This is a genomic window from Pseudomonas fluorescens (assembly GCF_002022275.1).
Taxonomy (GTDB): domain Bacteria; phylum Pseudomonadota; class Gammaproteobacteria; order Pseudomonadales; family Pseudomonadaceae; genus Aquipseudomonas; species Aquipseudomonas fluorescens_AJ.
On the sequence record NZ_MSDF01000053.1, the window covers coordinates 55,055 to 112,725 of the forward strand.

The window sequence follows — 57,671 nt, forward strand, 5'->3', positions numbered from 1 at the left end:
GCGCTGGGTGACAAATACGGACGGCAGAAAGTCCTCGCCGCCACCATCGTGATCATGTCCCTGAGCACCTTCGCCATCGGCTTGATCCCGTCCTATGCCTCCATCGGCATCTGGGCGCCGATCCTGCTGCTGCTATGCAAAATGGCCCAGGGCTTCTCGGTGGGTGGTGAGTACACCGGTGCCTCCATCTTTGTGGCCGAATACGCGCCGGACCGCAAACGCGGCTTCCTCGGCAGCTGGCTCGACTTCGGCTCCATCGCCGGCTTCGTGCTCGGCGCTGGCGTTGTGGTGCTGATCTCCAGCGTCCTCGGCGAAGCAGACTTCGAGTCCTGGGGCTGGCGCCTGCCGTTCTTCCTCGCCTTGCCCCTGGGCATCATCGGCCTGTACCTGCGCCACGCGCTGGAAGAAACACCCGCGTTCCAACAGCACATGGACAAACTCGAACAAGGCGACCGCGAAGGCCTGACCCACGGCCCCAAAGTCTCGTTCAAGGAAGTTGCGACCAAGCACTGGCGCAGCCTGCTGACCTGCATCGGCATTGTCGCGGCGACCAACGTGACCTATTACATGTTGCTCACCTACATGCCGAGCTACCTGTCGCATAACCTGCATTACAAAGAAAACAGCGGCGTGCTGATCATCATCGCGATCATGGTCGGCATGCTATTCGTACAGCCGTTCATTGGCTTTATCAGCGACAAGATCGGCCGCAAGCCCTTCATCATCGCCGGCAGCATTGGCCTGCTGTTCCTGTCGATTCCGGCCTTCATGCTGATCACCAGCGGCAAGATCGGTCTGATCTTCGCCGGCTTGCTGATGCTCGCCGTGATCCTCAACTTCTTCATCGGCGTAATGGCCTCGACGCTGCCCGCGATGTTCCCCACTCACCTGCGCTACAGCGCGCTGGCCAGTGCGTTCAACGTCTCGGTGTTGATCGCGGGCCTCACCCCGACCGCCGTGGCTTGGCTGGTGGAAAGCACCGGTGACCTGTACATGCCCGCCTACTACCTGATGGTGTTTGCGGTGGTGGGCCTGATCACTGGCCTGACCATGAAGGAAACCGCGAACAAGCCCCTGCGCGGCGCAGCGCCAGCCGCTTCGGACATGGAAGAAGCCAAGGAGTTGCTGCAGGAGCATCACGACAATATCGAGCAGAAGATCGAAGACCTCGACGCCGAGATCGCCGAGCTGGAAGCCAAGCGTCAGAACCTGGTGCAACAGCATCCACGGATTAACTAAGCGCAAAACGCGAACGCAGAACCTGTGGCAAGTGCGCTTGTTGTGGCGAGCGGGCTTGCCCCGCGTTGGGCTGCGCAGCAGCCCCAGTAAAGCCATCGCGTTTCTACAATTGGAACGCGGCGGCAGGTTTCAGGGCCGCTTCGCGCCCCAACGCGGGGCAAGCCCGCTCGCCACAACAGGCTCGCTCGCCAGGAGGGAGTGTTGATGGGCTAACGTCTTATTGCCCTAGCGAAAAAACTGACTCGGCGTCTTGCCAAACTGTTTCTTGAACATGCTGGTAAAGGCGCTCGGGCTTTCATAGCCCAACTCGATGGCCACATCGATGATCTTCTCCCCCACCGCAATGCGTTCCAGCGCCAACAGCAGTCGCGCTTGCTGGCGCCATTGGCCAAAGGTCAGCCCGGTTTCCTTGCGAAACAGACGCTGGATGGTTTTTTGGTCCAGCGCCAGTCGATCACTCCAATCCGCGACTGTCGAGGCGTCTCCCGGATCTGCCTGCCAGGCCAGGCAGATGGCGTTTATGCGCACGTCGGCTGGCTGGGGAAGCGACAGCGGCAGCGCGGGCAGCAGCGCCAGTTCATCCAGAATCAGGTGCATGATCCGCGCATCCCGGGAGTCTTCGGCATACGGCGGCTTCAAACTGACGGAGGCCTTGATCAGTTCACTGAGCAACGGCGACACACTCACCGCCTTGGTCTCGGTCGGCAAATTCGGGAAGCTGTCGGGACGCACAAACACACTGCGCATCTTCAACGGCCCCACGCAGCGCAGTGAATGGACCTGCCCGGACGGCATCCAGAACCCGCGATTGGGCGGCACCGTCCACTGACTCTGCAGCGAATGCACCACCATCACGCCTTCGATGGCGTACAGCAGTTGATGCTTCTCATGGCTGTGGTCGGGTATTACCCAGTTTTCGGGGTAGTCGGTGGCGGAACTGATGACAGCCCAGTCGCCCTCATCGATCTCCCGCAGAAATGTATCCAGTGATTTAATCATTTCGCCCTTTTTGCGATGGTTGCCTCCCGAATTTCGCGAGACAGGCATTTTCACTGAATTTAGCATGAACGCCGAAATATTTTGAAATGGGCAAACGGCATAAGTACCGTTTGCCTCTGTTAGCTGCCTTGTATGGAATGCCTGCATGTCGACCCTGACCGCGTCACCCGCCGCTGCAACAGCTACGCCCCAGATAAGCCCGTTGGTCATGCGCGTCCTCGGCGCCTGCGCCCTGGCGCACATGATCAACGACCTGATTCAGGCGGTGTTGCCCTCGATCTATCCGATGCTCAAGGCCAACTACGGCCTGAGTTTCACTCAAGTGGGCCTGATCACCCTGACCTTCCAGCTGACCGCGTCCCTGCTGCAGCCGTGGATCGGCTACCACACCGACCGCCACCCCAAACCCTGGCTGCTGCCGGCGGGCATGGTCAGCACCTTGATCGGCATTTTGATGCTGGCATTTGTCGGCACCTTCCCGGCCATTTTGCTGGCGGCGGCGCTGGTGGGGGTGGGTTCTTCGACCTTCCACCCGGAAACCTCGCGGGTGGCCCGCCTGGCCTCCGGCGGCCGCTATGGCCTGGCGCAATCGACCTTCCAGGTCGGCGGTAATACCGGCAGCGCCTTCGGCCCGTTGCTGGCGGCAGCCATCATCATTCCGTATGGCCAAACCCACATCGCCTGGTTTGGCCTGTTCGCCGTGTTTGCGATTCTGGTGCTGTATGGCTTGAGCCGCTGGTACCGCAACCACCTCAACCTGTTCAAATTCAAGGCCGGTGGTAAAGCCACTCACGGTCTGTCGAAAGGCCGCGTGACCTTCGCCCTGGTGGTGCTGGCCATGCTGGTGTTCTCCAAATATTTCTACATGACCAGCCTGACCAGCTACTTCACCTTTTACCTGATCGAAAAATTCCAACTCTCGGTCGCCAGCTCCCAGCTGTACCTGTTCCTGTTCCTCGGCGCAGTGGCCGTAGGCACCTTCGCGGGTGGTCCGATCGGCGACAAGATCGGCCGCAAGAAAGTCATCTGGTTCTCGATTCTCGGCGCCGCGCCGTTCACCCTCGCCCTGCCCTACGTCGACCTGTTCTGGACCGCCGTGCTCAGCGTGATCATCGGCTTCGTGCTGGCCTCGGCCTTCTCGGCGATCGTGGTGTTTGCCCAGGAACTGGTGCCGGGCAACGTGGGCATGATTGCCGGCATCTTCTTCGGCCTGATGTTCGGCTTCAGCGGCATCGGTGCGGCATTGCTGGGCTTGCTCGCTGACAGCCATGGCATCGAATACGTCTATCAGATCTGTTCATTCCTGCCCTTGGTCGGGATTCTGACGGTGTTGTTGCCGTCGACTAAAGGCGTGTAAAAACACCTACAGGGTGACCGCCTTGAGTTTGCGACAATCAAGGCAGTCATCCTCCGCGCTGCAACTAAGCTTCCTACCTGAAAAGGAACCAAATCGCTGATAGAGCCACCCACTTGAGGCTAGTCGATAGTGACTTCACATCGCATCTGCCTGAAGAGGATATTGCATGATTACTTCAACTCCCACGATTTATCACGCCCCTCCAACGCTAGACCCGAACAGCACGCCGACCACCAATGAACCACCTGATACGTCAGCCGTTAGCCGAACTAAACGCGGCGTGGCAGACAAGCGATATTTATGGCCGCAGAATCACACCATTACCATTTCATTTCTGGACACACCGCAAGCCACCAAGAGGCTAGTACAAAAGTCCATCGGCGTTTTTGCGGGGCTCATTAATCTAAAGTTCAAGTTTGTCGAGGGCAATGAGGGTGACATCCGTATATCGGCACATAGGGATATACAAGGCACCTGGTCAAAGTTGGGCACGACCGCGCTCAGCACGCCTAAAGACCAACCTACAATGCATGTAGATCTCAACACTGCCCCTGCTGACTTGCGGCACTACATACTGCATGAGTTCGGGCATGCACTCGGTGTAGAACACGAACATCACCATCCGGACAGGACCGTACAATACGACGAGGCAAAGACTTATCAGGTCTACAACGAACAGTTGGGCTGGGGCAAAGGCATGACTGACCATCAAGTGCTCAGAAAAGTCGACCCGGCTAATGCAATCACAACACCTTATGATCGCAAATCAATCATGCACTATAACGTCCCCCCTGAAATGACATCGAACAATGAAGGAGTCGCCCCAAACAAAACACTGTCCGACGCTGATAAAGAGTTCTTGAAGTCGCTGTACCCGCTCCCCCGTCCTACAGCATCCGAAATCCAGGCCCGACGTTTTTTTCGCAAAGGCCTTATTTGAATAGGGATTGTACGGTTGGCACTCTCTTCCTGAGTGCGTCCCTGAATGATCTTTATACCTGACTCCACGCCTGCGCCTGGAGTCAGCATGGGCAGCCCGTCACAGATCGTAATGCACTGCCACACTTCTTCCGGTTTTCACCGATTCCAACGCGCAATCCGCCAGGTGCAGCGCATACAACCCATCCCGCACACTCGTAGGCAATTGCCGCCCACTGTTCAGCGCCTCAATAAACTGCGTCAGCTCATTGCGATAAGCATCCGCATATCGCTCCAGAAAAAAGTGCTGCAACGGCTCCAGCGCTTCGGTGTGCTCGGCGCTCCAGTGGCGCAATGTGCTGGGCCGGTGGTTGTCGGTGAGCAGCACACCGCTGGCCCCGGAGACCTCCACGCGCTGGTCGTAACCGTACACCGCCTGGCGGCAGCAGTTGATATGGCATTGCTTGCCGGACGCAGTACGCAACAACACCATCACGCTGTCGTAATCGTCGATTTCTTCCAGGCTCGGGTCCACCAGGCGGCTAGCGAACGCGCTGACCTCTACCGGTTCTTCGCCGAGCAAATGGCGGGCGGTGTCGAAGTCGTGGATGGTCATGTCGCGCAGGATGCCGCCGGAGTGTTTCAGGTAGTCGCGCGGCGCCAGGCCTGGGTCGCGGCTGGTGATGATGACCTGGCGCACGGCGCCGATCTCGCCGGCATCCAGGGCCTGGCGCAGGCGCAGCATGTCGGGATCGAAGCGCCGGTTGAACCCGAGCATCACTTTGCCGCCTTGGCGCTCGACGGCTTGGGCGGCGCTGCGGGCCTTGGCGATATCGAGGTCGATGGGTTTTTCGCAGAGCACCGCCTTGCCTTCGGCCACGGCAGCCAGCAGCAGGTCGATATGCGTGTCGGTGGGCGTGCCGATGACCACCGCGTCAATGTCTTTGCGGGTCAGCGCGGCGGCGCAATCGTAAGCCGCTTCGCAGCCCAGTTGCGTACTCAGCGCATCCACGCCTTCGCGCCAGGGATCGGCTACCAGCACCAGCGTGGCGTTGGGGTGAGCGGCGACGTTGGCGGCGTGGATCTTGGCGATGCGCCCGGCACCTAAAACGGCAATACGAAGCATGGTTGAACTCCTGATGTTGTTTTTGAAGGGAGTACTCAGTCCGGCAAGTTGAACGGTGTAACAATTTGCACCTGTGACGGCGCAATCGGCCCGGCTTTCCACAGCCGGTGGTGTTGCAGGATGTGCAGAAACACGTTGCGGGCATCGATCTGCAGGTTGTGGTCGATGATCGCGGCGACTTTTTCTTCGAGCAGCAACTGACGGTTTTCTTCATCGAGGTCGTGGCCGATAAACACCTCCAGCCCGCGTCCCTGGGCGGCGAATGCATCGACAATCGCGCGGTTGCCGCCGCCGACGCTGTACACCGCCTTGAGTTCGGGATACTGCTTCAGCGCTTGGGTAACCCGTTCGAACGTGCGCTCATACACGCCATAGCCACCGCTGATATCCAACACGCGCAGGTGTGGCGCGCGCCCACGCAGCCAGGCGCGAAAGCCCATTTCACGCTCTTCTTCGCCCCGGAACAGCTCGCTGCCGATCACCACCGCTACGTCCTGTGGCTGAGTCGGCAGCCAGCGTGACATCAGGTAAGCGGCGGTCTGCCCGGCGGTGCGGTTATCCATGCCCACGTAGCCGATGCGCTCGCTTTGCGGCAGATCGGTGACCAACGTCACCACCGGAATGCCCGCCGCAATCAGTTGTTTCACCGCCTGGTTCACCGCCGGCTCATCGGCAGCTTTGAGCACCACGCCCTGGCTGCCGGTGTCGAGGCAACGCAGCAGTTGGTCGTGCATGGCCTGGGGCTCGATTTCTTCAAACAGGTGAAAGCGCGGCGCGATGCGAAACGGCGCCAGGCTGCCCAGCTGCGCCACGATCGCCGCCTGCACCGCCGCACTGAAGCGCTTGGGCGTGTGCATGATCACGTCGACATGAAAGGTGCGCCCAACCGCCAGGCCGTTTTTTTCCTGGGACTCCAACTCCTCCAGCGCCTGCTCGATACGCCGTTGTGTCTGCGCATGCACGGCGCCGCGCTGGTGCAACACGCGGTCGACCGTGGCTTTGCTAACCCCGGCCTGAGTGGCGAGCTGTTTGATGGAGAAGTGTTTTGCGCGTTCGAGCATGCGGTTCGCCTGAGGTGTTTTTGAGGTCTTTTTTGGGCGTTACTGAGGTTTTGCAATGCTAGTCTCCGTTTTGCCCGCCGTCGAGCGCGGCGATGAAAACAACAAAAATCCAGGAGAACTGCATGCCTCTCACCGATCTCGCCACGTCATTCAGCGGCCAATATTTTGTCGTCACCGGCAGTACCCAAGGGCTGGGGGCGGCAGTGGCGCACACGCTGGCGCGGCGCGGTGCTGCCGGGCTGATCATTTGCGGGCGCCGCCGTGCCCAGGGCGAAGAGCAGGTTCGGCAACTGGCCAAGCTGGATTGCCAGGCGTTTTTTGTCGAGGCCGACCTGGAAAGCGTTGAGGACTGCCGCGCGATCATTGAGGCGGCACGCACGCACTTCGGCACCTTGCACGGGCTGGTGAACTGCGCCGGGATGTCCGATCGCGGCACTATCCTGGATACCTCGCCGGAATTGTTCGATCGCCTGTTTGCGGTGAACGTGCGCGCGCCGTTTTTCCTGATGCAGGATGCGTTGAAGCTGATGATCAGCCAGGGCGTGGAAGGCGCGGTGGTGAATATCCAGAGCGTCACCGGGCATGGCGGGCAATCATTTTTGAGCGCCTATGCGGCGTCCAAAGGGGCATTGGCGATCCTGACCAAGAACGTCGCGTTCAGCGCCCTGCGCAACCGCATCCGCGTGAACGGCTTGAACATTGGCTGGATGGACACGCCGCACGAGGACGACATCCAGCGCCAGTACCACGGCGCCGAGGATGGCTGGCTGGAAAAGGCCGAAAGCGCGCAGCCGTTTGGCCGCCTGCTCAAGCCTGAAGAAGTGGCGCAAAGCGTCGCGTTTTTGCTGTCCCGCGAGTCGGGGATGATGACCGGCGCAGTGATCGACCTGGAGCAAGGCGTGGTCGGCTGCACCGACAGCAGCACGCCGCAACCGCATCAGGCCTTGAGCCTGCCGGGAGGTGAGTGATGTCGGCTTTCGTCACCGCCGAGGCCGTGCGCCTGGCGGATTTCAGCCGGGTGTGCGCGCAAAGCGCCAGCGCCGAGGAGTATCCGCTGTGTTTTGAGGTCGTGAGCAACGTGCCGATCTATCAGGCACACACGTTGCGCCATAGCGACCGCCTCAGCGTGATGAATGAACTGCATCGCCTGTTTCGTGATGGCCCCGGCGTGATGGTCGTGCGTGGGGCCTATGACGACCTGGCGGTGGTCGATCGTCAGAGTCAGGTGTTTGAAACGATCTTCGCCCATGAGGCGGCGCAAGGCGTGGCGGCCGACCACTTTGCCAAGGCCGGCAGCAACGGGCGCATCTGGAATTCGTTGCAAAAGGCTGCGCTGGCATCGCCCGCTTCGTTCGTCGAGTACTACGCCAACCCGCTGTTGGGGTTGATTGCCGAGGCGTGGCTGGGGCCGGGCTTTCAGATGACGGCGCAGGTGAACGTGGTGCACCCCGGCGGCCAGGCGCAGCAGCCTCATCGTGACTATCACCTGGGGTTTCAAACCAATGATGGGGTGGAGCGCTTTCCCCTGCCCCTGCACGTGTTGTCTCAGTACCTCACGCTGCAAGGTGCCGTGGCCCATTCGGACATGCCACTGGAAACCGGGCCGACCCAACTGCTGCCGTTTTCCCAGCAATACGCGCTGGGCTACCTGGCCTGGCGGCGCCCGGAGTTCATCGACTACTTCCAGCAGCACGCCGTGCAGTTGCCGCTGACCAAGGGAGATTTGCTGTTCTTCAACCCGGCGCTGTTTCATGCCGCCGGCACCAACCGCACGCCAGACACACAGCGCATGGCCAACCTGCTGCAAATCTCCTCAGCGTTTGGCAAACCCATGGAAGCCCTCGACCGCGACCGCATGATGCTCGCCGTGTACCCGGTACTGCTGGCCAACACGGCGCTGAATGCCGAAGCCATCGACGCGGTCATCGCCTGCACCGCCGACGGTTACTCATTCCCCACCAACCTCGACACCGACCCACCCTTGCAAGGCCTCGCCCCGCAAACCGGACAACAGCTGATGCAGCAGGCCCTCACAGAACGCTGGCCTTTCCCGGACTTTGCCGCTGCCGTCACGCAGATGCGGGCCAAGCGCCAGGCGTGATGCTTTCACAACAACAAAAATAACGGAGCAACAGCATGAAAAAGCACCTCCTTGCAGCACTCTTTACGTTGGCTGTCACCCCATGGGCCATGGCCGATATTCGTATTGGCGTGAGCATCGCCCAGGTCGATGACGTGTTCCTTGCGCAGATGCGTGACTACATGGCCACCCACGCCAAGGAACTGCCCGGCGTGACCCTGCAATTCGAAGACGCCCAGGGCGATGTGGTGCGCCAACTCAACCAGGTGCAGAACTTCACCGCCCAGGGTATGGACGCGATCATCGTCAATGCAGTGGACACCGCGGCCACACAGAAAATGACGGTCAATGCCCAGCAGGCAAAAATCCCGCTGGTGTACGTCAACCGCCGTCCCGAGTTCAAGGAAGTCCCGCCGGGGGTGGGCTATGTCGGCTCGGATGAGATCAAGGCAGGTGAAATCCAGATGCGCTACCTTGCCGAGAAAATGGGCGGCAAGGGCAACCTAGCGATCATGCTCGGGCTGCTCTCCAATAACGCCACCCACAACCGTACGCTGGGCGTGAAGACCGTGCTCAAGGACTACCCGGATATCAAAATCGTCGAAGAGCAAACAGCCGAATGGCAGCGCGGCAAGGCGATTGACCTGATGAACAACTGGATTGTGTCCGGCAAAAAAATCGACGCCGTGGCCGCGAACGCCGATGAAATGGCCATCGGCGCGGCCATGGCGATCAGCCAGGCGGGGATGCAACCGGGCAAAGACATTCTGGTGGCCGGCAGCGACGGTGGCCCTGCCGGGCTGGATGCGGTGAAAAAGGGGCAATTGCTGGTGACGGTGTATCAGGACAACAAAGGGCAAGCCGTGGGCTCGATTGATTTGGCGGTGAAGATGGTGAAGAAGGAGCCGTACACGGCTGAGTTGACGATTCCTTATCAGCAGATTACCAAGGAAAACTACCAAGCCTTCCTCAACCCCTAAACACGCCCCCTACTTCCTGTGGGAGCTGGCTTGTCGGATTGCCGCACCGCTGCGATGGCATCAACCGGATATGCCTGATACACCGGGGTGCCTGAATCGCTGGCAAGCCAGCTCCCACATTGGACTTGCGGCGTTGCTGGTTAAACCACACTTGAAACAAGCATCCCACCGAGCCCGAAAAGACACGCCACACCGGCACCGTAAGCCATCGTTCGCCAAGGCTGCGACTGCGCAAGATACGTCACCGTGTGCACCACCCGAGCCACGGTAAACCCGCCGAACAACAGCGTTGTTGCGATATCGGGAGTCCCCAGCACCACACACAACCCACCCACTACAAAAAACAACGGTATGTTTTCCAGGTCATTGGCCCAAGCCTTCGCCGCTCGGTTCACAGGGGCCAAATCCACTGAAAGCGCAGCACGTTTGAAAAAGGCCGCATCTTCCTGATTAGTGAATGCCAGCGTCCGAATACGGAAAAATCCCTGATAGCACGAGATCGCAAACATCTTCAAACAGAGCACCAACACGCACAGGACATAAACACGCAAGAGGTCATTCATCGCGCCACCCATTCACTACGATATAAAGCAACGGTCCAACCGAAACAAACACCGCCGTCAGCACAAAGTAGGGCAACACCCACGCAACAGACCGCCCCCTCGCTTGCGCGTCCCGATACATCCATACGCAGGCCAGCGCGGCCATCACGTACAGGTCAATCACCACCTGCGCCGTGTCCGGCCGTGACAATAATTCCCGTCCAAACGCCAGCAGCGACTGCTCGGCCGTCAGCATCGTCACGAGCGTGTACAACGAAAACCCGACCAAAGCGGCCAAGGCAATAGAGGGTCTTTGCATGGTCTCTTCCTTGAAGTGAACGAGCCCCACATTAGTGATAGGGTTCAGCCCCTCGCAATGACCTCGGAGGTCATGAACACGCCATGGACACCCCCACTACCGCCGGCGAACACCTGCGCCAGCTGCGCCGGCATGCCAAGCTCAGCCAATTGGACCTGGCGCTGATTACAGGCATCTCCCAGCGCCACCTCAGTTGCATCGAAACCGGCCGCGCCAACCCAGGCCAGGGCACCTTGCACAATTTGCTGACGGCACTGGAAACACCTCTGGAGCTGCGCAATAGCGTGTTCCTCGCGGCAGGCTACGCGCCGCGCTATGCCACCACCCCGCTCGTCGCACCCGCTATGACGGCGATACGTGAAGCCGTCAGCCATGTCCTGCACGCCAACAACCCCGCCCCAGCGATCCTGCTGGGCAGCCAGTGGCAAGTGCTGGCCGCCAATACCAGCACCGCCGTGTTATTTGAACTGGTCGGGATCAAGCCGGGTGCGACGGACGGGCTTAACCTGCTGACCACTCTTCTGCAAAAAGGCGGCCTGGGCGACCACCTGATAAACGCCGAAGAAATCCGCACCTTGGCCTGGCAACGAGCCAGCCGCGAGGCGCTGACCAATCCGCAATTGGCAACATTGCTGGCGAGTTTGCCGGTGCCAGCCAACAACGAATTGCCAGAAGAAATGCCGCCGCTGGTACTCACACGTCTCGACTCCACTCGGGGCGAACTGAACTTTCTGTCGACCTTCACCACCTTCGGCATGCCCCAGGACATCACCCTCGCGTCCCTGCGGATCGAACACCTGATTCCCGCTGACGAGGCTACGTGGCAAATCATGCGCGCCGCTTATGCGGACTATGCCGCGCTGGTTTTGTGAAATATCTGTACGTAGACTGCCGCCATACCTCCCACTTGAAGGCGGCGAAAAAAACGTGATGCAAGTTACCGAAGTCTCCATTGCCCAATTGCGCGCTGCGCTGGAAAGCGGCCAGACCACGGCCGTTGAACTGGTCCAGGCGTACCTCGCGCGGATTGATGCCTACGATGGCCCGCAGACCGCCACCGCGCTGAACGCCGTGGTCGTACGCAACCCCCAAGCCTTGAAAGAAGCTGAGGCGTCCGATGCGCGCCGGGCCAAAGGCCAAACCCTGGGGCCACTGGATGGCATTCCCTACACCGCTAAAGACAGTTACTTGGTGAAGGGGCTAACCGCCGCCTCCGGCAGCCCGGCCTTCGCCAAACTCACAGCCCATCGCGACGCCTTCACCATCGAACGCCTGCGCGCCGGCGGCGCCATCTGCCTGGGCAAGACCAACATGCCGCCGATGGCCAACGGAGGCATGCAGCGCGGTGTGTATGGCCGTGCAGAAAGCCCTTACAACGCCGATTACCTGACCGCGCCCTTTGCGTCCGGCTCCTCCAACGGCGCCGGTACCGCAACGGCGGCGAGCTTCGCGGCGTTCGGCCTGGCGGAAGAAACCTGGTCAAGCGGGCGCGGCCCGGCGTCCAACAATGGTTTGTGTGCCTACACGCCCTCGCGTGGGGTGATTTCGGTGCGCGGCAACTGGCCGCTGACGCCGACCATGGATGTGGTGGTGCCTTACGCGCGCACCATGGCCGATTTGCTGGAAGTGCTCGACGTGGTGGTCGCCGAAGACCCCGACACACGTGGCGACCTGTGGCGCCTGCAACCCTGGGTGCCGATCCCGAGCGTGGTCTCGGTGCGCCCGGCGTCTTACGCGGAACTCGCCGTGAGCAGTGAAGCCCTCGCTGGCAAGCGCTTTGGCGTGCCACGCATGTACATCAATGCTGACCCGGCTGCGGGTACCAGTGAAAAGCCCGGCATTGGTGGCCCGACCGGGCAAAAAATCAATACGCGCGCCACGGTGATCGACCTGTGGCAAGCCGCACGTACAGCCCTGGAAGCGGCCGGTGCCGAAGTCATCGAGGTGGATTTCCCGCTGGTGTCCAACTGTGAGGGCGACCGCCCCGGCGCGCCGACCGTGTTCACCCGTGGCCTGGTGTCCAAGGAGTTCCTGCACGACGAGTTGTGGGAGCTGTCGGCCTGGGCGTTTGATGATTTCCTGCGCGCCAACGGCGACCCGACCCTGAACCGCCTGGCGGATGTGGACGGGCCAAAGATCTTCCCTCACGACCCGGGCACCCTGCCCAACCGTGAAGACGACCTGGCCGCCGGCATGGACGAATACGTGCGCATGGCCGAGCGCGGCATCACCCCATGGAACGAGATCAGCACCGTGCCCGACGGCCTGCGCGGCCTGGAGCAAACCCGGCGGCAGGACCTGGAAGACTGGATGGATTCACTGGGGCTGGATGCGGTGCTGTTTCCGACCGTGGCCGACGTGGGCCCGGCGGATGCCGACGTCAACGAAGCGTCCGCTGATATCGCGTGGAGCAACGGCATCTGGGTCGCCAACGGCAACCTCGCCATTCGCCATCTGGGCGTGCCCACCGTCACCGTGCCGATGGGCGTGATGGCGGATATCGGCATGCCAGTGGGGCTGACGTTTGCCGGGCGCGCTTATGATGATTCGGCGTTGTTGCGGTTTGCGGCGGCGTTTGAAGCGACGGGCAGCAAGCGCCAGATTCCACCACGCACACCGCCGTTGTCAGCCGTCTAAACACGGTGTAGAAAATGTGGTAACTGGCTTACCTGCGATAGCGGTGGATCAGTGAAATTGATGCTGGCTGACCCTGCGCCATCGCAGGCAAGCCAGCTCCCACATGGGGTTGTATTTCAAGTCAGGGCAGCAGACTAAACGCGTTCTAAATGTGGGAGCGGGCTTGCTCGCGAATGGGGTGGATCAGTCGCCATATTTGTCACTGACAGTCTGCATTCGCGAGCAAGCCCGCTCCCACATTTGATCGCGTTTCAAGTCGGGGGCAGCAAGCATCCAGATGCCCCAACACACACCACCGTCGCGGAAGACTAAACCCGGTTCAAAAATGTGGGAGCTGGCTTACCTGCTCCCACATTGGCCTGCATTTCAGGTCAGAGGCACAGCAATCAGCAGGATGGCGGTGCCATGAGCGATGATTGCCGGCAACACGCCGTAGCGCATGCGCACCAGTGCACACGCCAACCCTTCAACCAGGGTAAACAGCAACACCGGCCAGCCCAATTGGGTCACGCTCAACGCCAGGAAAGCATGGCACGCCGCAAACGCCACGCCGCTGATCAACGCCGCCCGCAAGGGGGTGACGTGCTGCTCCAGGTAACCCTGCAAAAACCCGCGAAACAACACCTCTTCCAGCGCATTGGCGCCATAGGCCAGCACCACCATACCCGGCAGCCAGACCCAGTAACCATGAATCGCCGCCCCTTCGATGCCCTGGTAAAGCCGCAATGGCACACCGATCAAACATCCCACTGCCAGCCCCACGAGCAGGCCGACGGACGGGTTGCCAACGGTCCAGCGGATCAGCCGCCACAGCTCCGGCGCAAGCCGTGACAGCAGCATGATCAGCACCACCGAAAGCCCGCCCAACACCGCCAACACAAAGGCATTGGCGCTGAACGCGATCTGCACCTCGCGGCTGATCGCCCACATACCCAGCGGCGTCATCACGTCGCGCATCAACACAAAGGCCGCCAGCAGAATCACGATGCGCAGCCCCGTCAGCGACCTGGGCGTGAGTGCAAACCACAGGCCAAACAGCACCAGCCCCGGCGCCAACTGGACACCGTAGTCGGTCAATTCCGCCATGCCTTGAGTGATCATGGACCACTCAGCCGTACGAGACGGCGATCATGTCGATTTCGACCGCCGCCGATTTCGGCAACTGCATCACCCCCACCGACGTACGCGTATGCACCCCCGCGCTGCCAAGGATTTCATGCAGCAGGTCCGACGCACCGTTGGCCACTTCACTCTGTTGATCGAAGTCTTCGGCGCTGCGCACATACACGGTGATACGCGGGATGGCCTTGATCTGGTCCAGCGAACCCAGTGCCTGTTTGAGCAGCCCCAGGCAACGCAGTGCGCTGATACCGGCAGCGATTTGCGCCTGAGCCAGTGTCAGGCTGTCGCCGACCTTGCCGGGCAGCACAATGGCGTCGCCTACCCGCGGAATCTGGCCGCTGAGGTACAGGTGGTTGCCGTCACGGACCAATGGCGTGTAATTGCCACCGACTTTGAATTCGTCCAATTGGTAGCCGATTCGCAGTTGGGCGGCCTGGTATTTTTCATCACGTGTCATGGGTGTGGCTCCTGCTGTCGACGCCGCCATTCATCCACGACATCACCCAGCGTCTTGGGCACATCGTTGCGAATCCAGGCCATGAAAGGCCGATCGAACTTGAACCCTGGACCGCAGTGATCGAGCATGAAACGGCGTACGTTTTGGGTATTTTTATAGTGCGAGGTCACGGGGGTGGCGCGGGTGATGGCGCCGCTGTGCCAGTCAAAATCCATTTTGGCCCTCGGGGCAGTTTGTTATTTGGGCGCTAGCATAGCGATGCGCCATTCGCGCAGGAAGTGGCCGACAACAACAGCGCGATTAAATTAATGTGTTGGGACGTCGTACAAGATCAATAAATGCTTAGAACGCCACACTCACTAATCTTTTCAAGATATTTCGAAATTTCACTTTCCTTCCCCACCCGAAATATTGCATGGTTGTACGACGACTTACTCAGTCGTCACCACCCCCAACAAGAATAAGGAAACACCCATGCAAAAAGTCAAAGTGCTGATCGGTTTTCTGTGCCTGTTCACCGGTTACGTCGCAGCCGCGCCTGCCCCGGCCGAGAAGGATGTGGCCCAAGCGGTCGACCAACTGACCCAAGCCATGCTGCACCTGGACCTCAAACAACTGCACGCGTTGACGTCCGACAAACTCACCTACGGCCACTCCAGCGGCAAGGTGCAGAACAAAGACCAATTCATCGCCGACCTTGAATCCCACACCAGCGCCTTCAAAACCCTCGAAATGCAAAACCAGACCATCACCCTGGACGGCGACACCGCGCTGGTGCGCAACCACTTTCACGCACTGGCCGTGAACAGCGGCGTCGACACGCCAACCGATATCGACAACTTCCAGGTGTGGCAGAAGCAAAAAGGCAAATGGCTGCTGATTGGCCGTCAGGCTTACAAGTACTGATCAGGCCCGACTCACCACTCCACCACCCTGCGCACTTTCAACAGCGCCTCGCGCAAGGCCGGCATGTCTACCGAGCCCAGCGCCAGGCGCAACGCATGGGGTACAAACGCCGAGACCGCAAAGGGCTCGGCGGTGGACACCGCAATATTTTCCCGCTGCAACGTCATTGCGACCTGATCTGCCCGCGCATCTTCCGCCAGGGGCAGCCACAGGAAGTAGGATGACGGGTGGCTGATGTACTCCACCCCCTTCAGCACCTGCGCCGCCAATACTTGCCGAGCCCGCGCATCCTCGCGCTTTTGCGCTTCCAGTTGAGCCACCGTGCCGTCCTCGATCCAGCCTACGGCAATCGCACTCATCACCCCCGGCACGTTCCAGGTGGTCGCCATGATCGTGCGCTCCAACACGCTCACCCACGCAGCCGGCGCCGCGATAAACCCCACCCGCAAGCCCGTCGCCACGTTTTTCGACAGCCCGCCGACATACACCGTGCAGTCCGGCGCCAGGGTGGCGAGCGGCGGTGGCGCGTCGTCGGCGAGGAACGCGTAGGCCGCGTCTTCGATGATCATCAGATGCTGCTGGCGTGCGATGCAAACCAACGCCTCACGCTGGGACAGGCTCATCACCCAGCCCAACGGGTTGTGCAAGGTTGGAATGCTGTACACGGCACGCACCGGGCGTTTGCGGCACAGGGCGCGCAGAAACTCCAGGTCCGGGCCGTCGGGCGTGACCGGGATCGCGACGATTTCCAGATGTAAGGTTTCAGCCAGAACCTTGAAGCCTGAATACGTCAGCGCATCCACGGCGATCACATCCCCGGGCTTGAGCAAAGCCATCATCGTCACTGCCAAACCGTGCTGGGCGCCGCTGACCAACAAAACCCGTTCCGCCTCGACCGTCAGCCCGCGACTCAACAAATGCCGCGCCACCACCGCACGCTCATGCAGGCGACCGGCGTGGGGCTGATAACGCAGCAAGGCTTCAAGGTCACCCGACAGTGCCAATTGGCGCAGGGCCGTGCGCAACAGATCCGCCTGACCGGGCAGCGAGGGATAGTTGAAGTTGAGGTCGAGCATGCCCGTCGCCGGGGTCATCTGCCCACTGCCCTGCCCCGGCGGCAACGCGATCTCGCGCACAAAAGTGCCCCGGCCGGTCTCGCCACTGACCAGGCCCATGGCCTCAAGCTCGGTGTACACCCGGCTCGCGGTGACCAGCGCCAGGCCGTGGTCGGCAGCCAATTGGCGGTGGGTGGGCAAGCGCGTGCCGGGCGACATTGCGCCCGAACGGATGTCTTCGGCAAAAGCGTCGACCAGCGATTTGTAGCGGGCGCGTGGCATAGGCGATGTATCCATGACAATTTTTTGATTGTCCTAATCTTCAACCCTAGGATGCCGGGCACGCAATGTCTCTTTTTCAGGCCTATTCCCATGGAACGCACCTCACGGCTCGGCACGCTCGACAGCAGCACTCAAGGCTGGATCAACGGTTTTATCGGTGTGGTGATTTTCAGCGGCTCATTACCCGCCACACGCTTGGCAGTGATGGAGTTCGACCCGGTGTTTCTCACCATGATCCGCGCCGCCATTGCAGCGGTGCTCGGGATGGGTCTGCTGTGGTTCTTCAAGGAAAAACGTCCGGCGCGCGCGCAGTGGGCGTCCTTGATGATCGTCGCGCTCGGCGTGGTGATCGGCTTTCCCTTGCTCACCGCACTCGCGTTGCAATACGTGACGTCGGCGCACTCCATCGTATTCGTCGGCTTGCTGCCGCTGGCCACCGCACTGTTTGGCGTACTGCGTGGCGGCGAGCGGCCGCGCCCGGTGTTCTGGCTATTTTCGATCCTGGGCAGTGGGTTGGTGATGGGTTACGCCCTCGCCCAAGGCCTGAGCGCCGCGCCCATCGGGGATGTGCTGATGCTGCTGGCGATTCTGGCGTGCGGGCTGGGCTATGCCGAAGGCGCCAAGCTGTCGCGCAGCCTGGGCGGTTGGCAGGTGATTTGCTGGGCGCTGGTGGTGTCGCTGCCGGTGGTGGCGCCCTTGAGCCTGATGCTGGCGCCGTCGAGCTTCACCGGCATCAGCCTGCCCGCGTGGCTGAGTCTGGGATACGTGGCACTGTTCAGCATGCTGATCGGCTTTGTGTTCTGGTACCGCGGCCTGGCCCAGGGTGGGATCGCCGCGGTTGGCCAGTTGCAACTGCTGCAACCCTTCTTCGGCCTGGCGTTGGCGGCGGGCCTGCTGCATGAGCAGGTCAGCCCGGGCATGTTGCTGGTGACGGTCGCGGTGATCGGCTGCGTGGCCGGGGCGAAAAAATTTGCACGTTAGCGTTGTGGCGCGACCATCTTGAATTTGATGTTGATGTCGTTGGACACCACGCTGTTGCCCGCCCATTCGCCTTCGCCGATCTTGAAGTCGTCGCGCTTGAGGATCAGCTCGCCGTCGAACACGCCGATGCCGCTTTGCTCCTTGAGCACCACATCCACATCCACCGGCCGCGTGGTGCCTTTGATGGTCAGGTTGCCGCTGATTTTGTAGCGGTTGTCGCCCAGCGCCTTGACGCCGGTGGACTCATACACGCCCACCGGGAAGGTCGCAGTATCGAACCAGGAAGCGCGTTGCAGCTCGTCGTTGGCGTCGGGGCTGCCCGCATCGATGCTCGCCAGCTGGATCTTGAGCAGCGCATGCCCGGCCTCGGGCTTTTGCGTGTCAAACGTCAGCGTGCCTTCAAAATCGCTGAAGGTGCCATACACACGCTGGCCCAATTGTTTGTAGGTAAAGCTGATCTGGCTGGCGGTACGGTTGACGTCCTTGTACTCCACCGCCTGCGCGCTGGTGCAAAAGCCGAGAAGGATGGCCAGGTAAACGAGAGGCTTCATGCAACGCTCCATATAGGGCAGGAAACAGGTACTGAGCTAACACCCCATCCCACGGATTTATTCCCATCCGGCCCGTGGCCTGCTAAACAGAGTAGTCGCCCCACAACAATAAGGACGCTGCATGCACACCCCTGCCCTACAGGACATCACCGCGCCGGAAGGCGTCTGCTACGGCTGCGGAAGCAGCAACCCCCATGGCCTGCACATCAAGAGTCATTGGGATGAAGACCGCGTTCACCTGATCGCCGAGCACCAACCGCAACCTCACTACAGCGGCTGGCCCGACCTGGTTTACGGCGGCCTGATCGCCATGCTGGTGGACTGCCACTCCAACTGGACCGCCATGGCTTATCACTATCAAGCCGAGAACCGCGAACCCGGCAGCTTGCCGCGCATCGACTGCGTCACCGGCAACCTCGGCATCAAATTCATCAAACCGACGCCCATGGGTGTTCCACTGACCTTGCGCGCGCGGGTTGAAGGCGACGTAGGACGCAAAACCCGCGTGGTCTGCGAGGTGTACGCAGGTGACGTACTCACCGCGATCGGCGACTCACTATTCGTACGCGTCGACACCCGGCAATTGTCAGACGCCGCCCATGGCCGCGAGGGCTGAACCTGGTCTACATTGATGGCCACCGCTAATCGAGGATTGCACCGATGACTCGTCTTACCGCGAAAGACTTTGCCCCCGAACTGCTGGAACTCTACGACGGCTACGCCCACGGCAAGATCAACCGCCGCGAATTTCTCGACCGCGCCGCGCTGTTCACCTTCGGCGGCCTCACTGCCACGGCGCTGCTCGCGTCCCTGAGCCCCAACTACGCGCTGGCCGAACAAGTCAAATTCACCGACCCGGACATCATCGCCGACTACATCACCTACCCTTCGCCAAAAGGCAACGGCACCATACGCGCCTACCTCGTGCGCCCGGCCAAAGCCGCCGGTAAATTACCCGCCGTGGTGGTGGTGCACGAAAACCGCGGCCTGAACCCCTACATCGAAGACGTCGCCCGACGCCTGGCTAAAGCCGGCTTCATCGCCCTGGCACCCGACGGCTTGACCTCCGTCGGCGGCTACCCCGGCAACGATGAAAAAGGCGTGGAACTGCAACAAAAAGTCGACCCCGAAAAACTTATGAACGACTTCTTCGCCGCCATCGAATGGCTGATGCACCACGACAGCAGCACCGGCAAAGTCGGGATTACCGGCTTCTGCTACGGCGGCGGCGTGACCAATGCGGCGGCGGTGGCCTATCCGGAATTGGGCGCGGCAGTGTCGTTTTATGGTCGGCAACCGGACGCCAAGGACGTGCCGCGCATCAAGGCGCCAATCATGCTGCATTACGGCGAGCTGGATACGCGGATCAATGAGGGCTGGCCGCCGTACGAGAAGGCGTTGAAGGCGGCGGGTACGACGTATGAGGCGTATATCTACAAGGGCGCCAACCACGGATTTCATAATGATTCGACGCCACGCTATGACGAAGCGGCGGCGAATCTGGCGTGGGAAAGGACGTTGGGTTGGTTCAACAAATACCTGGCCTGACGGTTATCTAACTGCCTTGATCGTTCCCACGCTCTGCGTGGGAATGCCGCCCTGGACGCTCCGCGTCCTGCTGTTCGCGGAGGGTTAGAGTCATGCGCAAGGTGACACAGAGCGTCACACGGAGCATTCCCACGCAGAGCGTGGGAACGATCGGCGTCAGTTAAGGCTGGTCCAAGCCTGCTCCCACATGAGTCCTGTATCGCCTGCTCGACACCGATTGTTAAAGGCCAGCAATCCATATCCCTTTAACTTGCAGGAAGTTTCCTAGACAATCCTTTGGCCTTGCGCCTGCTGACTCCACTGGCTAGCCTTCGCTCCGTCGCTGCACATCAGCGATCGGGTGTGGAAACCTGGAACTTCAGTAGGCGCCAAGCGCCAGCACCATCAGACCGATGTCGGCGTTTTTTTTCGCCTTCGGAACGTTATATGGCGGCTGTACGTGGGCAGACTTTGGTCTGGTCGGGTCCTACTGTCCGGCTTTCCACCCTGCGTATAGCTGCCACCCTCTGTCGTGTGGAAACGACGAGGATGGCTTCCATTTTCAGTAGGAGCTTATCCATGAACAAAATCGTCCCCGACCCACCCCACGTTGTTATCGACCGCAAAGTATTTGAGCGCGCCTTGGGCCACTATCTGCAACCCGCCTCACCGCCTTCCTTAGCTGCGCATCAAGACCTCAGCTTCGAAGACGCCCTAGCCCAAATCTGCGACCTGCTGCGCTGTGCTGCGGCCACCGCAACCGAAACACTCCCAGGCCTGACCGGTGATCAGCGCCAAATGGCCGGTGCCACCGCGCACCTGATCGACATGGCCCGCACACTCGCCGACCGTGCACTGGATTGCGTCCAACCCACTGCCTAACCAACACACCTGACACGACACAAACCAAATGTGGGAGCTGGCTTGCCTGCGATGGCGGTGGATCAGTCAGCTTTTTGCTTACAGATACACTGCTATCGCAGGCAAGCCAGCTCCCACAATAAATTCTTCTGTGTTTGCCAGATCAATGTTCCAGCGCAGATAGCCAGCAATAATTGAGATAGCCCTGCTCGAGGCAGGGAAGACAGAGCCTGGCCACGGTTAAGAACACTGTGGGTTTCACCCATTTTTTACCATTTATCTAAAGTAGCCGCATTCGACTGGACGGTACCCGGATGCATCCAGCTTGGCCGTAGCAGGAAGTCAACCTTCGGGCTCGGACGTATGCCCAGCTTGAGTACTCACCCCAAATAATCGGTCAGCTATCTGCCGACCCCGCGCTTGGCCTTCCGCCGTCAACCAAATCGATTTGTTCTTGTTTACCGGATCACTGATCAAACCCTGTTCATGCAGTCGATTCATGACCTCGAAGTCAAACCCTTTCCAGCTATTTCCGTGGTCGAAACTGAAGGCCGCCAGCAACGCAAGTACGGCGTCTTCAATCAGTTTTTCGTCGTATTCCATGATCGTTGCTCCGCTCAAGAAAACTGACAAACAGGGGACAGATTTATTTTAAGTAAAAAGATGACCTAAAAATCAAATAAATCTGTCCCCTTTTCCCCGTAGTTCCGCACGTACGGATCTGTACGGGGGGGGGCAGGTAAATGCCATCCCTACCGCGACAATTTGAGCTAGATCGCCTCAACCTTTCTACATTGAGCAATCTCGGGCAATGCTTGATCGGCAGAGACTTGATTCAGTTGCCACTTCAGCTCTACCGCAACAGCATTGAATCGGTGTGCCTCCACTCTCTTGCCCCTGGATGTGAGGCTGACGTAGGAGGCGCCTGAGCTTTGGACTTCAACCATAGTGGTGGTGGTGCCGCTCTCAAGATTGGAGTTCCCCAGAATTCCAGCTTTCCATTTCTGAGTGATTGTGTGCTCACCTGGTGCTACAGGCACGGCTATGTAGCCACCGTTCTCTAGCGACGCTATCTGCTTTCCATCCAAGGAAATCAAGGCGGACATCAGGCCCATATCGTAGTTACTGGGCCTGTAGATGTAGATCACACCGTGTTGTGAGTCCACGTTTTCAAGCGGCGTAAATTTTGGTCCTGTCATCGTGCAGGAGCTGATGAGCACGAACCAGACAAATGCTGAGATCTTCCATACCCTAGCCATAACCGCTCCATTTTGAATAAGCAAAAACAGAAAAATGGTACAGATTTATTTAAGTAAAAATATCGACTAAAACAAAATAGATCCGTCCCATTTTTTTCTCGCCCCTTTTTTCTTTTAGTTTTCTAGTTCTTCTTCAGAAACTACAATCGGGGACCTATGACACGTCTTTTCTTCAACAAACCATGCCTCTCGGGATTAAAGTTTTCTGGCCATATAGTTACGCTATCGTATATGGCCCCCTGAAGCTTACACTTACCCAACCCATGAGCGTTGACGTCCGCCCCAGAAAATTCTGCGCCTCGAAAGTCTGCCCCTTCTACATTTGCCCCTTTTAAAACTGCCAAGCTTAAATCTACATTAGTAAAGTCAGAATACATTAGCAACGATTCGGAAAGGTCAGCCCCCCTCATTTTAGACCCTATTAATATCGCATTAACCAGTGAGGTATTTTTCATTCTTACATTATTCAGTACAGAAAAATAAAAAACTGAATTCCTTAAATCACAACCAGCAAAATCGGCCCCACTAAAATCCAAACCCTCAAATATCGCACGATGAAAACCAATACCTTTAAGATCCGCACCGATAAAACTTGCAATAGGAAGCTCTATGTTGTCGCCCGTCTCAAATTCTACTGTAATCATCTGTTATCCCAGTCCAAGAATAAAGGGAACAGATTTATTTTGATCTAAAAAACCGACTGAAAATCAAATAAACTCGTCCCCTTTTTCTTTTTTTGCGCTAACTAATCAGCGACTATTTTCCGTACCAAGGTTGCAACTTCAGACCTAAGCATTTCATCATCAAATTCATACTCTTCTCTTGATTCATTTGGCTCGTACATATCCGCCGCGCAAAAAATACTAAACAAACACTCGCTCAACGGAGGTTCATCAAGCTTAAGGATATTCCTATCTCGCTCAATTTTCCAAAGCTCAATGTACGCTTCAGAAAAAACCTCAGAACTCAGCCTCCCCGCTACATATGACCGCGCAAATTCCAAGATAGTAAGACTCATCGCAGAACTCCATTCTTAATAAAGTTATCAAACTGCTGAGTTCCCGGCGCCAGCTTAAAGCCAGTCACAAAATTTCCTGATGCGTCGAGAACAACAGCGTTGTTGGTGGTCGAATTAAAGAATACTTTGGAGTCTTTTACAAAACCGTATGTACCTTTCTGAGTCGTAGAAGTGGAACCCATGTGGGTTTTGATTGCAGACTCATACAGGGCAAGAGTTTCAGGGTTTTTCTTCGTGGTTACCACTCCAAAATCAGAAGCATGCTTGAATTTTTTATCAAGCTGCTTCTGGGTCACACTAGTTAATGCCTCAGCAACACTATTACCTTTTAGATCAACGCCCCCCTTAACAACATCCGCCCCCACACCACGAGGCTCACCACCTACGTATTTCTGCCAGTCAGCATGGTAGGGATTGGCTCTCATGTCATCAGAGATGGTAGTGATTCCGCCAGAAACTTTTTTGCCACCGGACGCTGAGAGCTGTCTCGAGAGACCCTCCACCAAATCAGCAGACTCAGCAACCTTCCCTTCCAGATACAGCTTTTTTGCCTTACCCAGGACTTTCTGAGCAGCGTCACCAAACCCAGGAATCACTCCGATGCTTGCCATCGCATAATCGAACGGATCCTTGGCTTCCGAGAATGCCTTTATGTCGCCATAAACAGGGATAAAGTCTGAACCGAACTCAGCAAGCCCCTTTGCTAGTCGTGCTGTCTGTGCCGCGGCGAAGGGGTTATTTGTCTCCTTGATGCTGCGAAGCTCAGACTCGATTGAGTAAGCGGCAAGCTCCTTGTTTTGCGCCACTTCCTTTGCCTGCTCTTTTGCCTCAGGACCGAATCTTGCGACCACAAGGCTCCGGGCGGCCTCTTCGGCTTTTTGCCGTAAAGCGCCACAAGTGCTGCCCGCGCCGTTAGAGGTGCAAGCCGCTTTCAGTTCAAGATCACGGAGTTTGTCCAGATTATCCAAAGCGTCTGCACGACCGCAGGCAGCTTTATCCCCTCCCTGGCACTCTTTCTTGGCGTCCCAACGCTCCTGGTTTTCCTGGTGATTAAGGTAGTTGTACTGAGTTGCGTTTTGCGCAACCCAAGCCCCCTTCTCCAACTTCGCCGCATCCGCATCCTTCTGCCCCGCTGCCGCCAGCACGCCGACGATCTGCGAACTCATCGTCAGCAATTCCTCATTGCCTTTGACCAACGCATTCAGATGAGTGACCAGCGCCTCATTCGCACCTGCCGCCAATGCGCCGGTTTTGAAATCGCCGCCTGTGGCTTCCGCCAACAACCCACCGACCATCGCATGAATTGCGATTTTCGGTGCCGAGCCATCGGCGATTACATTTTCGGTGTAATTGCCCACCAAGTTGAAACTGGCGGCCGCCAAGGTATTGAACAGGGCGCTCTTCAGCGCATCGCTGGCGCTACCACCTTGGCCAAGGGCCTTGCTTAGCAGCATGGATGTGCCGCTTTGCAATGTCTGGTTGGCGGCAAATTTACCGACACCGCCCCACGTGTTCAGAAGGCCAGGTGTGGTGATTTTCCCAGTGGTGCTGTTTACCTGGGTACCGGTCCAGTCACCAAAATATGCCGCCGTCAGGCCCGCCGTAACACCTGAGATCACATACCCCTTCATGGCATCCGAAGAGGTCACATCCTTGAGTACCGCCCCCAGGTTGCCGCGATTATTGATAACACTGACTGTTGCGTTGGTTGCAGCTCCAGAAGCGACAGCACCAAGCGCCGCGCCGGTAACGGTCCCTCCGGTCAGTCCGGCCGCCAACGGCCCAACCACCGCCGCCATCACAATCGCAATAATGATCTGCGACGCCGGCCCCAATCCCGAGTTGTTGTACTTGAAGCTGTCATGAATCTCCTTGACCTGCCTCCAGTCCACATCACCCCGCGCTTCGGCTTCCTTGATCCAGGCCAACTGAGGGTCGGCTTTAACCATCGCATCAATGGACTGGCTGACGGTCTGCTGATTGACCTGCTTGACGTCGATCTTCAGGCCTTCCACCGCCTTGATCGCGATGTTGCCTTCAGCAACCATCTGCGTCTGGCGCAGAGTTTCGTCAGTGTTGCCTTTGCCTTTGGAGGACACCCAGAAGGCATTGTCATTGCTCTTCTCATGACTCTCCTGCCGCAAATCCATCACCGCCTCAAACGTCACCGCCCCACCACTGACAATCGCAATATCCCCGCCACTGTCGAGCTTCGCCGCTTGATACTTCTGATCCCCACCACTCTCCAGCGTCAGGTCACCCCCGGTCTTGATCTCGCTCCCGACATTCTTCACATCGGTCGCTTCATCACGCTGGGTCTTCTTGCTGCCCCACCCGCCCTTCTTGTTCATGTCATACAACGAGTAATTGCTGTCTTGCGCCGCCAGCAATTGCAGTTCGTTGTCGGCATGCACATAAGCTTCGTTGCCCGCGCTGATCTTGCTGGCAATCAGGGTCAGGTCGGTGCCGGCGATGGCGATGAGGTCGCCGCCGGCTTTGAGTTCGGCGCTTTGTTGGGTGACTTTGTCGAGTTGGGTGGTGGTTTTGGTGTCGCCTTTTTTGCCTTTGGAATACTCGTGTTCTTCATTGGCGGCGGCGGACAGGGTCAGGCTTTCACCGGCCTTGGCGCTGAGGTCTTTGGCGGCGCTGACGGTGCTGGCGATCACGGCGATGTCGCGGCGGGCGTCAATCGCCAGGTTGCCGCCGACGTCCACGGCGGAGGTGTGTTGCAGCGTGGTTTGATCGGTGCCCTTGACGCGTCGGCGCTGGTAGGCGTAGTCGTCCTGTTCGGTCTGGCTGGCGATCACCACGTCACGCCCGGCAGTCACGCTGGCGTTGCCGCCGGCTTTGAGGTGGCTGCCGACGTTGATGACGTCGCGCCCGGCGTTGAGCTTAAGGGTATCGGTGGCCTCGAAACGTGACGCCTCGCTGGTCACGTCGTTACGCAGTTGATAGCCCTCGCCTTCCTGATTGAAGGTGGTGACGGTGCGCTCGTTGATGATGTCGCCGGTCACGGCGGTGGCGCTGATGTCGCGGCCGGTGACGATGCCGCCACGGGTGTTGCGGATCGAGTCGGTGGCGAGCATTTCCAGGCGGTTGCCGGCGCGATAGTGTTGGCTATTTGATGCCTTGCGCGTCTTTACGCTGAGGGCTTATAGTCCGCCGGTCGCCCACATGGCGATTCAGGTTTGGCGACCTGACGGTAGAGAATGCGCAAGCTGACGGCTTTTTTGCAGACACTTGTGCGCCCGCAAAGTCGTTTTATGACGGCTGTGCGCGGGAGACCTTAGGGTCTGCCGGTTTTCTCTACTGCCGGTTCGCCAACCTGCGTACAGCTGTCACCCATACGTTTGGCGACGTTTGAGTGATGGCATCAATCACTTAAGTAGAGAGTTATAAAATGACCCGATACATGCCTCTGACAGGCCACGATTCAACCATACCCGCGCTGGTTATCGACACGCAAGCCCCTCTTGATGTTCTCTATGACGCCGCTGCTTACCGTATTCGTGCAGTGACTCAGTTTTTGGAAAATCTCGCATTTCGAGAGGAAATCAGCAGTGATGCGATTGTGCTTCACGACTTTGCGCTGTTGTTAGCCATTCCATTGCGTGATGGTTGCGATCTCATGGATGTAATTGGTCGAAGGTTGACTTCGCAAGCATTATAAATAAACGTGGGCGGCTTAGAGCCGCCCAATCTGGTTTAGCTCAGAGCCCAAATACAAAAAATAAAAGTCAGTTATTAAAGAGCAACATTCAAATGTCTCTGAGTGCCTCTGAAGGTCTCTACGCGAGCTTTCATCCCATCACAACAAATCCAGGACACCACCCTGTGTAAGCCATCGAACGGTCCAAGGGCCAACAAATACAGTGCTCTAGGCTTCGGAGTTCAATGTGAATGAAGGGGACAGATTTACTTCTTTCCCCCACTCACTCGACTCCACTTATCGCGTTTTTTTGACAAAATTACCTAAAGACAAAATAAATCTGCTCCCTTTTTTTCCTTCTCTCCCAAGGCTTGCTATATCCACTTTTCGTTCGTCTACTCCTCAGAGCCCTCCTCCTCGCACTCACTATTAACTAGCAAGCATACTCCGCCAGACTTTTTTACAAGACTGATAGGTTTTCTTGTGTCGCCACTATCTGTTGAAATCTCAACTAATAAATCCTGATCAGAAAAAGTTTCAAGCTCGCATATTAGTTGCCTAATAGTCTTGCCTTGAGATGCCCATCTTGACTTACCAAGTTTACCTTCCAATTCTTAATCTCCAATGCGATTTAAATTAATATCAAATGTACCACTCCGAGTTTCCCTACTGCTAAGCGCCTTAATAGAATCAGCCATTTTCCAAGCGCCTCCATTATGACCATCAAGATCCCTCGTAATATAATCCTTCCCTCTCTTGAAGACTGCCTGCCCATTATGAACAGTCTCATTGACCTTTTTAAACCCTAATGCTTCCGCTGCAAATTTTGCTTCTTTCGTTGTCTTGTAAACAGGCTCAGCCAAGGCTCTAGCAGTAGTTCCTGCATTTTTAGCAAGCGCTTCTCCAAACTTCTTCTCAAGTGCCTCAGCTGCTTCTTTAGAAATTTTTTCCCCTATTTTGACTGCCGCTGTTCCCTTGCCACCAATCGAGGGGAATCCCATCTCGATGGCAAGCATAATAAGCTCTTCCTTCTGCGTCGGCTGATACAAAAGCTCACGTAACACCGCCGGAGGAAACTGATTCAAGAAGCCAACAACTTGAGGGTTCAACTTTGACGGATCCCTCTCACCGTCAATAATGCGCTGGACGTCACTCAGAACATCCTCAGCGTTCAAATCAAGATATTTTCCTTGCGCATGCAGGGTGTCAAAACCTTCCTTCAGACGTTTAGGCGCATCTTTGTGCAGTTCTGCATTGTACCGCTCAACATTCCCAGCAACCCAACTGGCTATCTCTGGATCACCATTGACCAGAGAGCCTGCCGCAATTCCAATCACTTGAGCCGTTGCTACCTTGAACTGGTCATCCGTGGCAAACCGCGAATCTAGATATTGACCTAGATTTTCTGTCGCAATAGCAGTCAATCCCTCAGCAGCAGCACCTGCCAGCGCACCTGTTTTGAAATCCCCTCCTTTGGCGACTGAAAACGCCCCGCCCACTAAAGCATGCATCAAAATTTTCTGTGCTGACCCTGGGCTCACATCCAGATAATCAGCTAGATCACCTACACTTTTATTGCCAACAGCAGCGGCGAGATCAAATCCTTCTGAGACCAGTGCAGCGCCAAAATTATCCTTCAGGCTCCCGCCATTGATCGCGGTTGAGATACCGCTATTGATGACGGCATGAGTACCGCTACGCAGGACCGTCTGCTGAGCATTTTCCCAACTGAGCAACTGCTTGGAATAGCCAGGATTTTGCACCGGACCGGCAGTAGTGACCTGGGCACCAGCGTCGGTAGCAGATCCCGTATTTTGGAACCACTTACTATCGGCATAATTCAAAACGCCCGCCGTAAGGCCGCCGATTGCGGCATTCCTCAGACTGTTGCTGCTGAAAGTATCCTTGAAGGCTGCTCCCAAATTTCCTTTGTTGTTTATCGTGCTTACTACCCCAGTGCTGGCCAAAGAAGTGAGCGATGCAGTCGCGATGACGTTCCCTAGACCGGCAGTCGTGGCCGCAACCGCCGCAGTGGTTGACGTGGCAGCGACACCCGCCGTTGCCGCAGCCATAGTTGAGCCAGCGCCCACGGCACTACCGGCAGAAGCCGCAAGCGCGCTAGCGCCCCCGGCAGTCAAAACAGTCACAATAATGATGATCGCCAACATCGCGCCCTGCCCAAGGCTGGAATGGCTGTATCTGAACGAATCATGCATTTCTTGCACTTGCCGCCAGTCCACATCCCCACGCGTCTCGGCCTCTTTCAACCAAGCCAGTTGCGGGTCGGCTTTTACCATCACATCGATAGTTTGGCTTACGGTGTGCTGGTCGATCTGCTTGATATCAATCTTCAAACCATCGACGGCCTTGATCACGATGCTACCTTCCGCAATCATCTGCGTTTGGCGTAGCGTCTCGTCGGTGTTGCCTTTGCCCTTGGAGCTCGTCCAAACCAGACTGCTTTTGCTCTTCTCATGACTCTCCTGCCGCAAATCCATCACCGCCTCAAACGTCACCGCTCCACCACTGACAATCGCAATATCCCCGCCACTGTCGAGCTTCGCCGCTTGATACTTCTGATCCCCACCACTCTCCAGCGTCAGGTCGCCCCCGGTCTTGATCTCACTCCCGACATTCTTCACATCGGTCACTTCATCTCGCTGGGTCTTCTTGCTGCCCCACCCGCCCTTCTTGTTCATGTCATACAACGAGTAATTGCTGTCTTGTGCCGCCAGCAATTGCAGTTCGTTGTCGGCATGCACATAAGCTTCGTTGCCCGCGCTGATCTTGCTGGCAATCAGGGTCAGGTCGGTGCCGGCGATGGCGATGAGGTCGCCGCCGGCTTTGAGCTCGGCGCTTTGTTGGGTGACTTTGTCAAGTTGGGTGGTGGTTTTGGTGTCGCCTTTTTTGCCTTTGGAATACTCGTGTTCTTCATTGGCGGCGGCGGACAGGGTCAGGCTTTCACCGGCCTTGGCGCTGAGGTCTTTGGCGGCGCTGACGGTGCTGGCGATCACGGCGATGTCGCGGCGGGCGTCAATCGCCAGGTTGCCGCCGACGTCCACGGCGGAGGTGTGTTGCAGCGTGGTTTGCTCGGTGCCCTTGACGCGTCGGCGCTGGTAGGCGTAGTCGTCCTGTTCGGTCTGGCTGGCGATCACCACGTCACGCCCGGCAGTCACGCTGGCGTTGCCGCCGGCTTTGAGGTGGCTGCCGACGTTGATAACGTCGCGCCCGGCATTCAGCTTAAGGGTGTCGGTGGCCTCGAAGCGTGAGCCCTCACTGACCACGTCGTTACGCAGTTGATAGCCCTCGCCTTCCTGCTTGAAGGTGGTGACGGTGCGCTCGTTGATGATGTCGCCGGTCACGGCGGTGGCGCTGATGTCGCGGCCGGTGACGATGCCGCCACGGGTGTTGCGGATCGAATCGGTGGCGAGCATTTCCAGGCGGTTGCCGGCTTGCATCAGGCCGCTGTTGTCGATGTTGGCGGCGACCATGCTCAGGTTGTTGGTGGCGCGCAGGGTGCCGCTGTTGTGCAAGTCGCCGCCCGAAATCAGGCTCACGTCCTGGCCCTGGATCAACGCGCCGTTGGGTGCCAGGCGGTTGTTGGCCTGAGCGAGGTACAGCACGGGTGTCAGGACTTTTTGGCCGTTGACCTCGGCTTCTTCCATCCAGACGATGTCGTGGGTCAGCGCCGCTACTTGTTCGGCACTCAGGGACACGCCGAGTTGCAGGTTGAGCGAGTCCTTGTAGGAGATCGCGTTGTCCATCAGGTAGCGGAACAACGCGTCGTCGCTGGCGATGCCGTCGATGTAACGCTGGCCGGTGCGCGCCACCACGGCTTCGCGGATCAGGCGTTGTTCGTAGAGGCCGTCGCCCAGGCGCTTCCAGCTGGCATCGGGGTTGTAACCGAGTTTGCCGAGCAGGTAGTCGGAGCTCATGAACTGCTTGAGGTCGGTGAGCGCCGGGTTGGTCTCGATCAGGTATTTGTGGCTGTTATCCACCGGGGCAATGTCCGGCAGGCCTTGCACGCGGGTGACCGTGGGCGCGCGGCCGTCCAGTTCGCGTGGGGCCTGGCCGTTGACCGCGCTGCTGGGCGGCTGGCCATCGAGGCTGAAACCACGTTCTTGCACGGCGCTGTAGTCGAGGGTTTGCTCTCGGTCTTTCGCGGTAATCTGGCGGCCGCTGACGCTGAAATCGCCATTGCCCGTCGAGGCACTGGAAGCGCCATCAGCCTTGGCCTGCTGGCCGCTCAAGCGGAACAAACCGTTTTGCCCGGTCGGCAGGCTGAACCCGGGCAAGGTCGCCGGGTTGACCTGGCGCTGGGCCAGGTCCGGCGGCAATTGCGCGGTGATCGCCGGTTTGACCGTGGAGGCAAACACGTCGGCGTTGGTGTTGCGGTTTTGCGCAGGCGTGCTGATGTCGGTGGCGTTGGGGCGAATCACGCTGTTGTCGATCTTGCTGGTGGCATTCACCGTCACCAGGCCAGCCGCCTGAATCACCGCCTGTGCAATCACACTGCCAGCGGTTGGCACCACATAGCTGCTGCTCTCATAAAAGTTACCAATGCCCGCCATCACATCAGCCATGGAAAGCTGGCCCGGGCGATAGTCGCCCGAGTTCGGGTTGTTGTAGGTGTTGAACTGGTTCTGGCGGTCGATGAAGGTGTTGTAGATGCCACGATCACGAGTGTAGAGGCCTGAGTTGAAGTGGCGTTCTTCGCCCCCGGCAGCGCCGCGGTTGGTCAGTACATCGGTATTGATCAGGATGTTTTGAGCGGCGGAGACCGAGCTGTACAGGTTATCGAAGGTCTGGCTGCCCACGGTGAGGTCGCCACCGGCGTTGATAAACGCGGAAGCCGAACTGCCGGTCATCACGTCTTCGTATTTCTCGACCGAGGTGAAGTAGAGCTCGCAGCCTTTGCCTTTGCAGAAGTCGTTCGAATAGATATTGAGGTTGCCCGAGACCAATTTCTTTTCAGTGGTGAACTGGTCACGGCGGTTACTCAGCGTATCCGCGAAAAGGCGCATGTTGCCGGCGCTTTCCAGGCTGCCGGAAACGTTTTCGATCAGGCTGCTGCGCGCACCGGCGTCATCCCGGGCAATGTCCAGGCCGCCCAGGCTGTAGACGTCGCCATAGCGATTGCTGAAGTCATTGACGCGCAAGGTCATGTCGTTGCCGCTGAACAACAAGCCCTTGTCGTTGAGCAGGTGGGTGGCGTTCAGCCGGACTTTTTCCGCGCCGCCCAGGGTGCCGTAGTTGTTCAGGGTGGTGGCGTTAACCGTGAGGTCGCCCAGTGCGGTCAAGCGCCCGTGATTGTTCAGGGTGGTGCTGTTGACCTGCGTGAGTGCACCGCCGGCAATCCGTGCATTTTCGCCCAGGTCCATGCGCGCGCTGGTGAGGGTCATCGCCCCCAGGCTGCTGACCCGGCCATTGCCGCTGTAGCCACCGGTCAGCGTCAGGTTGAGCGTGCCGTCGCTGGCCAACAGGCCGTCGTTGGTCCAGGTGTCGCCGGTGCCGGTCAGGCTGTGCGTACCGAGCAATTGCCCGCTGGTGGTTTGGGTGAATTGGCCGATGTCGAGGTTCAAGCGCCCGGCTTGAATCACGCTGCTGTTGGTCCAGCTGGCCGCCTTGATAGCCAGTTGGCCGTTGGTGACGAAGCTGCCGCCGGCGCGGGTGACTTGATCAGAGGTCAGGTCGAACTTACCGCTGCCGGTATGCACCACGCGCCCGCCGTTGTTGTCCAGGCCAGCGGCTTGCAGGTTGAGGTTTTCGTTGGCGCTTTCCAGCGCGCCCAAACGGTTATCAAACAGCCCCGAAACGATGATATCGGTCGTGCCCGCACGGCCCATGGCCCGCAGGTTGCCATTGGCGTTGTTGAGGGTTTGAGCTGACAGGCGCAGGGCGTCGTCGCTTTCGATCAGGCCGAAGCGGTTGTTCAGAGTACCCGTGAGGCCGAAATCGATACTGCGGGCGCCGACCTTGCCGCCATTGCCGGCCGCCGTGCCCTGGTTATCGAAATCGCTGGCGGTGACCTTCAGCAAAGTATCGGCGTACACACCACCCCCGCTGTTGTTAAAAGTGCGGGTGACGATGCGGTTTTCACCGCCCAAGGCAGACAGATGCCCCAGCTGGTTGAGCACTCCATCCTTGGCGTCGATGTTCAGCGACTGCGCCTGGGTGATCCCGCCGCCGTTGTCGAACAGGCCAGTGACCAGTTTGATCGCGCCTTTGCTGCTGTTGAGTACACCACCTGTGGTGTTGACCACGCTGGCCGATGCCAGGTCCAGGTTGCCACTGAGGCTGTCGACCCGGCCGCCCTGATTGTTCAGCGCGCCACTGAGGCGCAGTTGATTATCGGCTTGGCTCTGTAACGTGCCCTGCTGGTTATTGAGGGTGCGCGCGGCGAGTTCCAGCGTGCCCAGCTGGCTGAAAATCAGGCCGTCCTGGCGGTTGTCGACATCACCGGCCAGCAGCTTGATCACCAGCGCCTTCTGGCTGGCGAGTGTGCCTTTATTGCGGTTATCGAGGTCGCCGTTGGCGAGGGTCAGGTCAAGCCGATCCTGGCTCACCAGTTGACCGCCACGGTTGTCCAGGCTGGCCGCGTTCAGTAACAGCGCGGCGCCACTGGCCAGACGGGCGTTATTGGCGTTGATCAGCGCACCACTGAGGGTGCCTTGCAGGGTGCCCTGGCTGATCAGTTGACCGGCGCTGTTGTCCAGGCTTTGGGCGGTCAAGGTGATGTTGGCCGCGCTGATCTGGCCACCACGGTTGAGAATTTCGCTCTGAGCGTTGTTGAAGCCCAGGTGCTGGCCTGCGGAAATCAAGCCGCTGTTGCTGTTGTCCAGGCGACCGGCAACGGCGAGGCTGACATCGGCCTGGCCGGAGATGATGCCCCGATCATTGTTCAGGCTGGCCGCGCTGAGGGTTTGCAGGCCCTGGCTGACCAAAGCACCCGCCGCGTGGTTGTCCAGCGCGCCGGTGAGGGTGGTTTGCAAGGTACCGCTTTTACTCGACAGCGTGCCCTCGGCACTGTTGTCCAGGCTGCCGCCAACGACCGTCAAGCCATTCCAGCCAGAGATCAAACCTTTGTCAGCGTTGACCACTGTTTCGGCTTCGAGGCGCAACTGGTCGGCACTGAGAATGACCCCGCGATCACCGTTGTCGATGCGCTTGGCGGCCAGCGTGAACGCCGTCTGGCTAGAGATTTCTGCGCCTTCGCGGTTCGTCAGGTTGGCCAGGCGTGCGAAGGTCAACGGCCCTTTGGCGCTGATCAAGCCCGCGCGGTTGTCCAGGTCACCGCCTTGCAAGTCGATGCTCACGGCGCGCTCGCCAATCAAGCGGCCCTGGCGCTGAATCAGTTGTTGAACGGTGAGCTTCAAGTCGCCCTTGGCCGAGATTTCCCCGCCCTGGCTCGAATCCACACGCTGGCCCACCAAAGTGAGATCAGCCTGGCTGTTGATCAGGCCCGCACCGTTGTCGAGGTTGGCGACGGTCAGGTTCAAGGCGTCCTGGCTGCCGATCACGCCGCTGCGGTTGTCCACATCGGCGGCATTAACTGTCAGGCGGCCATCGCTGACCAGTTGCCCTCCCTGGCGGTTATTCAGCGCGCCGGTGTTAAGGGTCTGCTGCGCGCCGGCCCAGAGGCGGCCCTTGTCGCTGTTGTTCAATGAGCCCGAGGTGGCCGTCAGGGTCGTCGCGGCGGAAATCAGCCCCTTGTCATGGTTGTCCAGCGCGCCGCTGACCTTCAGCGCCAGAGCGCCCCGGCTGGCCAGTGCACCGCCGGCGCTGTTGTCCAGGCTGTCGGCGTCTACCTGCAGGAGGCTTTTCGCGGACAATACACCTTCGACGCTGTTATCCAGCGCCTTGGCAACGCGTACTTGCAGGCTGTCGCCACTGATGACTTTGCCGCCGCGGTTGTTCAGCGCGTCGGCTGCCAACAGAAATGATTGCGTGCTGGATATCTCGCCGCCGGCGCTGTTGTCGACGCGGCCCAGGTCTCTCAACAGTAACTGGCCCGGTGTCGCAATCAGGCCGCCGTCGCGGTTGATCAGTTGCCCATGGTTCAAGTCGAGGTCGATGCCGGTATCGCTGACCAACTCGCCACGGTCCTGTTGGTCCAGCCCGGTCAGGGTAGCCTTGATCGCGGACTTGGCGAAGATCGAACCTTGTCTGCTATTGTCCAGTTGCCCGGCGTTGAGGGTGATGGCGGCGTCCGTGCTGATGCTGCCTTTTTGACTGTTGTTCAAACCTGCGCTGCGCACCTCGATGCTGCCCTTGGCACTGATCACACCGCCCTGGCTGTTGTTCAGCGAAGCGCTCACCAAGGTGGCCGTACCATCGGCCAGCAGCTTGCCCGCTTGATTGTTCAGTTGGCCCTGAGTTGTGACCGACAGCGCGTTGGCAGCAGACAAGATGCCGCCCTGGCTGTTATCCAGCGCAGCCGTCTTGACGGTTATCGTGCCCTCACTGAGCAAGGTGCCCTGCCCTTGGTTGAGCAGGTCACCCGTCAGTTGGATGTTCAGGTCTTTTTGGCTGGTGACACGGCCGCCGCTGTTATCCAGCTGACCGCCGTTCAACACAAGGCTCTCACGCCCGGCCAGCAGGCCTTTGCTCTGGTTGAGCAGGCGCTGCACTGTCAACGCGAGGCCGCCGTCACCGATGACCTTGCCTGCGTTGTTGTTCAACTGGTCGGCAACCACCTGCACCTTGGCCTGGCTGGAGATCTCGCCGAGGCTGTTGAGGACGGTCTGGCCGCGCAGGTCTACGCCTTGGGTAGCGGCCACCAGACCGCCGTTGCGGTTGTCCAGCGAGGTGGCCGTGAGGCTCAATGCGCCTTCGCTGACCAGCTCGCCCGCTTGCTGGTTGAGTACGCCGACCGTTGCCTGCAGGTCGCCTTGGGCGCTGATTCGGCCAGCGCTGCTGTAAACCTCATTGGCATTCAGGGCCAGTCGGCCAGCTGTGCTCAGTTTGCCGCCAGCACTGTTGTTCAGGCTGACCACCTCGACACGCGTATCGGCCTGGCTGCTGATGACGCCTTTGTGGCTGTTATCAAGGTGGCCGCCAGTCAGGGTAAGCGCGCCGTCGGCGATTACCAGGCCGGCGCTGTTGGTCAAAGTATCGGCCTGCAGCGCGAGGGTGGTTTTACTGGAGACGAGCCCGGCCCGGGCGTTGTTCAGTTGCCCGGCGGATACCTGTTGGACACCCTGGCTGATCAGGTTGCCTTCGTTGCTGTTGTCGAGCAGCCCGGCAATGGTCGTGGTCAAGGCACCCTGACTGGCGACGGTGCCTTTACCGCTGTTATCCAGGCTGGCTGCCTGTAGCGTCAGCAGACTGGTCGCGGAAAAAATGCCGAGGCGGTTATCGATCGCGCCACTGGCGATCACGGAGAGGTTGCTGCCCAGCAGTTTGCCGCCGCCGTTATCCAGGGTCGTGGCGGTGATGCGGGTCTGGCTCGCGGAGATTTCGCCCGCGCGGTTGCTCAGTTGGGCGGCCGTTACACGGGCCTGTTCCTGGCTGGCGACCAAGCCGTTGTCGTTATTCAGTTGAGCGGCGTTGAGCACCAGGCCCTTGAGGCCGATCACCCGACCGCTGCTGTTATCCAGCGCTGCCACTGCTGTGATGTCGGCGCTGTTCTCGCTGTGCAGCAGCCCATCAACGCGGTTATCGATGCCGGTGGCATTGACCGTGAGCGACTCCTTGGCGAGGATGCGGCCACCGCGGTTATCGATCTGGCCGGCGGTCACCTGCGCTGTCGAGCCGCTCAATGCACCGGTCTGGTTATCCAGAGTTTGCGCGGTCGTCACGGTCAGCGCGCGGCTGGCAACCACGCTTTTGGTATTGTTGAGGCTCGCCGCCGACAGGCTGACGTCGCCGCTGGCATTGCGGCTTTCATCGGCATTGACGCCCGCTTCGATGATGCCGTTGTTGATCACCTGCCCGCTGCTGGTCAGGGTGATGCTGTCTCGCGCGGCGAGGCTTTTCTGGTTGCTCAAACCCGTGGTGGTTTGCACATCAATACGCGTACCGGCGTACACCGCACCCGTGGCATCCAGCTGGCCGGCCTTGATGACCACCGCGTCGCTGGCCTTGGCATTGGCAAGGCTCAAACGGCCATTGGCGTCGAGCTGAATATCCCCGCCACTGGCCGCCAGCGTACCGTCCAGCCTCACCCCAACGCCTGCCTCGGTGCCCACCAGTTTGATCGCACCGGCGTACATCCCGCCCAAGGCGCTGGAGTCAATCGCCAACTCCGGCTTAACGCTGCCGTCGTCGGCACGCGCGGTCGCATTCAAGGTCTGCGCGTTGACGTCGTTACGCCCGGCAATAACCGTGAGGTTGCGCGCATTGATCTGCGCGTTGATCTTCGCCGAGCGCGTGATGATTTCGAAGCGGTCGACGTTGTTGGCATTCAGGCCCTGGCCGTCGATGGTCACAGCGCCGCCATCGACCTGGTAACGGTCCAGGCGACCGTTATCGAGGATGGGTTTACCGGTGGTCAGGGTGACGTTGGGGGTGTTGATGAAACCGCAGCCGTTGCAGCTGATGCCGTAGGGGTTGGCAACGATGACCTTGGCCGACTGCCCCGCCACTTCGGTGTAGCCACGCAATTGGCTGGGGCTGCCGCCGTTGACTTCGTTGAGGATGATGTTGGCGGAGCGGCCTTGCAGGTTCGGGTTGCCGAGGATGATCCCGCCGAGCTGGGTCGATTGAGTGCGGTCGGTCGCGTTGTTGAGAATCACGCCGTTGGCGCCGACGTTGTAGTCCTTGAACTGGTTATGGGACAGGCCGCTGCCATTCGGCGCGGCGATGTTGACGACTGGCACGCCATTGCCCGCAGCGCCCAGGCTGGTGCCCGGGGCGCTGACCACAATACCCTCGGCATTCGCCAGCAACGGTTGCCAAAACAGGGCGTTCGCCAGAATCAACGCCAGTCCACGTTTGGGCAAACCCCAGAAGTGCTCACGCGGTTGTAGACGGGCAGAAGGTTGTGAGCCCAGGAAGGCCAAGTGGCGAATATCCATATCAGTTTCTCGATGCAACGAATGCGTTGAATTACAGGAAGAAGTCCATGCGGAAATAGATCGGCGCTTCGCGTTCAAGCAGCGCGGCCGGTCGTTCCAGCGAGTGGGCAAAGGTCACGCTGGTGCTGAGATATTTGCCACGGGCGAACACCTCAAGCGAGTTGCTCGACACTCGGCCGTGTACCTCGCCGTTGTAGCGAGCGTTGCGAATGACGCCACTGTCGTAACCGACGCTGGCGCCGTACTCGGCGAATGCCGGGCGCAACCAGTCAAGGGTCACCGGGCGACTCCAGCGCAGGTCGTTACGCCAGTAAGCGCCGCTGTCGCCGCTCAGTTGCTGGTCCTTGTAGCCGCGTATCGAGGAAGAGCCGCCCAGGCTCATGCGCTGGGGGCTGAACAACACGTCTTCACTGCGCTGCCCGGTGGCCAGGCTGGTAAAACTCAGGGACTCGCCCCACAGCTGGAACGGTTGCAGGTAGCTGACGGTGGCGGTGTATTTGCGATAGCGCGCGTCCGGCACACCCGGGCGAGGGTTGTGATTGCCTTGGGCGTCGAACGCGCCCGTGCCGTTTTGCATGCCCGCGTCGAGGTTGACGAACGCGCTGCCGATCCGCCGGCCGTGGTTGATGCCCAGCTGCAGCTCGCTCAAGCGGTTACTGCTTTCTTTCAGGCGGCTGTCTTCGATGTAGTTGTTGGTGCGCAGATGAGCCAGGCCGACGTTGACCGAAGTCTTGCTGAGCGCGTCCCGGTGGATCACCCGTTCTGCACGCAACTGGTGGTTTTCACTGTCGCCGGTTTGCTTGAAGTCAAAGCCGTTGCCTTGTACCACCGAGCGATAATCGCTGGTGTTGTAGCTGTAGCTGAAGTTCCACCACCCCCACGGCAGGTTGTAGTAGAGCATGGCGTTTTTCGAGGTTTTCTGGTGGTCGCTGATGGCATCGTGGCCGCCGCGCAGTATCAGCTGATCGGCCAGGCCCAACGGGCTGTCCCATTCAAAGCCGGTGCCCCATTGCTGTTCGCCGGTGCTTTTCTGGCCGTCATTGTTACGCGACAGGCTGGCCCGCCAAGGCTTTTGCGGATCGTTTTTCACCCACACTGAACTGCCGCCCACCGCAGTGCCGGGCGCCAGCTCCATTTGCGCTCGATTGGACGGCAAGCGGTTGAGTTGATCGATGGCCTGCTCGATTTCCCGCAGGTTCAATAGCTCGCCTTTGTTGCCTGGAAACGCCATGGCCAGTTCGCGGTCCGACAGTTGGCTATGCTCGGCGCCTTTCAATGTTTCAAGTTTGCCTTCCACTACCAGCACCTGCAGTTGACCTTTGGACAGGTCCTGTTGCGGCAAGTAGGCGCGGCTCGTCACCAGGCCTTTGTCGATGTAGTAGTCGGTAATAACTTTAAGCAGTTGATTGAGCTGGGATACACCCAGACACTGCCCGATCCAGGGTTTGAGCAAACGCTCGCGGTCGGGTGCCGGCAGGCTGTCGGCGCCCTTGAGTTCGATGGTCTGGATGGGGAAACAACGCGTATCTACCGGGGTGTCGGGGACCACCGGTTTAGTCTCTTTGCCGGGCAGGTCCTTGAGTTCTTCAAGGCGCCGCTGCTGTTCTTCCAACAGTCGGTTTTGCCGGTCACGGATCAGGTCCTGATCACCGGGATTAGCCGCAGCGCTGGCGCTGTCATGGGCGCTGAAGCACAACAAAGTGAGACACAGCAATTGCCGAGTCCATGGCGCTGGCACGTACATATTCGATCCATCGATAAATAATGCCGGGAACTTATCATCGAACCTTGCACATGCCAACATTCTGACAAATCAGAGAACCCCTACATACAACATACTAACTAATTGTTTTTTAAAACTATTTAAACTTAAATCAATGAATGGAAAACCTATAAATCCGACAGACGGAAGAGCGCCATCACTTGACACCCACAAAACAATAAAAATTTAAATAGGAAAACGCCTGCAATCCCCAGGATACAGGTCGAAAAACACAAACAATTACAAAGTTAATGATTTTAATGCCTCGCTACGCATAAGCCTTATTCTCGACTAGCGCAGCGATTCACGTGCGTTTCGCAACCCGCTCAGTGTTCCAACGCATACCGTCGGCAATGGTTCAGATAGCCTTGCTCATGGCTCCCCACCAACTGCACCACGCTGGTCCATAACCACGATGGCGCATCCAGTTGCTTCGAGCGATTCTCCTGCAACACCGCCATCCAGTCCTTACGCGTCGCGCGGTCCATTTGCCGGGCATGGGCGATGCCGACCACGCGCGCGAGGTAGCCGGCGGCGTGCATGGCGTCGATTTCGCTCAGCTCATCCAGCTCCAGTTTCATGTCTTGGGGCAGCAATTCGCGGATGAAAAAACCGTGGTCCAGGAAGCGCGTGGCCAGCATGCGTTCGCCCAAACCCGGTGACAGCTGGCGCGCGCCTTCCACCACGCGGCGGCCATTGTCCCGAGGCATCTTCGCCCGCGCCGTGCGGGGTGCGGCGGCGCCGACGGCTTCCTTGATGTCGATCAGGCAGTATTCCTGGTCGTCCTTGTCGCCCACGCCGAGCAAGGCCGCGTAGCGCAACAAGCCGAGGGAGCTGCAGCCCTTGACCCAGTAGGCCGAATCCAGCAGTTCGACCTTGGCGTCCTTGGGGCGGCCCTTGAGTGAGGTGACCAGTTGATGAAGGTCATCAGAGGCGCAGAGGGTGTCGAGCGCGCTTTTTTCCGCCCGTGACATCGACCAGAAATGTTTACCCAGCGGAATCGTCGGGCGTGCATTTTCAATACGTTCCTGCGCCAGGCTTTTCCAGGTGCGCGCCACCGCGCTGCGCATGCCCGCCTTGACCTGGGAGGGGCGCGGCGGCGCTTCGTCGGGCTTGTCTTTGAACGCCTGTTCGTAGCCCACCATCATTTCTTCGAGCATGCGCGCCGTGGTCACGCCGGGTAAATCCGAGCCACGCGCGGCGGTGGCGAGTGACAACGCCAGACGCACCAGGTCGTGGGCCGGGTTGCCGATCACGGTTTGGTCGAGGTCGCGGATGTGCATGTCGATGCGGCCTTTTTTGTCACCGGTCGGGCCCAGGTTGCCCGCGTGGCAATCGCCGCAGATCCAGATCGCCGGGCCATGGGGCAAACGCCGGCCGGGCAGACTGTGCAGCCATTCGTAAAATTGCACGGTGCTGCCACGCACGTAGGCGTGGGCGGAGCGCGCCATCTTCAGATTGCGCAATTGCGTGAGGTGAGGAATGCGGTCGGCGGGACGCGGGGTTTTCATGGATGAACTCAGTGCGGGAGAAGCGGTAGAGCGCTGGCCTCGGCAAAATGTTTCATGATGTTTCAAAAATAAGTGGCAAAAAGCCTGCGCCATTCATAAGCCACGCCAAATAATCCCTCGCTCATCCGTCTTTCTAATCGCCCTGCCCTGCGCGCTAGCATCGACCTCACTCGATGCAGCGAGTCACAACCCTAACTGCACCCATCCACAAACACTGCCGCCCTAACAAAAGAGATAAAGCAGATGAATGACGTGATGAACACCGCACTCAAGGCGCCCGCCAAGATCAACCTGGTCAAGGCCCGTGGCTCGCTGGTCTGGGACGACACCGGCAAGGAATACATCGATTGCACCGCCCAGGCATGGTCGAACAACCTGGGGGCCAACGACCCGCGCGTGGTGGAGGCGGCCATTGCGCAATTGCGCGACATGACCCATATCCGCCCCAACTTCGGCTCACCCGCCCACACCCGTCTGGTGGCCAAACTGCGCGAAGTCTCGCCAGCCACCCTCAACCAGATGGGCTTTGCCCTGCACGGCAGCCTCGCCGGTGAAATGGCGATGAAGCTGGCGTTCAAAAACCGCCCCGGCGCGCAAAATCTGCTGGTGCTGCAAGACGGTTACCACGGCCGTTCGCTGGCCACCCTCGGCGCCAGTTGGCCGCACCCGAACAACCCGTTTCTGGCGATTCAACCGCGGTTTACCCGCGTGCCTCACCCCAACCCCTACCGCACCCGCCTGGGTCTTGATCCGGAGACCGAGTCGCAGCTGTGCCTGGGCTTGCTCGAAGACACCATTCTCAAAGGCGTCGACGGTGGCGTGGCGGCGGTGATGATGGAGCCGATCCAGGGCAATGGCGGGCATATCGAATTCCCGCGCTCTTACTACACAGGCGTGCGCGAGATTTGCGATCGCCTCGGTGTGCTGTTGATTTTCGATGAAGTGCAAACCGGTTTCGGGCGCATGGGCACCATGTGGGCGGCGGACTATTACGATGTGCTGCCCGACATCATCGTATTCGGCAAAGGCGTAGGCGGCGGCTTCCCGCTGGCCGGCATCCTCGCGGATGACAAGCTCAAGTGGTTTGACGAAGGCGAAGAAGCCCTGACCTTCGGCCACTTCCCGGTCTCATTGGCGGCCGGTTACGCCGCCGTGGAAGCCATCGTCGCCGACGGTCTTTGCGACAAGGCGCGCGAGTCGGGTGAATACATCACCGAGCGGCTCAAGGAGATGCAGACGCGCCACCCGCTGATCGGCGACGTGCGTTGCCCCGGCCTGATGGCTTCCATCGAACTGGTCAAAGACCGCACCACCAAAGAGCCGGCATGCCGTGAATCCCAAGAGGTCTATCGCCTCGGGCTGGAACGCGGCGTATTGTTTGGCGAAAGCCGCTATGCAGGCCTGGGCAACCTGATCAAGGTCAAGCCACCGCTGGACATCGAACGCCCGCTGCTGGCCAAGGCCCTTGACGTGCTGGATGAGGTGATCGGCATCATCGAGGAGCAACGTTCATGAACACACTCGTTGAAACCCCGGTGACCGCCCCACCGAATGCGCAGGCGCCACTCTCAAGCGACGACGCCGATCTCGCAAGCCTCGGATACGAACAAAAGATGCACCGCACCATGAGTGCCTTCACCTCGTTTGCCCTGGCCTTCTCCATGGTCTCGATCAACACCGGCGTGGTGACGCTGTTTGCCGACCCGTTCAACCGGGTGGGCGGCATCGGCATCCTGTTGTGGCTGCTGGTGATCCCGCTGGTGTGCTGCATCGTCATGGTCTACTGCCACCTCGCCGGGCGTATTCCACTCACCGGCTACGCTTACCAATGGTCGAGCCGCTTGGCAGGCAACCATTTCGGCTGGTTCACCGGCTGGGTCGCGTTTACCTCGTTTGTCGCCGGTACCGCCGCCACCTCAGCGGCGATCGGCACGGTGTTCGCGCCGGAGATCTGGGCCAACCCCACCCAGGGCCAGATCCAGGGCCTGAGCATCGGCGCCACGCTGGTGGTGGGGCTGTTGAATATCTGCGGGATTCGCCTGGCTACGCGCATCAACGACATCGGCGCAATCATCGAAATCATTGGCACCGTGCTGTTGGCGATTGCCTTGTTTTTCGGCGTGTTGTTCTTCTTCGAACACACCCAGGGCGTGGCGATCCTGACGTCTGCACAGCCGGTGAGCGGCGGCGAGATCAGCTTCACCACCCTCGCCCTCGCCACGCTGTTGCCGGTGTCCGTGTTGCTGGGCTGGGAAGGCGCCGCTGACCTGTCCGAAGAAACCAAAGACCCCCGTCGCGCCGCGCCCAGGGCGATGATTCGTGCGGTACTGGTGTCCAGCGTGCTGGGCTTTGTGGTGTTTGCGCTGCTCAGCATGGCGATTCCGGGCTCGATCAGCGAGTTGCTCAGCCACAGTGAAAACCCGGTGATCAATATCGTGCGCCTGCAACTGGGTAACGCAGCGGGCGTAGGCATGCTCGTGATTGCCTTCGCCTCGATCCTGGCTTGCCTGATCGCCAACATGGCGGTGGCGACCCGCATGACCTTCGCGCTGTCGCGGGACAACATGCTGCCAGGCTCCAGGGTGCTGGCGAAGATCAACCCGCACTTCGGCACGCCGGTTGCCGCCATCGTGTTGATCACCGCCATCGCCGTGCTGCTCAACCTGGCCAGCGGCGGTTTTGTGACGGCGATCTACTCAATGGTCGGCCTGACGTATTACTGCACCTACCTGCTGACCTTGATCGCAGCGTTCCTGGCCTATCGCAACGGCCGCATGCCCGGTGCACCGGATGGTGTGTTCAGCCTCGGGCGGTGGTTATTGCCGATGATCCTGCTGGGCGGTGCCTGGGCCATTGCCGTGATCCTCACCCTCAGCGTGCCCGAGGAAAGCCACACCGGCGCGATCACCACCGGCGTTACACTGGGGGTCGGCGTACTGTGGTGGCTGTTCTCGCTGCGTGCGCGCCTTAACAATGGCAGCGCCGGCCCGAGCAGCAAATTACTCGATCACTGACCGCGTTGTTGCCCTGCACAAAACCCCTTGATCGGGGTTTTGTGTTTTCCATCACAAGGAGCTTTGCCAATGTTCGAACACGCCACCTGGCTCAACCCGCCTCAGCAATGGACCCTTCGTGATGACCGGCTCACGGTCACCACCGACGCCCACACCGATTTCTGGCGCGAAACCCATTACGGCTTCGTTCGCGACAACGGTCATTTTCTGCGTGTGCAGACGGCGGGCGACTTTACCGCCCAGGTGAAAATCGAAGGCGACTTTGAGCATTTGTACGACCAGGCCGGGTTGATTGTGCGGGTGGATGAAGCGCATTGGGTGAAGATCGGCGCCGAGCTCTCCGACGGTGTAACACTGTTAAGCAGCGTGCTGACCGACGAGGTTTCAGACTGGGCGACGGGTGTATTCCCCGGCGACCCGCAGGCATTCTGGATTCGGGCAACGGTGGCCCAAGGCGTGCTGCGCGTGCAGGTGTCAGTGGACGGCGTGCGATGGCCGCTGGTGCGCCTGGCGCCCTTCCCGCGCGCGGCGTCCTATCAGGTCGGGCCTTACTGCTGCACGCCTGAACGCGGCGGTCTGCAGGTCAGCTTTTCCGAGTGGCAGGTCGGTATGCCTAACGGCAAGGCCCTGCACGATCTGTCCTGATCAACTGCGGCTGCCCGCCACTTCCAGCGCCAGCGCGGCAAAGTTGCGCGCGGCCCTGCTCGGGTGCGGCGGCAAGGCCACCGCGACTTCACACATCGGCATGTCGCTGATCACCGGAAACGCCAACCCAGGCCGCGCGTAAAAGCGTGCGGTGGACAGCGCGGTGATACTGATACCGCGCTCCGAGGCCACCGCCTGCAACTCGGTCTCCACCGTCGAGGCTTCGTGAACGATTCGCGCCGGTTGCCCGTTGCGGTAGGCATCGGCCGTCCAGTAACTGCGCCATACGCCCACGCCGGGCGCGGCAATGATCGGCTCATCCAAAAGCTCATGCACGCTGACGCGGCTCTCTCCCGCCAACCGGTGGCTGGACGCCAGGCAGGCCACACAGGGCTCGGACACCAGGGTGTGCAATTCAATGTCGGGCAGCCCCAGCGGCGGGCGCAGCACGGCCACGTCCATGCCTTCATTGATCCCAGCCAGCGGCGAGCCGAAATCGTATTCGCGCACCACCAATTCAATCTCGGGATAGCGCTTGGCGAACACGCTGAGAATTTGCGGCATCAGGTCGACCCCGGCGCCGATCAGGAAGCCGACAGTCAAGCAACCGCGCACGCCCCGTGCATGCTCCCGGGCCGCCTGGACCAGGCGGCCGACACCGTTGACGATCTCCCGGGCCTCCACCAGCAGCGCCTGGCCTGCACCGGTCAGCGCCACATTGCGGGTATTGCGCTCGAACAGCTGCACCTCCAGCATCGCCTCGAACTGGCGAATGGTTTGCGACAATGCGGGCTGCGAGACGTGCAAGCGGGTGGCAGCACGCACAAAACTGAGTTCCTCGGCGACCACCACAAAGGCCTTGAGTTGACGGATGTCCACGCCGGAAGTCTGCATCGAGTCTCCTGATCTTTTTGTCGGGTTCAGCGGCGAGAATGGCACGAGTCAGGCGTCGGTGGATACGGCTTGCAACCACCCCTTGAACGCCACCATCGCCGAGGTTTCCGTTCGCGATTGCAAACGCGTCAGCCAGTAGCTGCCGGTGGTGATCCCGACGTCGAAGGGTTGGCGAATCACATCACTTTCCAGCTGGCGCGAGAACATCATGGCGGGGGCCAACGCCACGCCAATGCCTTGCAGCGCGGCCTCCATCATTGCCAGCGAAGAATCAAACACAATGCTGCGCGGCACCAACGTGTCGGCGGGCAAGCCGGCGGCCTGGAACCATTGCGTCCACTCATCGGCACGGTAGGAGCGCAGCAACGTGTGTTTCAACAGGTCAGCCGGTGTGTGCAGTTGCTCGGCAATCGCGGGCACGCAGAGTACCGTCAATGGCGCCGCCAGCAGTTCGCAGGCGTCGGTACCATGCCAGGCACCGGCGCCGAAGCGAATCGCGTAGTCGAGGCCTTCGGCGGCTACGTCTACTCGGTTGTTGTGAGTGGACAGGCGCAGGTCGATGAACGGATAACGCGCCTGAAAGTCGGGCAAGCGCGGCAGCAACCAGCCCACGGCAAACGTGCCCACCGCGCCGACCGTGAGCACCTCGCGGTAATGCCCGCCCTCGAACTGACTGAGGGTTTGAGAGATGCGGTCAAATGACTCGCGCACCACCGGCAACAGGGTTTTGCCTTCGCTGGTCAGCATCAGACCGCGTGGCAGCCGCTTGAACAAGGTGACATTAAGTTGCGCCTCCAGGCTTTTGACCTGATGGCTGACCGCCGCCTGGGTCACGCACAACTCGATGGCCGCCCGGGTAAAGCTCAAATGGCGAGCCGACGCCTCGAAGGCACGCAAGGCATTGAGGGGCAAATGGGAACGCAGCATGCTGAGCCCTTAATTTTTCTAATGGCAGGTGCGAGATATCATCGTTTGCCCCGTACACAAAAGCCACCTAGATTTGCCACGCCTGCGCAGGCCTTGATCGTCAGCACATCCTTTACAGGGAAGCGAATCACCATGAAACATAACGTACAAAAAATTCTGATGTCAGCCTTGTTGTTAGCGTCCGGCACCTGTATGGCCGCCACCGATTTGCGCACGCTCGTGGACAGCCGCATAGAGCCACTGATGAAGCAACAAGGCATTCCGGGCCTGTCGGTTGCCGTGGTGAACAAAGGCCAGGTGCAATACTTTAACTACGGCCTGGCCTCCAAAACCACCCGACAGGCCGTCACCGAAGACACCCTGTTTGAAATCGGTTCGGTGAGCAAAACCTTTACCGCCACCTTGGGCGGTTATGCCCAAGCGACCGGCAAGCTCCAGCTGTCGGACAAGGCCAGCGAGCATTTGCCCGCACTGGCTGGCAGCGTGTTTGACCGCATCAGCCTGCTGCAATTGGCGACCTACACCCCCGGTGGCTTGCCGCTGCAATTCCCCGACGCCGCCGACAGCGCCGCGACGATGCTGACTTACTTCCAGCACTGGAAACCGACCTACGCTCCCGGCGTACAGCGCCTCTATTCCAACCCCAGCATTGGCCTGTTCGGCTACCTGGCCGCGCAAAGCCTCGGCCAGCCCTTCAACGTGGCCATGGAGCAAACCCTGCTGCCCAAACTGGGGCTGAAGAACACCCACGTAACAGTGCCCGACGAAAAGTCCGCCCGCTACGCCCAAGGCTACGACAAGGATCAAAAACCGGTACGCGTCAGCCCGGGCGCACTGGACAGTGAAGCCTACGGCATCAAGACCAGCACCCAGGACATGGCCCGCTATATGATCGCGAACATGCACCCCGACACCCTGGAAAAACCGCTGCAGCATGCCATCGCCACCACTCACACCGGCTATTACACCGTGAACGGCATGACCCAGGGCCTGGGCTGGGAAGCCTACCCCTACCCGATCAAGTTGCAGGAATTGCTGGACGGCAACTCCACTGAAATGGCCATGCAGCCACACAAGGTCACTTGGCTGAACCCGGCCAAGGCGCAGACGGCTGACGTTCTGTTCAACAAAACCGGGTCTACCGGCGGGTTTGGTGCCTACGTGGCGTATGTGCCGAGCAAGGATATTGGCGTGGTGATTCTAGCGAACAAGAACTACCCGAATGCCGAACGGGTCAAGGTGGCCCACGCAATCCTGAGCGCGCTGGACCACTAAAGCCGAACAACAATCAAATGTGGGAGGGGGCTTGCTCCCGAAGGCGATGTATCAGTCGACTAATTCGTCACTGACCCACCGCCTTCGGGAGCAAGCCCCCTCCCACCTTGTTTTGCGGTGTGACTTACATGCCAAGCCAGTGCGGCAGCGCCAGCGAGATAAATGGTAAGTACGTGACCATAATCAGGAACACCAACAGAATCATCAGCCACGGCAGCGCCGCGCGAATCGTCTCACCGAGGGTCAGCCCGGTCACCGCCGAGGTCACAAACAAATTCAACCCCACCGGCGGATGCACCAAGCCAATCTCCATGTTGACCACCATCACAATCCCCAAATGAATCGGGTCAATCCCCAACTTCATCGCAATCGGGAAGAAGATCGGCGCCAGGATCAGCACGATCGCCGACGGCTCCATAAAGCTGCCCGCCACCAGCAGCACCACGTTGACCATGATCAGGAAACCGATCGGCGTCAGCCCTTCAGAGATCACCCACGCGGTGATTTCCTGCGGGATCTGCTCGGTGGTCAGCACGTGGGCAAACAGCATGGCGTTGGCGATGATAAACATCAGCATGATCGCCAGCCGCCCGGACTCCAGCAGTACTTTGGGGCAATCGCGCAGCTTCATGTCCTTGTAGATGAACAAGGCCACAAACGCCGAGTACACCGCCGCCACGGCCGCCGCTTCCGTCGGTGTGAACATGCCGCTGTAGATGCCGCCGAGGATGATCACCAACAGCAGCAAGCCCCAGAATGCGCGGCGTGCGCAGGTCAGCCATTCGCGGAAGGTCGCCCGTGGCTGAGCCGGCAGCTTCTTGATGCGCGCGACGATGTAGATCGCGACCATCAACATCAGGCCCAGCAGCAGCCCGGGAATTACCCCGGCCATAAACAGCTTGCCGACCGAAGTTTCGGTGGCTGCCGAGTACACCACCATCACAATCGACGGCGGAATCAGGATGCCTAACGTACCGGCGTTGCAGATGATCCCCGCGCCGAATTCCTTCGGGTAGCCGGAACGCACCATGCCCGCCACGGCAATCGAGCCCACTGCCGCAACCGTGGCCGGTGACGAACCGGACAGCGCGGCAAACAGCATGCACGCCAGCACCGCCGCAATCGCCAGACCGCCACGGATGTGGCCGACACAGGCGTTGGCAAAGTCGATCAGCCGCTGCGCCACGCCGCCGGTGGTCATGAACGCGCCGGAGAGCAGGAAGAACGGAATCGCCAGAAAGGTGTAGGCGTCGGAGGTTTCAAACAGCTTGATCGCCAGCGAACTCACCGAGTCCTGACTGAACATCAGGATCGACACTGCGCCAGACAGGCCCAGGGAAATCGCGATGGGCACGCCGAGAAACATAAACACGAACAACAGCAAAAACAGACAGAGCACGGCCATCAGTGACGCTCCTCATGGCTGCCGGCCAACTTGCTGGCCTCACCGGCCTCGTCGGCCAAGCCCAACCCGACCTGACGGTGGGTGAAAATGCGGTAGAAAATTTCCAGGTAGCGGATAAACACCAGGGCGAAACCGATGGGCACGATGATCACGATGTCGCCGACGTCAACGCCATATTGGTCAAGGTCTTCGGCGCCGATGTGGGCGGTCATTACCGCGCTGACCCACTTATAGCTGGCGACCATGAACAGCCCTGCATAGGCCAGGCAGCACAGGCAGGCGAGCATGCCGAGCAGGCGTTGCACCGGGCGCTTGGTCAGCTTGACCAGCGCGTCGACGCCCAAGTGGCCGGCGGTGCGCACACCGTAGGAAATGCCGAAGAAGATCAGCCAGCCGAACATGGCCTTGGTCAGCGCCACGCTCCAGGTCATGTCCTGGGCCCAAGTCATGGTGCCGTCGCCCAAGGCGTTGAAGAAATTGCTGCTGAACGCCCACTTGTCAGCCAGGGAAAAGAACAGCGTGTAGATGTTGTTGAGCATGACGTAGACGAATGTGACCAGGGTCATGGCGGCCAGCAGGAAGGCAATGAAACCTTCCTCCAGGTGCTCCCAGACGCGCCTTAGCGTTTGCATGGCAAAACCTCGCGAAGCGGGAAAGATGTCGGGGTGAAACCGGATCAAACTGTGGAAGAAGACCTCTGTGGGAGCTGGCTTGCCTGCGATAGCGGTGTGTCAGATAAAACGCTATCGCAGGCAAGCCAGCTCCCACAGTTGATCGGCTTCGCTCAAGCGATCACTGGTTGGACGCGTCCGCAGCCTTGATCAGGTCCACACCAATCTCCCCTTCAAACTTCTGCCACACCGGGCGCATGGCTTCGCGCCACAGCTGGCGTTGCTCGGGGGTCAGTTCGATGATTTCGCTGGTCTTGGCGTCGATGATCTTTTGCTTGGCCGACTGGTTCAGCGCCTCAGCCTGTTTGTTCACCTCGACCGTGACCTCGACCATGATCTGGTCCAGGGTGCTGCGGATATCCGGCGGCAGGCCATTCCAGAACTTGGCGTTGGTGATCACCATGTAGTCGATCAGGCCATGGTTGGACTCGGTGAAGTACTTCTGCACCTCGTTGACCTTCTGGCTTTCATAGTTCGACCAGGTGTTCTCGGTGCCATTCACGGTGCCGGTCTGCAGGCCCTGATAGACCTCGGCAAAACTCATCTTGCGCGGGTTGGCGCGGATCGCCTTGAACTGCTCCTCCAGCACGCTGGACGCCTGCACGCGGAACTTCAGGCCGCGGGCGTCCTTGGGCTCATGCAGGGCCTTGTTCGAGGAGAGTTGCTTGAGGCCGTTGTGCCAATAGGCCAGGCCGAGGATGTTCTTGTCCTGCATCGACGTCAGCAGCGCCTTGCCTTGCGCCGCCTGGAAGCGGTCGACGGCGGCCAGGTCGTTGAACAGGAATGGCAGGTCGTAGATCTGCACTTGTTTGGTGTATTGCTCAAACTTGGCCAGGGACGGCGCCAGCATCTGCACGTCGCCCAGCAACAGCGCCTCCATCTCCTTGCCATCGCCGAACAGCGAAGAGTTCGGGTACACCTCAACCTTGACCCGGCCCGGCAGGCGTTCTTCGGCGAGCTTCTTGAACAGCAGCGCGCCCTGGCCTTTGGGGGTGTTTTCGGCGACCACGTGGGCGAACTTGATCACAATCGGGTCCGCCGCCTGGGCCAGGCCCGCAGCAAACAAAGTGGCGGCGCACAGCAGCGCCCGGGAGAGCTTGAGCATGGGGAAATCACCTTCTTATTGTTGTGTTATAGGGCAAGGTGCCTGATGTAGTGCGTGTAGTGAATTTCGAATTTTAGATACCTGCGTTCGGCGTAGACGAACGCAGGTCGCCATGACAACAGAGATTCAGTGTGGGAGCTGGCTTGCCTGCGATAGCGGTGGGTCAGGCTGTAAATTCATTGGCTGATACACCGCTATCGCAGGCAAGCCAGCTCCCACATTTTTTGATCCGGTTTCTTCAGTTAGAGCTGGGCGGCCAATAGCCTTTGCGCCCGCAACAGCACGGGCGCATCCACCATCTGCCCGTCAATCTGATAGGCCCCTGCCCCATGGGCACCGGCCTCTACCACGCGCTGCGCCCAGGCCAAATCCGCCGCACTCGGCGCCAGCGCTTCATGAATCACCGCCACCTGCTTGGGATGAATGCACAGTGCACCGGCAAAGCCCATCTCATACGCATGCCGGATCGAACGGCGCAGGCCTTCGGGGTCGTCGATGGCCGGGTGCACGCCGTCCAGCGGCGCAACCAGCCCGGCCGCGCGCGAATGCACGATCAGCGCCAGGCGTGCCTGGTCGAGGGCGAAATTTGCCGCTGTCGAATGGCTGCTCAGGTTCAGGTCCAGCGCCAGGTCCAGCCCGCCAAACGACAGGCGCTGTACCTGGGGTGCATGGGCGATTTCAGCCACGGCCAATAACCCTCGCGCGCTTTCGATAATCGGCCAGATCACTTTGCCGGTGGCGGCAACCACGGCCACCTGAGCTGCGCTTTCCACTTTCGGCAGCAATACACCTGACACGTTTGAATGGGCTTTGCAGAACGCCACATCTTCAAAATGCTCAGCGTGTTCAGGCGCGTTGATGCGCACCCATACGTGAGCATCTGGATTGGCCGTCAAAAACGCCCCGAGGTTGTCTCGCGCCTGGCGCTTGAGCGGTTCTTCCACCGCGTCTTCAAAATCCACAATCACCGCATCGGCGCCACTCGCCAATGCCTTGGAGAACCGCTCCGGGCGGCTTCCGGGTACAAACAGTGCAGAGCGCACAAGAGGTTTTGGCATAACTGAATGTCCTTGTTATCACGGTCCAATGTGGGAGCTGGCTTGCCTGCGATGAGGGCCTTGAGGCTTGCAGTGCTCTCTTGGGCGCCATCGCAGGCAAGCCAGCTCCCACAGGGGTCAGATGACACCGCGTGTTTTGAGGTTGGCGATAGATTCGGGGGAGTAACCCAGCTGATCCAGAATCCCCTGGCTGTGCTGCCCCAACGCAGGAACAGCATCCATACGCGGGATAAACGCCGCATTGCGCGCAGGCGGCAGCAGCGACGGCAACGGCCCGGCCGGGCTGTCGACTTCGCGCCAACTGTCCCGCGCCTTGAGTTGCGGGTGGTCCCACACGCCTTGCATGTCGTTGACCCGGGCGCTGGCGATCTGCGCGTCTTCCAGGCGCTGGATCACGGCTTCAGCATCCAGCCGCGCAAAGCTGTCGACGATGATCTGGCGCAGCACTTCGCGGTTCGCCGAACGTTTGAAGTTGGCGGAGAAACGCTCATCCGTCGCCAGCGATGGCGTGAGCAGCACCTTGTCGCAGAACGCCGCCCATTCGCGCTCGTTCTGCAAACCGAGCATCACCGTGCCGCCGTCGCCGGTCGGGAATGGCCCGTACGGGTAAATCGTCGAATGCGCGGCCCCGGCACGTGGCGGCTGTGGCGCTCCGTCGAAGGCGTAATACATCGGGTAGCCCATCCACTCCACCAGGCTTTCGAGCATGCTCACATCGATGCGGCTGCCCTTCCCGGTTTTGCCGCGCAGCAGCAACGCCGAAAGGATGCCGCTGTAGGCGTACATACCCGCGGAGATGTCGGCGATGGAGCAACCGGCCTTGGCCATCTGGTCTTCACCCGGGCCGCCGGTCACCGACAGAAAGCCGCCTTCGCTCTGGATCAGCAGGTCATAGGCCTTCTTCTTCTCGTACGGCCCCCCTTCGCCATAGCCGGAAATGTCGCAGACGATCAGCCGCGGGAAACGCTCGTGCAGCGCATCGAACGACAAGCCCATGCGCGCCGCCGCGCCGGGTGCGAGGTTCTGCACCAACACATCGGCGTCGGCCAGCAGGGTTTCAAGGATGTCGCCGGCCTCGTCCTGCTTCAGGTCCAGAGTCAGGCTTTCCTTGGAGCGGTTGGTCCACACGAAATGCGAGGCCAGGCCGCGTACGCGCTCGTCATAGCCACGGGCAAAGTCGCCGGCGCCTGGGCGTTCGACCTTGATCACGCGGGCACCGAGGTCCGCCAATTGGCGGGTGCAAAAAGGCGCGGCAATCGCGTGTTCCAGGCTGACGACAGTGATGCCGTCCAGTGGTCGTGGATCAGTCATGACAGCTCCTTAAAGCCAGTGGGCCATGGACGCGGCACTGCGCAGGTTCCAGACCTTTTCGATCAGTGCGTCGGCCTGGGCCGGAGTACGGGCAGTGCTGAATTGGGTCAGGCGCTGGAATTTATCCGCCAGCTCCGCGCGGCTCAGGGTATTGCCCGGGTCACCCTTCGGCTCGTCGATGGCGCCGTGCAGCGTGCGGCCATCCGTGGTGGTCACCGTGACGCGGCCGAGCCAGCGTTGCGGGTAGGCGCCGTCGACTTCGGGGTCGAGGGTCATGCTGACCTTGTCGCGAAACGTGGCGACGGCGGGATCGGTCAATGCTAACTCGTGAAACTCGGTCAGCCCGGCCTTGCCGTGTACGGCGATCAGGCCGAGCACGGTGCCCATGGAAAATTTGGCCTGATGCACAGACGCAGGCACTTTCACGCGCCCAAGTACGTCGATGGCGCCTTGATGGACACGGGTTTCTACACGAGCGATCTGCTCGGCGCCGAGGCCTTCACGCTGCATCAGATCGAGCAGCGCATCGGCCGCAGGATGGGTGTGGCGGCACGAGGCGTGGAACTTGAACGAGGTTTCCAGCAGCGCCCAACGGCTGCCGAGGTCAGCGGATAACTTGCTCGGCTCTGCATCGCTGGACATGCCTGCTGCCAGGCCCTGGTCGCCTTCCAGAATATTGCGCGCACCGGTCAGCCCGTCTGCGGTCAGGTAAGCGGCGAGCAAACCGTCCGCCGCCGCCTTGGCCGTGTGCAGCTGCTTGGAGTCGGCGGCATCGCGCAAAAACTCCCACAACCCGGCGGCCTGGGTGCCGGCGCTGCCGAGCAGGTTGATGAACTGTTCTTCGTTGAAATCCAGCAGTTTGCCGACGGCCACGGCTGCCGCCAGCGTGCCGACGGTGGCCGTGGTGTGAAAGATGCGATAATGGGAGCGCCCCATGAATTCGCCGATGCGAATACCGGCTTCATACCCGGCGACCGAGGCCAGCAGCAAGTCACGGCCGGATTTGCCGAGGTCTTGCGCAGCCGCCAGCGCAGCGGGAAACACCACGGTCGCCGGGTGCAGCACGGAACTGTTGTGCAGGTCATCCTGCTCCACCAGATGGGACGACGCGCCGTTCACCAAGGCCGCGAAATATGGGCTGCTGCTGCCGCCGTTGACGATCATCTGCGCCGAGCCGCTGGCCGGGCCCATCTTTTGCGCATAGCGCTCAAACAGCGGAATCGGGTGTGCGCCCTTGCTCGCCAGGGCCGAGGCGAGCCAGTCCAGATACAGGTCTTCGGTGCGCGCCAGTACGTTGTCGGGCAGCTGCGCGTAGTTCAAATCGGCCAGAAACCGACACAAGGCTTGGGTATGGCTCATGGTCAGCGCCTCAGAAGCTGCGTGGCAATTCGAGCAGGTGCTCGGCCACGTAGGACAGGATCAGGTTGGTGGAGATCGGCGCTACCTGGTACAGGCGCGTCTCGCGGAATTTGCGCTCCACGTCGTACTCGCAGGCAAAGCCAAAACCGCCGTGGGTTTGCAGGCAGGCGTTGGCCGCTTCCCACGAGGCTTTGGCCGCCAGGTACTTGGCCATGTTGGCGCTGGCCCCGGCATTCTTGCCGCTGTCGTATTCCTCGCAGGCGCGCCAGCGCATCAGGTCCGCCGCTTCGATTTCGATATGCGCCTCGGCAATCGGGAACTGCACACCTTGGTTCTGCCCGATGGGCCGGCCAAACACCACGCGGTCGCGGGCATAGGCGCTGGCCTTCTCGATAAACCAACGGCCGTCGCCAATGCACTCGGCGGCAATCAAGGTGCGCTCGGCGTTGAGGCCGTCGAGGATGTATTTGAAGCCCTTGCCCTCCTCGCCAATCAGGCTGTCGAGTGGCAGCTCCAGATTGTCGAAGAACAGCTCGTTGGTTTCGTGGTTGACCATGTTGGCGATGGGTTGCACGGTCAGGCCGTTGCCGATGGCTTCGCGCAGGTCCACGAGGAAGATCGACATGCCTTCGGACTTTTTCTTCACCTCGGCCAGCGGCGTGGTGCGCGCCAGCAGGATCATCAGGTCGGAATGCTGCACCCGCGAGATCCAGACTTTCTGGCCGTTGATCACGTATTTGTCACCGCGCTTGATCGCGGTGGTTTTGATTTTGGTGGTGTCGGTGCCCGTGGTCGGCTCGGTCACGGCCATCGATTGCAGGCGCAATTCGCCGCTGGCAAGTTTGGGCAGGTAGAAGCTTTTCTGCGCCTCGCTGCCGTGACGCAGCAGGGTGAACATGTTGTACATCTGGCCGTGCACGGTGCCGGAGTTGCCGCCGCAGCGGTTCACTTCCTCCAGAATCACCGAGGCTTCGGCCAGGCCCAGGCCGGATCCGCCGTATGCTTCAGGGATCATCGCCGACAGCCAGCCGGCGTCGGTCAGGGCCTTGACGAAGGCTTCGGGGAAGCCTTTTTCTTCGTCAATTTTGCGCCAGTAGGCCGCATCGAACTCGGCGCACAAGGCGCGCACGCCTTCGCGGATGGCGTTGAGTTCTTCATTGTCGTTCGGGTTCATTTACGGCTCTCCGCCTGTTGTTCTGATTATTCGAAGTGGACTTCAGCTTTTTGCGCCACACCGTCCGCGTTGCCCGCCCACAGCTCGGCAACACCGCTGCCGGTGAGGCACCCAGCAACTTCAAACGGCTGTGGCGCGATCAACGGGCGCACGCCGCGATAGGCGAATCGGCGCAAAGTGGCTTCGGGGTGTGCGCGGCAAAATGCACGCAGGCCCAGGGTGGCGATCAGTGGCCCGTGCACCACCAGGCCCGAATAGCCTTCGGTGCCGGTGACGTAGGGATAGTCGTAATGGATGCGGTGGCCGTTGAAGGTCACGGCGCTGTAGCGAAACAGCAAGGTTGGGGTGGGGTCGAAGGCCTCGGCCCATTCGCCCGGCTGCAGCGTCTCGCCGCTGCCTTGTTTGGGCGGCGTGGGTTCGCGGTAGACGATGTCTTGTTCTTCACGAATGGCCAGGCGGCCGTTCTGGGAATAGTCGTGGCGCACAGTGACAAACAGCAGCGAGCCGGTGCGGCCGGTCTTTTCTTCAACCTGGGTGATGGTCGATACGCGGGTGGCCGTTTCACCGGCACGCAGGGCATGCAGGAACTCGATACGCCCACCCGCCCACATGCGGTTGCGATTGTCGGCGGGGGGCAAGAACCCACCACGCGCCGGGTGGCCGTCAGTGCCCAGCGCCGATTCCGGCAGCGGGTCCTGGAAGAAGCACCATTGCCACAGCGGCGGCAGATCCGCGCCATCCTCGGGCACCGTTTCGCCCAATGTGGCGGCAATGCGCTTGAGCAGGTTATGGCTGAGGTGGTCGTGGGCGGTTTCGCTTCGGCCGATCCAGTCGGTGGCGCTCATCGGGTGCAGGTCCTCGGGCAGTGAGTGTCTGCCCCGGATCATGCAAGCGCCTGCCCGTTCTGAGAATTTGCATTTCAATAAACCAGCGTTCGGTTATGCTGAACGCCACAACCCTATTCCCTGTGGGAGCTGGCTTGCCTGCGATAGCGGTGTGTCAGGTGGCGTTGTCGGTACAGGCACACCGCCATCGCAGGCAAGCCAGCTCCCACAGTTGATTTTTATCGTTGCCGAAATAGGTGTCTTGCATGCACTTCGATCTGGCCGACCTGCGCCTGTTTATCCACATCGCCGAATCCCCCAGCCTGACCCAGGGCGCCAAGCGCGCGTTCCTCTCGCCGGCCGCCGCGAGTGCGCGGATCAAGGCGCTGGAAGGTCAGCTGGACACGCGTCTGTTGTACCGCGACAGCCGTGGCGTGGAGATCACCCCGGCCGGCGAGCGGCTGCTGCACCATGCGCGGCTGATCATGCGTCAGGTGGACTACCTCAAAAGCGAATTCACCCAGTACGGCGTGGACTCGGCCGGGCATATCCGCATCTTCGCCAACACCACGGCGGTCACCGAGTTTCTGCCGGAGGTGCTGGCGGGCTTCTTGTCCCAACGCCCCGGAGTGACTGTGGACCTGCAGGAACGCCTGTCCCGCGATATCGTGCGTGGCGTGCTCGATGGCACCAGCGATATGGGCATCATCGCGGGGCCGGTGGAAGCTGCGGGTTTGCAGGTGCTGCACTTCAGCACGGATGAACTGGTGTTGATGGTGCCCGTGGGGCATC

At 59.8% G+C, this 57,671-nt stretch carries 46 protein-coding genes and 1 pseudogene (2 of these 47 running past the window's edge); 19 read left to right on the plus strand and 28 right to left on the minus strand.

Going from position 1 to position 57,671, the window contains the following annotated elements; all coding sequences use genetic code 11:
* Window positions 1–1,239, plus strand: partial view of a glycine betaine/L-proline transporter ProP gene (proP, locus tag BFW87_RS27115; RefSeq protein ID WP_078742786.1) — the 3' portion only. It extends 264 nt beyond the left edge of the window; the window shows 1,239 of its 1,503 coding nt (coding positions 265–1,503); its start codon lies beyond the left edge, outside the window; it ends in the stop codon at window positions 1,237–1,239.
* Window positions 1,240–1,464: 225 nt separating this feature from the next.
* Here proP and BFW87_RS27125 read toward each other — a convergent pair whose 3' ends face one another.
* The gene (locus BFW87_RS27125) at window positions 1,465–2,286 is read right to left on the minus strand and encodes an AraC family transcriptional regulator (protein ID WP_078742837.1); all 822 of its coding nucleotides are present in this window, start codon (window positions 2,284–2,286) and stop codon (window positions 1,465–1,467) included.
* Between the two features lie 97 nt (window positions 2,287–2,383).
* Here BFW87_RS27125 and BFW87_RS27130 point away from each other — a divergent pair, with 97 nt between their 5' ends.
* Together BFW87_RS27130 and BFW87_RS27135 are read left to right on the plus strand one after the other, a co-directional pair.
* Window positions 2,384–3,595 (plus strand): MFS transporter, encoded by a 1,212-nt coding sequence (locus tag BFW87_RS27130; protein WP_078742788.1) that lies wholly within the window; start codon window positions 2,384–2,386, stop codon window positions 3,593–3,595.
* Window positions 3,596–3,761: 166 nt separating this feature from the next.
* The gene (locus BFW87_RS27135) at window positions 3,762–4,535 is read left to right on the plus strand and encodes a M12 family metallopeptidase (protein ID WP_078742789.1); all 774 of its coding nucleotides are present in this window, start codon (window positions 3,762–3,764) and stop codon (window positions 4,533–4,535) included.
* Window positions 4,536–4,634: 99 nt separating this feature from the next.
* Here the strand turns inward: BFW87_RS27135 and iolG are convergent, their stop codons facing one another.
* Both iolG and BFW87_RS27145 read right to left on the minus strand, forming a co-directional pair.
* Window positions 4,635–5,639, minus strand: a complete 1,005-nt coding sequence (iolG, locus tag BFW87_RS27140) for an inositol 2-dehydrogenase (RefSeq protein WP_078742790.1) — start codon at window positions 5,637–5,639, stop codon at window positions 4,635–4,637.
* Window positions 5,640–5,674: 35 nt separating this feature from the next.
* A complete protein-coding gene (locus BFW87_RS27145; protein WP_078742791.1) occupies window positions 5,675–6,700 on the minus strand; it encodes a LacI family DNA-binding transcriptional regulator in 1,026 nt (341 codons plus the stop codon).
* Window positions 6,701–6,822: 122 nt separating this feature from the next.
* Here BFW87_RS27145 and BFW87_RS27150 point away from each other — a divergent pair, with 122 nt between their 5' ends.
* From BFW87_RS27150 to BFW87_RS27160, 3 genes are read left to right on the plus strand one after another with little or no spacing between them, the layout of a single operon-like run.
* The gene (locus BFW87_RS27150) at window positions 6,823–7,668 is read left to right on the plus strand and encodes an SDR family oxidoreductase (protein ID WP_078742792.1); all 846 of its coding nucleotides are present in this window, start codon (window positions 6,823–6,825) and stop codon (window positions 7,666–7,668) included.
* Window positions 7,668–8,801 (plus strand): phytanoyl-CoA dioxygenase family protein, encoded by a 1,134-nt coding sequence (locus BFW87_RS27155; protein ID WP_078742793.1) that lies wholly within the window; start codon window positions 7,668–7,670, stop codon window positions 8,799–8,801. Before BFW87_RS27150 ends, BFW87_RS27155 begins: the two co-directional genes overlap by 1 nt.
* 35 nt (window positions 8,802–8,836) lie before the next feature.
* Window positions 8,837–9,760 (plus strand): sugar ABC transporter substrate-binding protein, encoded by a 924-nt coding sequence (locus BFW87_RS27160; RefSeq protein WP_078742794.1) that lies wholly within the window; start codon window positions 8,837–8,839, stop codon window positions 9,758–9,760.
* 140 nt (window positions 9,761–9,900) lie between these two features.
* Here BFW87_RS27160 and BFW87_RS27165 read toward each other — a convergent pair whose 3' ends face one another.
* Both BFW87_RS27165 and BFW87_RS27170 read right to left on the minus strand, forming a co-directional pair.
* The gene (locus BFW87_RS27165; RefSeq protein WP_078742795.1) at window positions 9,901–10,323 is read right to left on the minus strand and encodes an MAPEG family protein; all 423 of its coding nucleotides are present in this window, start codon (window positions 10,321–10,323) and stop codon (window positions 9,901–9,903) included.
* Complete coding sequence (locus tag BFW87_RS27170) at window positions 10,316–10,621, minus strand: DUF2834 domain-containing protein (protein ID WP_078742796.1); 306 nt, start codon at window positions 10,619–10,621, stop codon at window positions 10,316–10,318. The genes BFW87_RS27165 and BFW87_RS27170 overlap by 8 nt, the downstream gene beginning before the upstream one ends.
* 83 nt (window positions 10,622–10,704) lie before the next feature.
* Between BFW87_RS27170 and BFW87_RS27175 the strand changes: the two genes are divergently transcribed.
* A complete protein-coding gene (locus tag BFW87_RS27175) occupies window positions 10,705–11,493 on the plus strand; it encodes a helix-turn-helix domain-containing protein (protein WP_078742797.1) in 789 nt (262 codons plus the stop codon).
* A 55-nt stretch (window positions 11,494–11,548) separates the two neighbouring features.
* Window positions 11,549–13,258: an amidase gene (locus BFW87_RS27180; RefSeq protein ID WP_078742798.1), complete on the plus strand. Its 1,710-nt coding sequence runs from the start codon at window positions 11,549–11,551 to the stop codon at window positions 13,256–13,258.
* 366 nt (window positions 13,259–13,624) lie between these two features.
* Here BFW87_RS27180 and BFW87_RS27185 read toward each other — a convergent pair whose 3' ends face one another.
* The 3 genes from BFW87_RS27185 to BFW87_RS27195 are packed head-to-tail and all read right to left on the minus strand — an operon-like array spanning window position 13,625 to window position 15,052.
* On the minus strand, window positions 13,625–14,359 hold the full coding sequence (locus BFW87_RS27185; protein ID WP_078742799.1) for a CPBP family intramembrane glutamic endopeptidase: 735 nt from the start codon (window positions 14,357–14,359) through the stop codon (window positions 13,625–13,627).
* 7 nt (window positions 14,360–14,366) lie between these two features.
* Window positions 14,367–14,837, minus strand: a complete 471-nt coding sequence (locus BFW87_RS27190; RefSeq protein ID WP_078742800.1) for a RidA family protein — start codon at window positions 14,835–14,837, stop codon at window positions 14,367–14,369.
* Entirely contained in the window at window positions 14,834–15,052 is a 219-nt protein-coding gene (locus BFW87_RS27195) for a DUF6434 domain-containing protein (RefSeq protein WP_078742801.1), read from the minus strand. The genes BFW87_RS27190 and BFW87_RS27195 overlap by 4 nt, the downstream gene beginning before the upstream one ends.
* A 259-nt stretch (window positions 15,053–15,311) precedes the next feature.
* Between BFW87_RS27195 and BFW87_RS27200 the strand changes: the two genes are divergently transcribed.
* Window positions 15,312–15,743, plus strand: a complete 432-nt coding sequence (locus BFW87_RS27200; protein ID WP_078742802.1) for a nuclear transport factor 2 family protein — start codon at window positions 15,312–15,314, stop codon at window positions 15,741–15,743.
* A gap of 11 nt (window positions 15,744–15,754) precedes the next feature.
* Here BFW87_RS27200 and BFW87_RS27205 read toward each other — a convergent pair whose 3' ends face one another.
* Entirely contained in the window at window positions 15,755–17,080 is a 1,326-nt protein-coding gene (locus tag BFW87_RS27205) for a PLP-dependent aminotransferase family protein (protein ID WP_078742803.1), read from the minus strand.
* A gap of 90 nt (window positions 17,081–17,170) precedes the next feature.
* On the opposite strand from BFW87_RS27205, the gene BFW87_RS27210 reads away from it, so the two are divergent.
* On the plus strand, window positions 17,171–18,061 hold the full coding sequence (locus tag BFW87_RS27210) for a DMT family transporter (protein ID WP_078742804.1): 891 nt from the start codon (window positions 17,171–17,173) through the stop codon (window positions 18,059–18,061).
* Here BFW87_RS27210 and BFW87_RS27215 read toward each other — a convergent pair.
* Entirely contained in the window at window positions 18,058–18,612 is a 555-nt protein-coding gene (locus BFW87_RS27215) for a YceI family protein (RefSeq protein WP_078742805.1), read from the minus strand. The two genes, BFW87_RS27210 and BFW87_RS27215, sit on opposite strands and share 4 nt — an antisense overlap.
* Before the next feature lie 121 nt (window positions 18,613–18,733).
* On the opposite strand from BFW87_RS27215, the gene BFW87_RS27220 reads away from it, so the two are divergent.
* From BFW87_RS27220 to BFW87_RS27235, 3 genes are all read left to right on the plus strand, one after another.
* Window positions 18,734–19,228, plus strand: coding sequence for a PaaI family thioesterase (locus tag BFW87_RS27220; RefSeq protein ID WP_078742806.1), 495 nt, complete (start codon window positions 18,734–18,736; stop codon window positions 19,226–19,228).
* A gap of 44 nt (window positions 19,229–19,272) precedes the next feature.
* Complete coding sequence (gene yghX, locus BFW87_RS27225) at window positions 19,273–20,160, plus strand: YghX family hydrolase (protein WP_078742807.1); 888 nt, start codon at window positions 19,273–19,275, stop codon at window positions 20,158–20,160.
* Between the two features lie 558 nt (window positions 20,161–20,718).
* The gene (locus BFW87_RS27235; protein WP_254865961.1) at window positions 20,719–21,021 is read left to right on the plus strand and encodes a DUF6124 family protein; all 303 of its coding nucleotides are present in this window, start codon (window positions 20,719–20,721) and stop codon (window positions 21,019–21,021) included.
* Between the two features lie 321 nt (window positions 21,022–21,342).
* Here the strand turns inward: BFW87_RS27235 and BFW87_RS27240 are convergent, their stop codons facing one another.
* From BFW87_RS27240 to BFW87_RS27260, 5 genes and pseudogenes are all read right to left on the minus strand, one after another.
* A complete protein-coding gene (locus BFW87_RS27240; RefSeq protein WP_078742808.1) occupies window positions 21,343–21,603 on the minus strand; it encodes a DUF6429 family protein in 261 nt (86 codons plus the stop codon).
* 167 nt (window positions 21,604–21,770) lie between these two features.
* Window positions 21,771–22,259 carry a DUF2846 domain-containing protein gene (locus BFW87_RS27245; RefSeq protein WP_078742809.1) on the minus strand — a complete coding sequence of 163 codons (489 nt, stop codon included), beginning with the start codon at window positions 22,257–22,259 and terminating at the stop codon, window positions 21,771–21,773.
* Window positions 22,260–22,399: 140 nt separating this feature from the next.
* Window positions 22,400–22,903 carry a pentapeptide repeat-containing protein gene (locus BFW87_RS27250; RefSeq protein ID WP_078742810.1) on the minus strand — a complete coding sequence of 168 codons (504 nt, stop codon included), beginning with the start codon at window positions 22,901–22,903 and terminating at the stop codon, window positions 22,400–22,402.
* Window positions 22,904–23,004: 101 nt separating this feature from the next.
* Entirely contained in the window at window positions 23,005–23,277 is a 273-nt protein-coding gene (locus BFW87_RS27255; protein ID WP_078742811.1) for a colicin immunity domain-containing protein, read from the minus strand.
* Window positions 23,274–26,399, minus strand: a pseudogene (locus BFW87_RS27260) (DUF637 domain-containing protein); the annotation flags it as partial. The pseudogene BFW87_RS27260 and the gene BFW87_RS27255, both read right to left, overlap by 4 nt.
* 278 nt (window positions 26,400–26,677) lie before the next feature.
* Here BFW87_RS27260 and BFW87_RS27265 point away from each other — a divergent pair.
* On the plus strand, window positions 26,678–26,947 hold the full coding sequence (locus tag BFW87_RS27265) for a hypothetical protein (RefSeq protein ID WP_078742813.1): 270 nt from the start codon (window positions 26,678–26,680) through the stop codon (window positions 26,945–26,947).
* A gap of 593 nt (window positions 26,948–27,540) precedes the next feature.
* On the opposite strand, the gene BFW87_RS27275 is transcribed toward BFW87_RS27265, so the two are convergent.
* From BFW87_RS27275 to BFW87_RS27285, 3 genes are all read right to left on the minus strand, one after another.
* Complete coding sequence (locus BFW87_RS27275) at window positions 27,541–37,944, minus strand: two-partner secretion domain-containing protein (protein ID WP_078742815.1); 10,404 nt, start codon at window positions 37,942–37,944, stop codon at window positions 27,541–27,543.
* Window positions 37,945–37,975: 31 nt separating this feature from the next.
* Window positions 37,976–39,688: a ShlB/FhaC/HecB family hemolysin secretion/activation protein gene (locus BFW87_RS27280; protein WP_078742816.1), complete on the minus strand. Its 1,713-nt coding sequence runs from the start codon at window positions 39,686–39,688 to the stop codon at window positions 37,976–37,978.
* Between the two features lie 344 nt (window positions 39,689–40,032).
* Entirely contained in the window at window positions 40,033–41,217 is a 1,185-nt protein-coding gene (locus BFW87_RS27285) for a DUF2252 domain-containing protein (protein WP_078742817.1), read from the minus strand.
* 243 nt (window positions 41,218–41,460) lie between these two features.
* On the opposite strand from BFW87_RS27285, the gene BFW87_RS27290 reads away from it, so the two are divergent.
* The 3 genes from BFW87_RS27290 to BFW87_RS27300 all read left to right on the plus strand — a co-directional run bounded on the left by BFW87_RS27290 (window position 41,461) and on the right by BFW87_RS27300 (window position 44,876).
* Window positions 41,461–42,732 (plus strand): aspartate aminotransferase family protein, encoded by a 1,272-nt coding sequence (locus BFW87_RS27290; RefSeq protein WP_078742818.1) that lies wholly within the window; start codon window positions 41,461–41,463, stop codon window positions 42,730–42,732.
* On the plus strand, window positions 42,729–44,231 hold the full coding sequence (locus tag BFW87_RS27295) for an amino acid permease (protein WP_078742819.1): 1,503 nt from the start codon (window positions 42,729–42,731) through the stop codon (window positions 44,229–44,231). Before BFW87_RS27290 ends, BFW87_RS27295 begins: the two co-directional genes overlap by 4 nt.
* 69 nt (window positions 44,232–44,300) lie before the next feature.
* Window positions 44,301–44,876 carry a DUF1349 domain-containing protein gene (locus tag BFW87_RS27300; RefSeq protein ID WP_078742820.1) on the plus strand — a complete coding sequence of 192 codons (576 nt, stop codon included), beginning with the start codon at window positions 44,301–44,303 and terminating at the stop codon, window positions 44,874–44,876.
* Here the strand turns inward: BFW87_RS27300 and BFW87_RS27305 are convergent, their stop codons facing one another.
* The gene (locus tag BFW87_RS27305) at window positions 44,877–45,770 is read right to left on the minus strand and encodes a LysR family transcriptional regulator (protein WP_078742821.1); all 894 of its coding nucleotides are present in this window, start codon (window positions 45,768–45,770) and stop codon (window positions 44,877–44,879) included.
* Window positions 45,771–45,818: 48 nt separating this feature from the next.
* A complete protein-coding gene (locus tag BFW87_RS27310) occupies window positions 45,819–46,697 on the minus strand; it encodes a LysR family transcriptional regulator (RefSeq protein WP_078742822.1) in 879 nt (292 codons plus the stop codon).
* Window positions 46,698–46,829: 132 nt separating this feature from the next.
* On the opposite strand from BFW87_RS27310, the gene ampC reads away from it, so the two are divergent.
* Window positions 46,830–47,972 carry a class C beta-lactamase gene (gene ampC, locus BFW87_RS27315; protein WP_078742823.1) on the plus strand — a complete coding sequence of 381 codons (1,143 nt, stop codon included), beginning with the start codon at window positions 46,830–46,832 and terminating at the stop codon, window positions 47,970–47,972.
* Window positions 47,973–48,096: 124 nt separating this feature from the next.
* Here ampC and dctM read toward each other — a convergent pair whose 3' ends face one another.
* The 8 genes from dctM to BFW87_RS27355 form a co-directional block, all read right to left on the minus strand.
* Window positions 48,097–49,377, minus strand: a complete 1,281-nt coding sequence (dctM, locus tag BFW87_RS27320; RefSeq protein ID WP_078742824.1) for a C4-dicarboxylate TRAP transporter large permease protein DctM — start codon at window positions 49,375–49,377, stop codon at window positions 48,097–48,099.
* Window positions 49,377–50,009 (minus strand): TRAP transporter small permease, encoded by a 633-nt coding sequence (locus BFW87_RS27325; protein ID WP_078742825.1) that lies wholly within the window; start codon window positions 50,007–50,009, stop codon window positions 49,377–49,379. The genes dctM and BFW87_RS27325 overlap by 1 nt, the downstream gene beginning before the upstream one ends.
* A 160-nt stretch (window positions 50,010–50,169) precedes the next feature.
* Complete coding sequence (locus BFW87_RS27330) at window positions 50,170–51,153, minus strand: TRAP transporter substrate-binding protein (protein WP_078742826.1); 984 nt, start codon at window positions 51,151–51,153, stop codon at window positions 50,170–50,172.
* 242 nt (window positions 51,154–51,395) lie between these two features.
* On the minus strand, window positions 51,396–52,211 hold the full coding sequence (locus tag BFW87_RS27335) for an HpcH/HpaI aldolase/citrate lyase family protein (protein ID WP_078742827.1): 816 nt from the start codon (window positions 52,209–52,211) through the stop codon (window positions 51,396–51,398).
* 117 nt (window positions 52,212–52,328) lie between these two features.
* Window positions 52,329–53,522, minus strand: coding sequence for a CaiB/BaiF CoA transferase family protein (locus BFW87_RS27340; protein ID WP_078742828.1), 1,194 nt, complete (start codon window positions 53,520–53,522; stop codon window positions 52,329–52,331).
* Window positions 53,523–53,531: 9 nt separating this feature from the next.
* Window positions 53,532–54,881 (minus strand): MmgE/PrpD family protein, encoded by a 1,350-nt coding sequence (locus BFW87_RS27345; protein ID WP_078742829.1) that lies wholly within the window; start codon window positions 54,879–54,881, stop codon window positions 53,532–53,534.
* Window positions 54,882–54,891: 10 nt separating this feature from the next.
* Window positions 54,892–56,055, minus strand: a complete 1,164-nt coding sequence (locus BFW87_RS27350; RefSeq protein ID WP_078742830.1) for an acyl-CoA dehydrogenase family protein — start codon at window positions 56,053–56,055, stop codon at window positions 54,892–54,894.
* Window positions 56,056–56,081: 26 nt separating this feature from the next.
* Complete coding sequence (locus BFW87_RS27355; protein ID WP_078742831.1) at window positions 56,082–56,900, minus strand: FAS1-like dehydratase domain-containing protein; 819 nt, start codon at window positions 56,898–56,900, stop codon at window positions 56,082–56,084.
* Between the two features lie 245 nt (window positions 56,901–57,145).
* On the opposite strand from BFW87_RS27355, the gene BFW87_RS27360 reads away from it, so the two are divergent.
* On the plus strand, window positions 57,146–57,671 hold the 5' portion of the coding sequence (locus BFW87_RS27360; RefSeq protein WP_078742832.1) for a LysR family transcriptional regulator. 365 nt of this gene lie beyond the right edge of the window; the window shows 526 of its 891 coding nt (coding positions 1–526); its start codon is at window positions 57,146–57,148; its stop codon lies off the right edge, out of view.

Coding starts and splice junctions, on each gene's coding strand:
- BFW87_RS27295 (WP_078742819.1), top strand. CDS start 42,729: ATGAACACACTCGTTGAAACCCCGGTGACCGCCCCACCGAATGCGCAG.
- BFW87_RS27145 (WP_078742791.1), bottom strand. CDS start 6,700: ATGCTCGAACGCGCAAAACACTTCTCCATCAAACAGCTCGCCACTCAG.
- BFW87_RS27240 (WP_078742808.1), bottom strand. CDS start 21,603: ATGGAATACGACGAAAAACTGATTGAAGACGCCGTACTTGCGTTGCTG.
- BFW87_RS27135 (WP_078742789.1), top strand. CDS start 3,762: ATGATTACTTCAACTCCCACGATTTATCACGCCCCTCCAACGCTAGAC.
- BFW87_RS27210 (WP_078742804.1), top strand. CDS start 17,171: ATGGAACGCACCTCACGGCTCGGCACGCTCGACAGCAGCACTCAAGGC.
- BFW87_RS27335 (WP_078742827.1), bottom strand. CDS start 52,211: ATGCCAAAACCTCTTGTGCGCTCTGCACTGTTTGTACCCGGAAGCCGC.
- ampC (WP_078742823.1), top strand. CDS start 46,830: ATGAAACATAACGTACAAAAAATTCTGATGTCAGCCTTGTTGTTAGCG.
- BFW87_RS27175 (WP_078742797.1), top strand. CDS start 10,705: ATGGACACCCCCACTACCGCCGGCGAACACCTGCGCCAGCTGCGCCGG.
- BFW87_RS27290 (WP_078742818.1), top strand. CDS start 41,461: ATGAATGACGTGATGAACACCGCACTCAAGGCGCCCGCCAAGATCAAC.
- BFW87_RS27265 (WP_078742813.1), top strand. CDS start 26,678: ATGACCCGATACATGCCTCTGACAGGCCACGATTCAACCATACCCGCG.
- dctM (WP_078742824.1), bottom strand. CDS start 49,377: ATGGCCGTGCTCTGTCTGTTTTTGCTGTTGTTCGTGTTTATGTTTCTC.
- BFW87_RS27330 (WP_078742826.1), bottom strand. CDS start 51,153: ATGCTCAAGCTCTCCCGGGCGCTGCTGTGCGCCGCCACTTTGTTTGCT.
- BFW87_RS27310 (WP_078742822.1), bottom strand. CDS start 46,697: ATGCTGCGTTCCCATTTGCCCCTCAATGCCTTGCGTGCCTTCGAGGCG.
- BFW87_RS27215 (WP_078742805.1), bottom strand. CDS start 18,612: ATGAAGCCTCTCGTTTACCTGGCCATCCTTCTCGGCTTTTGCACCAGC.
- BFW87_RS27165 (WP_078742795.1), bottom strand. CDS start 10,323: ATGAATGACCTCTTGCGTGTTTATGTCCTGTGCGTGTTGGTGCTCTGT.
- BFW87_RS27285 (WP_078742817.1), bottom strand. CDS start 41,217: ATGAAAACCCCGCGTCCCGCCGACCGCATTCCTCACCTCACGCAATTG.
- yghX (WP_078742807.1), top strand. CDS start 19,273: ATGACTCGTCTTACCGCGAAAGACTTTGCCCCCGAACTGCTGGAACTC.
- BFW87_RS27355 (WP_078742831.1), bottom strand. CDS start 56,900: ATGAGCGCCACCGACTGGATCGGCCGAAGCGAAACCGCCCACGACCAC.
- BFW87_RS27340 (WP_078742828.1), bottom strand. CDS start 53,522: ATGACTGATCCACGACCACTGGACGGCATCACTGTCGTCAGCCTGGAA.
- BFW87_RS27155 (WP_078742793.1), top strand. CDS start 7,668: ATGTCGGCTTTCGTCACCGCCGAGGCCGTGCGCCTGGCGGATTTCAGC.
- BFW87_RS27200 (WP_078742802.1), top strand. CDS start 15,312: ATGCAAAAAGTCAAAGTGCTGATCGGTTTTCTGTGCCTGTTCACCGGT.
- BFW87_RS27280 (WP_078742816.1), bottom strand. CDS start 39,688: ATGTACGTGCCAGCGCCATGGACTCGGCAATTGCTGTGTCTCACTTTG.
- BFW87_RS27235 (WP_254865961.1), top strand. CDS start 20,719: ATGAACAAAATCGTCCCCGACCCACCCCACGTTGTTATCGACCGCAAA.
- BFW87_RS27125 (WP_078742837.1), bottom strand. CDS start 2,286: ATGCCTGTCTCGCGAAATTCGGGAGGCAACCATCGCAAAAAGGGCGAA.
- BFW87_RS27190 (WP_078742800.1), bottom strand. CDS start 14,837: ATGACACGTGATGAAAAATACCAGGCCGCCCAACTGCGAATCGGCTAC.
- BFW87_RS27325 (WP_078742825.1), bottom strand. CDS start 50,009: ATGCAAACGCTAAGGCGCGTCTGGGAGCACCTGGAGGAAGGTTTCATT.
- BFW87_RS27160 (WP_078742794.1), top strand. CDS start 8,837: ATGAAAAAGCACCTCCTTGCAGCACTCTTTACGTTGGCTGTCACCCCA.
- BFW87_RS27185 (WP_078742799.1), bottom strand. CDS start 14,359: ATGATCACTCAAGGCATGGCGGAATTGACCGACTACGGTGTCCAGTTG.
- BFW87_RS27250 (WP_078742810.1), bottom strand. CDS start 22,903: ATGATTACAGTAGAATTTGAGACGGGCGACAACATAGAGCTTCCTATT.
- BFW87_RS27345 (WP_078742829.1), bottom strand. CDS start 54,881: ATGAGCCATACCCAAGCCTTGTGTCGGTTTCTGGCCGATTTGAACTAC.
- BFW87_RS27205 (WP_078742803.1), bottom strand. CDS start 17,080: ATGCCACGCGCCCGCTACAAATCGCTGGTCGACGCTTTTGCCGAAGAC.
- BFW87_RS27150 (WP_078742792.1), top strand. CDS start 6,823: ATGCCTCTCACCGATCTCGCCACGTCATTCAGCGGCCAATATTTTGTC.
- BFW87_RS27255 (WP_078742811.1), bottom strand. CDS start 23,277: ATGAGTCTTACTATCTTGGAATTTGCGCGGTCATATGTAGCGGGGAGG.
- BFW87_RS27305 (WP_078742821.1), bottom strand. CDS start 45,770: ATGCAGACTTCCGGCGTGGACATCCGTCAACTCAAGGCCTTTGTGGTG.
- BFW87_RS27245 (WP_078742809.1), bottom strand. CDS start 22,259: ATGGCTAGGGTATGGAAGATCTCAGCATTTGTCTGGTTCGTGCTCATC.
- BFW87_RS27170 (WP_078742796.1), bottom strand. CDS start 10,621: ATGCAAAGACCCTCTATTGCCTTGGCCGCTTTGGTCGGGTTTTCGTTG.
- iolG (WP_078742790.1), bottom strand. CDS start 5,639: ATGCTTCGTATTGCCGTTTTAGGTGCCGGGCGCATCGCCAAGATCCAC.
- BFW87_RS27220 (WP_078742806.1), top strand. CDS start 18,734: ATGCACACCCCTGCCCTACAGGACATCACCGCGCCGGAAGGCGTCTGC.
- BFW87_RS27300 (WP_078742820.1), top strand. CDS start 44,301: ATGTTCGAACACGCCACCTGGCTCAACCCGCCTCAGCAATGGACCCTT.
- BFW87_RS27275 (WP_078742815.1), bottom strand. CDS start 37,944: ATGGATATTCGCCACTTGGCCTTCCTGGGCTCACAACCTTCTGCCCGT.
- BFW87_RS27130 (WP_078742788.1), top strand. CDS start 2,384: ATGTCGACCCTGACCGCGTCACCCGCCGCTGCAACAGCTACGCCCCAG.
- BFW87_RS27350 (WP_078742830.1), bottom strand. CDS start 56,055: ATGAACCCGAACGACAATGAAGAACTCAACGCCATCCGCGAAGGCGTG.
- BFW87_RS27195 (WP_078742801.1), bottom strand. CDS start 15,052: ATGGATTTTGACTGGCACAGCGGCGCCATCACCCGCGCCACCCCCGTG.